The 57,671-nt window shown below is 47.6% G+C and carries 42 protein-coding genes (2 of these 42 only partly in view); 28 read left to right on the forward strand and 14 right to left on the reverse strand.

The genetic code is table 11. The annotated features are described in order from the left end of the window. The 4 genes in view from IC230_RS01405 to IC230_RS01420 are tightly spaced (at most 59 nt apart) and all read right to left on the reverse strand, a layout consistent with a single transcriptional unit that may run on beyond the window. Positions 1–50, reverse strand: partial view of a class I SAM-dependent DNA methyltransferase gene (locus tag IC230_RS01405; protein WP_191037174.1) — the 5' end (the start) only. 748 nt of this gene lie to the left of the window's left edge; 50 of the gene's 798 nt are visible here — the first part of the coding sequence; the start codon lies at positions 48–50; its stop codon lies beyond the left edge, outside the window. Continuing rightward, a complete protein-coding gene (locus IC230_RS01410; RefSeq protein ID WP_191037175.1) occupies positions 47–1,045 on the reverse strand; it encodes a glycosyltransferase family 2 protein in 999 nt (332 codons plus the stop codon). Before IC230_RS01410 ends, IC230_RS01405 begins: the two co-directional genes overlap by 4 nt. Before the next feature lie 59 nt (positions 1,046–1,104). Further along, positions 1,105–2,208, reverse strand: coding sequence for a DegT/DnrJ/EryC1/StrS family aminotransferase (locus IC230_RS01415; protein WP_191037176.1), 1,104 nt, complete (start codon positions 2,206–2,208; stop codon positions 1,105–1,107). After that, positions 2,205–2,612: a sugar 3,4-ketoisomerase gene (locus IC230_RS01420; protein WP_191037177.1), complete on the reverse strand. Its 408-nt coding sequence runs from the start codon at positions 2,610–2,612 to the stop codon at positions 2,205–2,207. Before IC230_RS01420 ends, IC230_RS01415 begins: the two co-directional genes overlap by 4 nt. Before the next feature lie 264 nt (positions 2,613–2,876). Here IC230_RS01420 and IC230_RS01425 point away from each other — a divergent pair, with 264 nt between their 5' ends. The 9 genes from IC230_RS01425 (at position 2,877) to IC230_RS01465 (ending at position 13,462) form a co-directional block, all read left to right on the forward strand. Next, complete coding sequence (locus IC230_RS01425; protein ID WP_191037178.1) at positions 2,877–3,521, forward strand: DUF1684 domain-containing protein; 645 nt, start codon at positions 2,877–2,879, stop codon at positions 3,519–3,521. Positions 3,522–3,617: 96 nt separating this feature from the next. Next, a complete protein-coding gene (gene pheT / locus IC230_RS01430) occupies positions 3,618–6,062 on the forward strand; it encodes a phenylalanine--tRNA ligase subunit beta (RefSeq protein ID WP_191037179.1) in 2,445 nt (814 codons plus the stop codon). A gap of 64 nt (positions 6,063–6,126) precedes the next feature. After that, positions 6,127–6,465, forward strand: a complete 339-nt coding sequence (locus tag IC230_RS01435) for a hypothetical protein (protein WP_191037180.1) — start codon at positions 6,127–6,129, stop codon at positions 6,463–6,465. 47 nt (positions 6,466–6,512) lie between these two features. Beyond that, the gene (locus tag IC230_RS01440) at positions 6,513–6,800 is read left to right on the forward strand and encodes a cell division protein ZapA (protein WP_191037181.1); all 288 of its coding nucleotides are present in this window, start codon (positions 6,513–6,515) and stop codon (positions 6,798–6,800) included. Between the two features lie 199 nt (positions 6,801–6,999). After that, positions 7,000–8,610, forward strand: coding sequence for a ribonuclease Y (rny, locus tag IC230_RS01445; protein WP_191037182.1), 1,611 nt, complete (start codon positions 7,000–7,002; stop codon positions 8,608–8,610). A 146-nt stretch (positions 8,611–8,756) separates the two neighbouring features. Then, the gene (locus IC230_RS01450) at positions 8,757–10,214 is read left to right on the forward strand and encodes a sulfatase family protein (RefSeq protein WP_191037183.1); all 1,458 of its coding nucleotides are present in this window, start codon (positions 8,757–8,759) and stop codon (positions 10,212–10,214) included. An 84-nt stretch (positions 10,215–10,298) separates the two neighbouring features. Beyond that, positions 10,299–10,952: a DUF4230 domain-containing protein gene (locus IC230_RS01455; RefSeq protein ID WP_191037184.1), complete on the forward strand. Its 654-nt coding sequence runs from the start codon at positions 10,299–10,301 to the stop codon at positions 10,950–10,952. 68 nt (positions 10,953–11,020) lie between these two features. Continuing rightward, on the forward strand, positions 11,021–13,003 hold the full coding sequence (locus IC230_RS01460; protein WP_191037185.1) for a M1 family aminopeptidase: 1,983 nt from the start codon (positions 11,021–11,023) through the stop codon (positions 13,001–13,003). A gap of 15 nt (positions 13,004–13,018) precedes the next feature. Continuing rightward, positions 13,019–13,462, forward strand: a complete 444-nt coding sequence (locus tag IC230_RS01465; protein WP_191037186.1) for a VOC family protein — start codon at positions 13,019–13,021, stop codon at positions 13,460–13,462. On the opposite strand, the gene IC230_RS01470 is transcribed toward IC230_RS01465, so the two are convergent. Continuing rightward, the gene (locus IC230_RS01470) at positions 13,463–15,109 is read right to left on the reverse strand and encodes an NFACT RNA binding domain-containing protein (RefSeq protein WP_191037187.1); all 1,647 of its coding nucleotides are present in this window, start codon (positions 15,107–15,109) and stop codon (positions 13,463–13,465) included. 289 nt (positions 15,110–15,398) lie between these two features. On the opposite strand from IC230_RS01470, the gene IC230_RS01475 reads away from it, so the two are divergent. The 9 genes from IC230_RS01475 to IC230_RS01515 all read left to right on the forward strand — a co-directional run bounded on the left by IC230_RS01475 (position 15,399) and on the right by IC230_RS01515 (position 27,247). Next, on the forward strand, positions 15,399–18,707 hold the full coding sequence (locus IC230_RS01475) for a SusC/RagA family TonB-linked outer membrane protein (protein ID WP_191037188.1): 3,309 nt from the start codon (positions 15,399–15,401) through the stop codon (positions 18,705–18,707). 73 nt (positions 18,708–18,780) lie between these two features. Continuing rightward, the gene (locus IC230_RS01480) at positions 18,781–20,541 is read left to right on the forward strand and encodes a RagB/SusD family nutrient uptake outer membrane protein (RefSeq protein WP_191037189.1); all 1,761 of its coding nucleotides are present in this window, start codon (positions 18,781–18,783) and stop codon (positions 20,539–20,541) included. A gap of 118 nt (positions 20,542–20,659) precedes the next feature. After that, complete coding sequence (locus IC230_RS01485; RefSeq protein WP_191037190.1) at positions 20,660–20,920, forward strand: hypothetical protein; 261 nt, start codon at positions 20,660–20,662, stop codon at positions 20,918–20,920. A 32-nt stretch (positions 20,921–20,952) separates the two neighbouring features. After that, positions 20,953–21,204: a hypothetical protein gene (locus tag IC230_RS01490; RefSeq protein WP_223860167.1), complete on the forward strand. Its 252-nt coding sequence runs from the start codon at positions 20,953–20,955 to the stop codon at positions 21,202–21,204. A 78-nt stretch (positions 21,205–21,282) separates the two neighbouring features. Next, positions 21,283–22,509, forward strand: a complete 1,227-nt coding sequence (locus IC230_RS01495) for an AGE family epimerase/isomerase (protein ID WP_191037191.1) — start codon at positions 21,283–21,285, stop codon at positions 22,507–22,509. A 20-nt stretch (positions 22,510–22,529) separates the two neighbouring features. After that, the gene (locus IC230_RS01500; protein ID WP_191037192.1) at positions 22,530–23,060 is read left to right on the forward strand and encodes a hypothetical protein; all 531 of its coding nucleotides are present in this window, start codon (positions 22,530–22,532) and stop codon (positions 23,058–23,060) included. Between the two features lie 187 nt (positions 23,061–23,247). Then, positions 23,248–25,677 (forward strand): endonuclease MutS2, encoded by a 2,430-nt coding sequence (locus IC230_RS01505; protein WP_191037193.1) that lies wholly within the window; start codon positions 23,248–23,250, stop codon positions 25,675–25,677. A 53-nt stretch (positions 25,678–25,730) separates the two neighbouring features. Continuing rightward, positions 25,731–26,393, forward strand: coding sequence for an HAD family hydrolase (locus IC230_RS01510; protein ID WP_191037194.1), 663 nt, complete (start codon positions 25,731–25,733; stop codon positions 26,391–26,393). A gap of 71 nt (positions 26,394–26,464) precedes the next feature. Then, positions 26,465–27,247, forward strand: a complete 783-nt coding sequence (locus tag IC230_RS01515) for a hypothetical protein (RefSeq protein ID WP_191037195.1) — start codon at positions 26,465–26,467, stop codon at positions 27,245–27,247. A gap of 110 nt (positions 27,248–27,357) precedes the next feature. Here the strand turns inward: IC230_RS01515 and IC230_RS01520 are convergent, their stop codons facing one another. The 4 genes from IC230_RS01520 to IC230_RS01535 form a co-directional block, all read right to left on the reverse strand. Next, positions 27,358–28,098 carry a response regulator gene (locus IC230_RS01520; RefSeq protein ID WP_191037196.1) on the reverse strand — a complete coding sequence of 247 codons (741 nt, stop codon included), beginning with the start codon at positions 28,096–28,098 and terminating at the stop codon, positions 27,358–27,360. Positions 28,099–28,107: 9 nt separating this feature from the next. Beyond that, the gene (locus IC230_RS01525; protein WP_191037197.1) at positions 28,108–29,823 is read right to left on the reverse strand and encodes a histidine kinase dimerization/phosphoacceptor domain -containing protein; all 1,716 of its coding nucleotides are present in this window, start codon (positions 29,821–29,823) and stop codon (positions 28,108–28,110) included. Positions 29,824–30,279: 456 nt separating this feature from the next. Then, positions 30,280–30,759, reverse strand: a complete 480-nt coding sequence (locus IC230_RS01530) for an MOSC domain-containing protein (RefSeq protein WP_191037836.1) — start codon at positions 30,757–30,759, stop codon at positions 30,280–30,282. A 76-nt stretch (positions 30,760–30,835) separates the two neighbouring features. Next, on the reverse strand, positions 30,836–33,550 hold the full coding sequence (locus IC230_RS01535; RefSeq protein WP_191037198.1) for a DUF5686 and carboxypeptidase regulatory-like domain-containing protein: 2,715 nt from the start codon (positions 33,548–33,550) through the stop codon (positions 30,836–30,838). A gap of 255 nt (positions 33,551–33,805) precedes the next feature. On the opposite strand from IC230_RS01535, the gene IC230_RS01540 reads away from it, so the two are divergent. Beyond that, entirely contained in the window at positions 33,806–35,131 is a 1,326-nt protein-coding gene (locus IC230_RS01540) for a M24 family metallopeptidase (protein ID WP_223860169.1), read from the forward strand. 27 nt (positions 35,132–35,158) lie between these two features. On the opposite strand, the gene IC230_RS01545 is transcribed toward IC230_RS01540, so the two are convergent. The 3 genes from IC230_RS01545 to fbaA form a co-directional block, all read right to left on the reverse strand. Beyond that, positions 35,159–36,280, reverse strand: coding sequence for an efflux RND transporter periplasmic adaptor subunit (locus tag IC230_RS01545; protein WP_191037200.1), 1,122 nt, complete (start codon positions 36,278–36,280; stop codon positions 35,159–35,161). Next, entirely contained in the window at positions 36,261–39,587 is a 3,327-nt protein-coding gene (locus tag IC230_RS01550; RefSeq protein WP_191037201.1) for an efflux RND transporter permease subunit, read from the reverse strand. The genes IC230_RS01545 and IC230_RS01550 overlap by 20 nt, the downstream gene beginning before the upstream one ends. 496 nt (positions 39,588–40,083) lie before the next feature. Beyond that, a complete protein-coding gene (gene fbaA, locus IC230_RS01555; RefSeq protein ID WP_191037202.1) occupies positions 40,084–41,163 on the reverse strand; it encodes a class II fructose-bisphosphate aldolase in 1,080 nt (359 codons plus the stop codon). 294 nt (positions 41,164–41,457) lie between these two features. Here fbaA and IC230_RS01560 point away from each other — a divergent pair, with 294 nt between their 5' ends. Next, on the forward strand, positions 41,458–42,264 hold the full coding sequence (locus tag IC230_RS01560) for a sugar phosphate isomerase/epimerase family protein (RefSeq protein ID WP_223860171.1): 807 nt from the start codon (positions 41,458–41,460) through the stop codon (positions 42,262–42,264). Between the two features lie 79 nt (positions 42,265–42,343). Next, a complete protein-coding gene (locus IC230_RS01565; protein WP_191037203.1) occupies positions 42,344–43,909 on the forward strand; it encodes a hypothetical protein in 1,566 nt (521 codons plus the stop codon). Here IC230_RS01565 and IC230_RS01570 read toward each other — a convergent pair. Then, positions 43,875–44,108, reverse strand: coding sequence for a DUF2905 domain-containing protein (locus tag IC230_RS01570; RefSeq protein ID WP_191037204.1), 234 nt, complete (start codon positions 44,106–44,108; stop codon positions 43,875–43,877). The genes IC230_RS01565 and IC230_RS01570 overlap by 35 nt on opposite strands. A gap of 466 nt (positions 44,109–44,574) precedes the next feature. Here IC230_RS01570 and IC230_RS01575 point away from each other — a divergent pair, with 466 nt between their 5' ends. The 5 genes from IC230_RS01575 (at position 44,575) to IC230_RS01595 (ending at position 54,500) form a co-directional block, all read left to right on the forward strand. Next, the gene (locus IC230_RS01575) at positions 44,575–46,773 is read left to right on the forward strand and encodes a DEAD/DEAH box helicase (protein ID WP_191037205.1); all 2,199 of its coding nucleotides are present in this window, start codon (positions 44,575–44,577) and stop codon (positions 46,771–46,773) included. A 372-nt stretch (positions 46,774–47,145) separates the two neighbouring features. After that, positions 47,146–48,036: a GDSL-type esterase/lipase family protein gene (locus IC230_RS01580; protein WP_317171742.1), complete on the forward strand. Its 891-nt coding sequence runs from the start codon at positions 47,146–47,148 to the stop codon at positions 48,034–48,036. A gap of 232 nt (positions 48,037–48,268) precedes the next feature. Continuing rightward, the gene (locus IC230_RS01585; protein ID WP_191037207.1) at positions 48,269–50,638 is read left to right on the forward strand and encodes an ABC transporter permease; all 2,370 of its coding nucleotides are present in this window, start codon (positions 48,269–48,271) and stop codon (positions 50,636–50,638) included. A 120-nt stretch (positions 50,639–50,758) separates the two neighbouring features. Then, complete coding sequence (locus tag IC230_RS01590; protein WP_191037208.1) at positions 50,759–51,886, forward strand: acyltransferase; 1,128 nt, start codon at positions 50,759–50,761, stop codon at positions 51,884–51,886. 181 nt (positions 51,887–52,067) lie between these two features. Continuing rightward, entirely contained in the window at positions 52,068–54,500 is a 2,433-nt protein-coding gene (locus IC230_RS01595; RefSeq protein ID WP_191037209.1) for an ABC transporter permease, read from the forward strand. A gap of 19 nt (positions 54,501–54,519) precedes the next feature. On the opposite strand, the gene IC230_RS01600 is transcribed toward IC230_RS01595, so the two are convergent. Then, positions 54,520–54,999 carry a Uma2 family endonuclease gene (locus IC230_RS01600; RefSeq protein WP_191037210.1) on the reverse strand — a complete coding sequence of 160 codons (480 nt, stop codon included), beginning with the start codon at positions 54,997–54,999 and terminating at the stop codon, positions 54,520–54,522. 53 nt (positions 55,000–55,052) lie between these two features. Here IC230_RS01600 and IC230_RS01605 point away from each other — a divergent pair, with 53 nt between their 5' ends. Together IC230_RS01605 and IC230_RS01610 are read left to right on the forward strand one after the other, a co-directional pair. Next, entirely contained in the window at positions 55,053–57,449 is a 2,397-nt protein-coding gene (locus IC230_RS01605) for an ABC transporter permease (RefSeq protein WP_191037211.1), read from the forward strand. A 191-nt stretch (positions 57,450–57,640) separates the two neighbouring features. Further along, on the forward strand, positions 57,641–57,671 hold the 5' portion of the coding sequence (locus IC230_RS01610; protein WP_191037212.1) for an ABC transporter permease. It continues 2,375 nt past the right edge of the window; only the first 31 of its 2,406 coding nucleotides appear in the window; the start codon lies at positions 57,641–57,643; its stop codon lies beyond the right edge, outside the window.

The following is a 57,671-nucleotide window of genomic DNA, read 5'->3' on the forward strand; positions in this document are numbered from 1 at the left end:
TGTCCCTCCAGCCGGAACATCTTTTCGTATTCCTCTAAACGGCTGATCATAAAAAAGACAGGAAGGAAAACAGAAGAGGGAGAATGGGATACAAAATGGAATAAGCCGTATCTCTTCCTTGCTTCTCTCCCACTTGTTTCTTCTTTTTTTCTACATACGGGGGCAAACCACTGTAGGCCATGAATAACTTACCAAGGTATTCGCCCAGAACACCTAAAAAGAGTAATTGCACACCTAAGCCTATGGTAATCGCCCAAAGTATGATTAGCCAGTTGGTAATCGATAAGGCACCAACTAACCAACTTAGTAACAGCAAGAACCCACCTATTAGACCCAATCCAAGTAAAGCGATGCCCGCTATGGTAAATATACGTATTGGCCAGAGTGAATAACCAATAAACACGTTTAGAAAGAGAGCGATGAGCTTGCGGACAGTATAATTTGATCGTCCTTCGGCTCGCGCACTGTGAGGCACCGTGACGCTACCAACATTACGCGTTACCCGAAAAATCAGACCGTCGATATACGGATATGGACCTTTGTAGCGAATAATTTCCTCGACAACCTCACGGCCAATCAGCTTAAAACTTGACAGGTATAAATTACGAGGCTTGCCAATTGAATAAGTCGTTAACGTATTGACCAGCCAGCTCCCCATGTTCCGAAACCAGTGATGCTGCTTTTGGTCGTACCGGCTATATACAACGTCATACTGTTTTGTTTCAGCGGTCTCAACGAGCGTTAAAATAGATTCGGGAGGGTTCTGAAAATCGTCGTCAATAATCACTACGTATTCACCAACGGTATGATTGAGGCCACATAAAACAGCATTGAATTCGCCGAAATTCCGACGTAGTGAAATGAAGCGAACGCTGTTGTATTTCGCTTCCAGCTGTTGGCACACTTCTTCCGAACGATCCGGGCTCCCGTCGTTCACCAACACAATCTCAAAGGCCCGACCAGCCAGACATACCTGCAAACGATCGACCAACGGACCGATTGTTCGCTCGCTGTTATAGACTGGAATAACGACAGACAGATTCATGGCCTAAAAGAAAGAACGATAGAGTAAAAGGATAAAAACCTACCGGAGGCATCACTCTTTCACGCTATCGCTCTTTCACTCATTAAATTAATCGTATCAATTACATAAGCTATCTCTCCGTCTGTCAGCGTCGGATTAAGGGGGAGACTAACGACTTCTTTATGAAGCTGTTCCGCAATCGGAAACGACAAATGAGCAAAGGTTTCATAAGCTTGCTGACGATGCGGTGGAATTGGATAGTGAACATCTGTGCCAATCCCTCGTTCGCGAAGGAAAGTCCGTAAAGCGTCACGCCGGGGGTGTCGAATCACAAACAAATGCCAGGCATCCTGGTCAAGCTGGTCTGACGGTGGCAACATGACGTCCGGGTTGCAGATGCGACTCAGATACTGCTGAGCCAGCGCACGTCGCCGTTTATTTTCATCATCCAGCCAAGGAAGTTTGACGGAAAGTATAGCAGCCTGTATTTCGTCCAAACGGCTGTTATGGCCCAGATAGTCATTAACGTATTTCTGCTTCGAGCCATAATTTCGTAATGCTCGCAGCTTATCGGCTAACGTATCATCATTGGTAGTAATTGCTCCGGCATCGCCTAACGCACCCAGGTTTTTGCTCGGGTAAAAACTCCAAGCAGCGGCATCGCCAAGACTACCTGCCTGTTTTTTTTGGTAAAGCGCACCATGAGCCTGGGCAGCATCTTCAAGTACGTTTAAGTTATATTGTTTCGCCAACGTATTGATCGGTTCCATATCGCAACAGCGCCCGTACAGATGAACGGGAAGAATCGCTCTGGTACACGAAGTAATAGCCACTTCCAGCTTAGCGGGATCGAGCAAATAGGTTTGTGGATCAGGTTCGACGAATACGGGAGTCAGGCCAGCCAGCGTGATACTTTGTACAGATGCGATATAGGCATTCGCGGCTACAATAACCTCACTTCCTGCCGGGAAGTCCCATGCTTTCAGCACCAATGTCAGCGCATCCAGCCCGTTGGCGACCCCAATACAATGGCGTGTTTGGCAATAGGCCGCAAATTGCTGCTCAAATGCTTCGACTTCCTGACCTAGAATGTACCATCCTGATTGAAGAACACGCTTTATAGCCTCTTCGATCGCTACAGAATGCGGTTCATTTACACGTTTTAGATCCAGAAATGGAATCATTCCGAGTCAACCATTACCGACTCGCCAGACCGCTTCCCTGCGGGATAGGGCTCGTAGATGTAATCGTCTTTGTCGTACAGTTCGTTTGAGACGACCAATAGAATAGCATCCTCCGAGAACTCGTCCATTGTATGCCAGTCTTCAGGCTTTAGGACCAGACACTGACGCGGATTTGATAATTGAAATGTGGTTTCCTCCACACCGTTGTCACTATATACCCGGCAACTACCATGCAGACAGATAAGCGCATTCCACGCTTTATGATGACGATGTCCCGCCCGGGCTGCCTGACCAGCTTCATAAATGTAAAAAACTCGCTGAATCACACCAGGAATGATATGTTCAAATACGGTCAAGTTTCCATTACCTGAAGTGAATGTCTTTAATTCATAAAGTTGGGCCATTCGCAGAAAAACAGTTAACTAATTAGAGGATGTGGCATTTTTTGAGGCTTAAAGTTATTAAAAAACAATTAAACCCGGCCAAACAAAATACGTTGTTTGCATAAACTTAATGACTTACTGATACGTAGTAGATATACTCAGCCGTAAAATACTCTTAGAATCCTCATATTTTCCGATTTTCTCACAAAAACAGGTAAAGTTTTGAGAGTAGCTCATTATTGATTTTAACAAACCATTAATATAGCAATTGTTTACAGATAGACGATGTTAAAGAATAGATTTTTTCTGACCGGCTTATTTCTTCTTGCCCTTATTGTTCTGTATTATACCTTTTTCGATGGAGGTAATATAACATCAAGTGCAGGTTTGGATGAGTCGATCAATCCAGAAACGTATCGTCAGCAAGTCGATGTACAGCGAAAGGAAAAAGATCATTTTCTCCAGACAGATGCGGAATCACCTGTTCCTAACAAGAGTTCGTTCAAAGGACTGGTTTATTTTAAGCCAGATCCGGCTTATCGTGTAGTAGCCCGACTCGAACCCTTTGCCGATAAAACTCAGAAACTCGTTGTTCGGATGAGCGATGGCAGCGAAGAGGTATACGATAAGTTTGCCCACGCGGTTTTCAGCCTGAATGGAGAAGCATGCCGGTTGTTGATTGTAAAACTTCAGAATACATATTCTATTTTGTTTCGTGATGCTACGTCGGGTAAGGAAACGTACGGTGGAGGTCGTTACCTTGAACTCGACCCGGCCAAGCTAACTGATAATCATGTCATATTGGATTTTAACGGAGCCTACAATCCCTATTGTGCGTATAATCCTACCTATGCCTGCCCGATTCCCCCAGCCGAAAATACACTTACCATTCCTGTAAAAGCAGGCGAGAAATACAAAGAGCATCAGTAGCGCACTTTAGCAGGCGTTTCGTTTTTTGATGGGAATAATCAATTAGCCAATCAACCATTTATCTAACTTTGTGGCAATTATTTGTTTTGCCGCTGTATGGAGATTTCCTATAAATGGTTACAAGAGTTTATTGAATTACCCGAATCCCCCGAACAGGTCGGAAAATTACTTACCTCGACTGGTCTGGAAGTAGAAGGAATTGAAAAGATTGAGGCTATACCGGGCGGTCTGGAAGGTGTCGTAATTGGCGAAGTACTGACCTGCACGAAACATCCAGACGCCGATAAGTTGAGTCTGACTACGGTAGACGTAGGTACTGATCAGCCACTACCCATCGTGTGTGGTGCACCTAACGTAGCAGCCGGTCAGAAAGTGGTTGTAGCGCTGGTAGGCGCAACGTTACACCCCCGTTCGGGCGATCAGGATGCCGCCCAGCCGTTCCAGATCAAAAAAGCCAAGATACGGGGAGCAGCGTCAGAAGGGATGATTTGCGCCGAAGATGAAATCGGACTCGGAACCTCTCATGCTGGTATCATGGTTTTGGACACTACGTTACCAAACGGAACACCAGCTGCCCGTTATTTCAATCTCGAAGCTGACTATCAGATTGCCATTGGTCTGACGCCGAATCGAATTGATGCCGCATCGCATTTCGGTACCGCCCGTGATTTAAAAGCTGTGCTAAACCGGTCTCTGCAACTGCCATCGGTTGATGCGTTTGTTGTTGACAACACCGACCTTACGCTTGATGTAGCCGTAGAAGACAAAGCCGACTGCCCACGGTACACAGGCTTAACGATCAGTGGTCTTACTGTTGGCGAATCGCCGGACTGGCTGAAACAGCGGTTACTGAGCATTGGTTTAAAACCGATTAACAACATTGTCGACGTAACGAATTTCGTTTGTTATGACCTGGGGCAGCCGCTTCATGCATTCGATGCGGATAAGATTGCTGGCGGCAAGGTGCTGGTAAAAACTTTACCCGAAGAAACACCTTTTGTTACCCTCGATGGCGTAGAGCGAAAACTCACGGCTACAGACCTGATGATTTGCGACGCGGAAAAGCCCATGTGCATTGCAGGTGTATTTGGCGGTCAGTATTCAGGTGTTTCAGCACAAACAACCCGGATTTTTCTGGAATCAGCTTATTTCTCGGCTACCTCTGTCCGTAAAACTGCTCAGCATCATGGCCTGAAAACCGATGCTTCGTTCCGATTCGAGCGAGGTACCGATCCGAACATCCCCGTGTTCGCGCTGAAGCGGGCGGCTTTGCTGATTCAACAAGTCGCAGGAGGAGTTATCAGTTCTGACATTACCGATCTATATCCTGATCCCATCGAGCCGTTCCGTGTGCCGGTACGCTATCGAAATATTGATCGCCTGATTGGTATTCAAATCGACCGGACGGAAATTCTTCGAATTCTGAATGCGTTAGATATTCAGGCCGAGGAATTAACACCAGACGGATTTCTGGCCATCGTTCCACCATATCGTGTAGACGTAACACGCGAGGCTGATGTGATTGAAGAAATCCTGCGGATTTACGGACTTGACAACGTACCACTATCGGTTACGCTGGCAGCTGATTCGCTATCAGAATTTCCGAAGACGGACCCTGACCAATGGCAAAGTCGCGTAGGGCAACTGCTGGCCGCAAATGGTTTTTATGAGATTTTGACCCTGTCACTTACACGTCCAGGTTATCACGATGCCATTCGACCGTCTCTAACGGGTGATGACGTAACGTTGCTAAATCCGTTAAGTGAAGAACTGTCCGTTATGCGTCAGTCGTTGTTGTTTTCGTCGCTTGAAACCCTGATTTATAACGCAAACCGTCGTCAGAAAGACTTGAAATTCTTCGAGTTTGGCAAAGTTTATCATAAAGTAAAACTTGAAGATGGCGCGACGAAGTACGTTGAGAAAATGCGCTTAAGTATAGCTATGCTCGGCAATCAGGAAGCAGAAAGCTGGCTTCAAAAAGGTCAGCCGGTTGCTTATCATGATCTGGCTACGGCTGTGCAGCGAATTCTGAATCTGTTTCGCATTAAATCGTTTGACACCCAGCCTGCCGACTCAACACTGTTTCAGTACGGCATAACCTACGTTGTTAACAAGAAACCACTGGTTAGTTTAGGATTGGTTCAACCTAAACTAACCAAACTAGTCGATCTCAAGCAGCCGGTTTTTTACGCTGACTTTGACTGGCAGGCGCTGTTAAAGCTGGCGACGAACAAAGCTCGTTATGAAGAAGTATCGCGGTTCCCGGAAGTTCGTCGCGATTTATCGCTGGTGCTCGATAAGGGCGTCACCTTCGAACAAATCAGTCGACTGGCCCGTCAGACCGAACGAAAATTGTTACGTACGATCAATGTCTTCGACGTATATGAAGGCGAAAATTTAGGCAAGGAGAAAAAAGCGTATTCGGTTAGCTTTATGCTACAGGATTCGGCTCAAACCCTTACCGATGTAACTATTGATAAAACGATGAAACGGCTCATGACAGCTTTCGAACAGGAATTGGGAGCTGTTATCCGAAAATAAGTAAAAAATGAGTGATTAGTTTTTATACTGAATCATTCGTTTACCCATTCAGTTATTCAGTATTGTGGCAAGCCAGGATCAAATTTTCGCGCTTATTGAGCAGCTCAAACGCAAAATTGAGTTACTCACTAACGTATACATCAGCGCACAGAATCGCATACAGGAGCTGGAAACGAAAAATTCGATCCTGCGCAAACGGCTGAGCGAAAAGCAAACCCAGTTTAGTGAGTTTAGGAAAAAACATGTTTTTTCAGAAAAAAACACACCAAAGTCAAAAGATGATAGTATAATTGTAAAAGACAATCTGTCTCAGACAGATACGAATGCCGAATTAAAACAACAACTCGACGAGTATATCCGGGAACTGGAACGCTGTATTGCTCACTTGAGTAGTTTGTCATAAACCTAAATTGGCTCCGATAGATAGACTGATCTGAGCCGACTGCAGCAATGGAAGAATTGCCAATCCGCATAAAGATAGCTGACCGAACCTACCGCTTGCGCGTAGAGCCGGAATCAGAAGCTATTGTGCGCGAAGCCGCCAAGCTGATTCAGGAACAGATAAAGCAATATCGGGACGAGGGCATCAGCGATACGCAGGAAGCTCTGGCTATGGTAGCCTTCAACTGCTTAATGGAAAAGCTTAGAGGAGAACATAAAACGCAGCGCTTACAACAAATGGTGTTTGACAAAATCACTCAGTTAGACCAGGTCGTTTCGCCGGTCATTACGACATAAATAACCGGTAGGTAGTTACCCCGTATTGTACTGTTTATGATTGATGATATCTGATTTTTACCCAATTGATACCCAGCTAATGGAGATCATACATACGAAATCATACATCTAAAATAGGTATACTTCCGAGTTGGCGTTCAGCGCACTCGTATCGCGGCAGGTTGATGGTATATTTTTTCAACCTTAACGATATAGTCCAATGGACATTCCAGTTTGGTTAACGATTCTCACCACCCTCGTAGGGGGTGGTATTGGCATACTAATCGGCCGTCAGATGATGGCTGGCGTTCGCGCGAAGCATGAGAAAGAAGCAGAGGAAAAAGCAGCATCAATTTTAAAGAACGCTGAATTGCAGGCCGAAACCATCAAGAAAGACAGGATGCTGGAGGCTAAAGAGAAATACCTGAAGCTAAAAACTGAATTTGAAGAGACAACGAATCAGAAGCGAAATCTACTGCTCCAGAACGAAGGGAAACTCAAACAACGCGAACAACAATTAACGCAACAGGCCGACCAGCAGCGCAACCGCGAAAACGAATTAAATCAGCAACGTAACGAAATAGGGCAGCAGAAAAATAGCCTCACTCAGCAAATTGATGCGCTTAACAAACGCCGTGAAGACGTTGATCGTCGGCAACAGGAAGCGGATCGGATGCTGGCCGATCAGGTGGCCCAACTTGAAAAAATTGCCGGTCTCTCCGCCGATCAGGCTCGTGAACAGCTTATTGAAACGCTGAAAGCCGAAGCCGAGACGCGGGCATCGTCTTACATCAAAAATATTGTTGAGGAAGCGAAACTGACGGCTACCAAGGAAGCCAAAAAAGTAGTTATCGAGACGATTCAACGCACGGCTACGGAACACGCCATCGAAAACTGCGTGTCGGTGTTTAACATTGAATCCGACGACGTAAAGGGAAAAGTCATTGGTCGCGAAGGACGTAACATCCGGGCGCTGGAAGCCGCTACAGGCGTCGAGATCATTGTGGATGACACCCCTGAAGCCATCATTATTTCGGGCTTCGATCCCGTTCGTCGCGAAATTGCTCGTCTGTCTCTGCACCGTCTGGTTCAGGATGGTCGTATTCACCCCGCCCGGATCGAGGAAATTGTTGCGAAAACACGTAAGAATATAGAGGACGAAATTGTCGAGATTGGCGAACGTACCGTTATCGATTTAGGTATTCATGGCCTGCATCCCGAACTGATCAAGATGGTTGGTCGGATGCGTTTCCGGTCAAGTTACGGTCAGAATCTGCTCCAACACTCACGCGAGGTCGCTAAGCTTTGTGCGACCATGGCGGCCGAACTGGGCTTGAATGCCAAACTGGCTAAACGGGCCGGTTTGCTCCACGACATTGGCAAAGTATGGCCCGAAGAAGCTGAACTTCCTCACGCCATTCTGGGCATGGAGTTGGCTAAGAAATACAAAGAGAACCCTGAAGTTATCAATGCGATTGGTGCTCACCACGATGAAATCGAGATGACGAGCATGATTTCGCCTATCGTTCAGGTTTGCGATGCCGTCTCTGGTTCACGACCTGGTGCCCGTCGCGAGATGATGGAGTCGTATATCAAGCGCCTGAAAGAGCTGGAAGAACTGGCCGGGAATTTCCCTGGCGTAACCAAATGTTACGCCATTCAGGCTGGTCGCGAGTTACGGATTATGGTCGATGCAGATCATGTTTCCGACGAACGGGCTGGTGTCCTATCATACGAGATTTCACAGAAAATTGAGAAAGAGATGCAGTATCCTGGCCAGATCAAAGTAACGGTTATTCGGGAGATGCGGGCTGTAGCATACGCAAAGTAGACGGCTACGTAGGTTAGCACGGTAACAAAAAGGGACTCATCGGTCCCTTTTTTTGTAGCTTTCTACTCAGTAATTTGCCCGCTACGGAAGCTTACTTCCAGAGCAGCCATTGTTTTCTCAATCAAATCGGTCTGAATTCAACCACTATGTTTCACAATCAGTACGTGCGGTTTGCCGGTATACTCACTCTTTTACCAATTCTCTACTTCTCGATTAGTGGCTGGACCGTCACGTCTGCTCCTAAACCGCCGAACGTAGTGCTGTTTTTTATCGATGACCTCGGCTACGGCGATCTCTCCTGCACGGGTGCTATGGGTTACACAACGCCTAATCTTGACCGTATGGCGGCAGAGGGAAGCCGATTCACGAACTTTCTGGCGACCCAGGCCGTATGCAGTGCTTCCCGAGCGTCGTTACTAACGGGCTGCTATCCAAATCGGTTAGGCATCTCGGGCGCTTTAAGCCCCTTTTCACCTGTTGGGTTAAACCCAAATGAGGAAACAATAGCCGAATTGCTAAAAGAAAAAGGATACGCTACCGGCATATTTGGTAAGTGGCACCTGGGCGATCAGCAGCCGTTTTTACCCTTACAGCAAGGGTTCGATGAGTATTATGGCGTTCCTTACTCGCATGATATGTGGCCCTTGCATCCGAATCAGGCCAACGCCCATTACCCACCCCTCCACTGGATCGAAGGAAATCAGTCGTTAAACGAAATCAAAACGCTGGACGACGTTAGCGGGATTACACCAACCGTTACCAAACGGGCCGTTTCATTTATCCGAAAACACAGAAAAGATCCATTTTTTCTGTATGTTCCTCATCCGCTACCGCACGTTCCGCTGGCGGCTTCTCCGGCATTTCGGGGTAAGAGCAAACGGGGCGTTTTCGGTGACGTACTAATGGAACTGGATTGGTCGATCGGGCAAATTTTAGGTGAACTCAAGCAACAGGGTCTGGATAAAAACACACTAGTTATTTTTATTAGTGACAACGGCCCCTGGCTCAACTACGGCGATCATGCCGGGTCGGCAGGGGGTTTTCGGGAAGGAAAAGGTACGTCGTTTGAAGGCGGGCATCGCGTGCCCTGTTTAGTACGCTGGCCAGACGTAGTGCCTGCTGGCCGAGTCAGTAACAAGTTGCTGACAGCAATGGATATTTTGCCGACGATTGTGAACGTCTGTGGAGCCCGTATGCCCAAACAGTCTATCGATGGGGTTGATTGGTTAGCCTTGCTTAAGGGCGATGAGAGCGTAACGCCCCGCGATCATTTTTTCTACTATTACCGAAAAAATAGTCTTGAAGCCGTGCGTAAGGGTGACTGGAAATTGGTCTTATCACATCCAGGCCGCACCTATGAGGGGCTACTGCCGGGCCAGGGTGGCAAACCAGGGCCTACCACTGAAAACCACCCCTTTGCCAGGGCCTTATACGATCTGCAACGTGACCCCGGCGAACGGTACGACGTCCAACAGCAGCACCCTGAGCTGATAGCTGAATTGGAAAAACTAGCTGAAGAAGCCCGTAGTGACTTAGGCGATGATCTGCAAAATCGGGCAGGTCGCCATGTTCGGGCAGCGGGTATGATCAACGCAAAACCCTGAATGCAACTAGCAAACTGAGCCAAGAAACATTTTCCTACTATTTGTCCTTATTTACCCAGGCCCTATAGCCAACTAACTTTATCTATGGATTTCTTAACCACCGTTCTATTGTTGCTCGTCGGTGCAGGTGGGGGCGTTGCGCTAGCCAATACACTTCGTAAACGTACTGGTATCACCGACGTTCGGCGCGACTCAGTATTGCTACTCGAACGTATCGAGAAAGTATTTAAGGTCGTGATGGCGGAGGGTTATTTTTCGGAGATTTATAATTACCAGGATCAGAAGAAGATTTTATACGTACTGAATGATCCCAAGAAAGCCATGGTCATTGCCAAATCGAAAGTGCTGGTTGGGTTCGACTTTGCCAAGGTCCGGTTCCATGCGCCCGACAATGGCGAAAAGAAATTGGTTATTGAGTTTTTCCCCCAACCCGAAGTTCTTTCCATCGATACGGATTATAAATTCTATGATATTCAGGCCGGCATCCTGAATCATTTTAGTGGCGCCGATTACACGCAAATCCTGGACGAAGCAAAAAAAGCGATGAACGAACGGGCGATGCAAAGTGATCTGCCCAAAATTGCTAACAATCAGATTCAGTATATGATGTATCAGTTGGCTAGTTCAATGGGTTGGCAACTGCAACTTCCCGAAGCCGAACAACGCAAGCTGGATGCACTAAAAGCCCAGGCTGAAGAAGCAACCAAAAATCAGTCACAGCTATTGACAGGACAATAAGTTTTCAGACAGTTGGGCGTTTGTTTTTTCCACATGTAGTGAACGTAACGTTTTCAATGCTTACTCCCATGCGTTTTCTATACGTCTTACTTTTGCTTCCGTTGTTGTCTAACGCTCAGCTTGACGATGGCGGGCAATTTTGCCAGACAGGCAAGATACGCTATTTTGGTCGCCTGTCAGCTAATCCGAAAGCCAGGATGGCCTATCCCGGCGACGCGTCCATCGACGTTACGTATTATGGACTTGATTTACGCCTGACACATACACCTAACAGCCTGCGTGGGGCTGCAACCGTTACCCTAAAAAGTACAACCGCGAATCTCAATAGTTTCTTCCTGGATTTGAACTCGACGACGGCTACTTCGGGTATGGGATTGCGCGTTGATTCGGTGAAAACCGGCACACAAAAACTTGCTTTCCAACACGCCCAAAACCGGTTAACGATTACGCCATCTCAACCTTTGAGCAAGGATCAGGCCCTGACATTGACGGTATTTTATCAGGGCATACCCCTTGGCAGTCAGAACAGTTTCGTATTTGGTAAACACGAAAACACGACGGACCCGGCCATCTGGTCGCTAAGCGAACCCTATGGTGCATCCGACTGGTTTCCGTGCCGAGATACCCCCGCCGACAAAGCGGATTCATCGTCCGTACGGATTACGGCCCCAGCGCAGTTTGTATCGGTTTCCAACGGGACGCTCATCAGCACAACGACCAATACGGATGGGACTCGAACGTATCACTGGAAAAACAGTTACCCCATTGCTCAGTATCTGATCTCGATAGCGCTCTCGAATTACGAACGATACGATACGCCCTTTACGTCGGGAAGTCAGACGATGCCTGTTACGCATTACATCTATCCGGAAATCTTACCCCAGGTAAAGGCAAATCTTGATCTGACACCCGGTATGATTCAGTTATTTACGGATCGTTTTGGCCCCTATCCATTTTTGCGCGAAAAATACGGCCATGCCCAATATGGACTGGGTTATGGTGGTATGGAGCATCAAACCATTTCGTCCATGGAAGTGCGAGCGCTAACGCCAAACGTCATTGCTCATGAGTTGGCTCATCAATGGTTTGGCGACAAAATCACCTGCCGTGATTGGCAGAACATTTGGCTCAACGAAGGTTTTGCTTCCTACGGCGAGGCTGTTTATGCTGAGTCAACCGGCGGAACAACTGGCTATCAAACATACATGAACAACTTCATGAGTAATGCCCGTAATGCCCGCGGGTCTATATACGTCCAGGATATCAGTACTGTCGGCAATATTTTTAGTGGAAGTCGTACCTATTCCAAGGGGGCTACTGTGCTCCATATGCTTCGGGGAGTTGTGGGCGACAACTTGTTTTTCCGCACGCTACGTACCTACGCGGCCTCACCAACGCTTGCTTATCAAACGGCCGTGACGGAAGATTTTCAGGCTATAGCCCAACAGGTTTCCGGCCAAAATCTGGATTATTTCTTCAAACAGTGGATTTACGGAGAGGGCTATCCAACGTATCATGCTACCATAACGGGTGGTAGTTCTGAATCAACCGTAACCGTTCGTCTGGAGCAACGGAATACGATTGCTACCAATCCTTCTTCCTTTACCATGCCCGTGCAGCTTCGTGTCCAGTCGGCTGCAGGCGATACAACCATAACGGTATTCAACGACCGTGCTGATCAGACCTTTACGTTACCGACCCGAGGCCCGGTAACGGGCGTGGTTGTTGATCCAAACAACTGGATTTTGAAAACGGTAGAATCTCCAACTGTTATAACGGCTTCTCTTGATCCTGCTCTGAACGGATTACACGTTTATCCCAATCCAACTACTGAAACCCTAACTGTTGATTTTAGCGTACCTACCGCTGGTTCTGTTACGTTATCGTTAACGAATCAACTAGGTCAGTGCCTCCGAAAAATGGGGGAAACAAATCTAGCAGTAGGTGATTATACCCGCTCTTTCAGTTTGCGCGGCTTGCCGGTTGGGCACTACACCGTTACGATAGAAACGCAGGGTGGTTTGCAAAGTCGGGTAGTTTTGGTTCGCTAAGCTCTTTGCTCTTCTATGAAAAATAGTATAACGCTTCTGTTATTTACCATTGGTGCAGGAATAGTCGGGCAAGTTTTTGGGCAGGATAAACTTGGTATCACCCGACACAATCACACTTCTATTCATGTCAAAGACGTACCGACGAGTGCCGCTTTTTATCGTGACATGATGGGGCTTAAACCCCTTCCAGTGCCTGATAATCTGAAAGCTACCCGCGCCTGGTTCGACTTAGGGAATGGCCAGCAAATCCACTTGCTAAACGGTCGTACTATAGACGTTGCTCACGACCGTAATGGAGGTCATTTTGCTTTGTTTGTAGAGGACATCAATAAATCTGAGCAGTACTTGAAAGCGAAAAACATAGCCTATCACCGCCAGGTACGCTTTGATGGCATTGTACAGCTTTATTTTTCCGATCCAGATGGCTACCTGTTTGAATTAAATGAAGAGAAAAAGTAATCAATCTCCTCTCGGAACAACCAGCACTACGTCTTCTTTGTCGACCAGGACCTGCCCTTCGGCAAGACCCTTTGGTTTACGAACAAATTTTTTGGGGGTTACCGTAACTGGGCACAGACTATCTGTTCGACGTTTTGAATACCAGGCGGCTAATTCCGCAGCTCGCTCAACAACGTTCTTCGGAAACGCTTTACCCGCCTGGTATTTTATAACCACGTGTGAACCAGACACATCCCGGGCATGGAGCCATAGGTCATCTTTGTACGTGTATTTCTGCGTGAGCAAGTCGTTATTTTTTGCATTTCGCCCGATCAGAATTCGAAACGTATCAACAACCACTTCTTTAAAGAGCTGGCCAGATTCAGTTGTACCAACCGACGTATCGGCATCAAGTAAGTTCTGCTGCTTAACGTAACGCCGTAATTCTTTTAAGGACTGTGTAGTCTCTATAGTCGCTTTCTGCCCATCAATACGGATCAGTGCTGCTTCCCGACTGGCAATCTGATCCGTTAAATGCTGTTCTTCAATTTGCTCATTCTTCGCTTTACGATAGAAGTTTTCAGCATTTTTTTGTGGACTAAGATCGGGTTTAAGCTTCAGTGTAACGGGCTGATCCCGATAGAAATCGTATAAGGTTATCCGTTCAGGTGATTTTGCCCCTGGTGCCGCTGAAACTTCCTGCAGATTTGCCATCAGAATATGGCCCATTTCTTCGTGGCTAACCCCCTCCTCGCGCGAGATGAGCCGTTGCATAGAGGCTTCTATCAACGCTTCAGCCCGCTTTCGGCGCTTATCAAGTAACCGCAATAGGTCTGCTTTCTCATGTTCGAACGTACTAAGTCCATTAAAAGCTATGAAAAAGCGGTTTGTGGCTTCAATAGGATCATCGAACGTTCGCTGAATCTCGCCCACAGGCAACAAACTAAATGTTAGTTTATGATTCAGACGCGTCAGGTAGTAGCGGGGATGTTCCAGTTGATGCACTCCATCCTGAATCACAGCCCATTGCTCCTTTCGGTTTAGCTGTTGTTTATCGTTTAGTTGCTCGTCAATCCACTCATTGACTACTTTTCCAAACGTTGGGAATAGTTTTCGGTAATTAAAATCGGCACGTTCGAAAGCTTCGTAGGACTGATCAAGGGGACGAACAAATGAACTGAAAAGTAGTTGACGATCCGTGACTAATTGCTGATTAAACAGATCAATGACCTGATCATTATGAAAGGCCAATAGGTTTGGTCGGTTGCCAAAGAATTTGAACAATAACGAGAAATTGCCTTCCAATAAAATAGCCAGACAGCGTTCATTCAAAAACGATTGAACGCCTACAACCGCTCGCTCTTCTCCTGCTATACCAATGACCGAGGCAAACAGGTCGACACTATTACTTCGGGCACGTTGCACACTCTCAGGAAATAGCAACCCAGAGAAATCAGGACGGAGAGTAGCCTTGATGTAAAATGGCTTATAATAGTTCATTTTCCCCCTTGCCTGCGCAAAAACCAGCACTACTTCATCTCGATCCTGGCTAAAACATTCCATAAATAGAAGGCCAGAAACAGGTCGATCTGGTTGACTCCCAGAAGGCATTAAATGCGATTCAAGAGCAGGTGCGAGCTGTCGAAGGAAGTAGTAATTTGTATGCATAACTGCTCAAAAATATGCCTTAAATCGCTTATAACTAAATTTTAATAATTATAAGTTTAACTAAAAATTATCAACAAAAAATATAATTAATATTTGTTAAAAACTACTAAACACATATTAACGTAGTGATAATCAGTCATAAACCAGAAATAGATATATAAATTTTCAAATAATAACTAATCCTTTTAGCGGTTTACAAGCATTTTATTGGTAAAATTTCTCTTTGAAATATAATTTAACTAATCTAATATTGATCCGTTTTACCAATTTAATAACCAACCTAATATTCATGAAAGCATCGTTTTACAGGTACCTGCAGACCGCTTTGCTAGGCACAGTACTCCTACTGTGGAGCCTCAGCGTTTCTGCTCAGGACCGTCGTGTGACGGGTAAAATTACGGGTGTTGATGGCCCAGTTCCAGGGGCCAACATCGTACTGAAGGGTACACAAACAGGTACATCTTCAGATGCGAATGGCAATTACTCACTCAGCGTTCGCGGTACAGATCCAGTCCTCGTAATTTCATCGATTGGCGCTAAGACGCAGGAAGTGGCTATCGGAAATCGCTCGGTAGTCGACGTAACGCTGGCAGACGACGCCACTGCCTTAAGCGAAGTCGTTGTAACGGGATACTCTACTGAGAATCGCCGGGACGTAACAGGAGCCGTATCAACAGTAAAACCGGCTCAGTTGAAAGTTGTTCCTTCTACTAACGTTGAGCAGCAGTTGCAGGGCCGTGTCGCGGGCGTAACGGTTATTACAAATGGCCAGCCTGGCACAACCAGTCAGATTCGGGTACGTGGTTTCGGATCCTTTGGTGGCAACCAACCCTTATACGTAGTAGATGGTGTACCAATTCAAAGCACTCAATTTATAGCACCGGATGATATTGAAACAACAACCGTACTGAAAGATGCTGCTTCAGCATCCATCTATGGAGCACGGGCTGCGGCTGGGGTTGTTGTTCTAACGACCAAAAAAGGCCAACGTCGGGCTCAGAAACTAAGTATTAGCTATGATGGCCTATATGGCGTTACAGATCCTGGAAAAGGACAGCCTATTTTGAACCCACAGGAACAAGCCGACTGGACATGGCAGGCGCGCCGGAATGATATTTTTCAGCAAGGCGGCACCGTTGGTCCCGACAGTTTTACAGGTTTGGCTGGCGGTCAGTACGGTACTGGGCAAACGCCTGTTTTACCGGATTATTTGTTAGTGGGCGATAAAACGGGCGTAGCTGCTTCAGCCGTCGATTTAGCTGCCGAACGCTTAAAGTATAATACGAATGCGGCTAACGGCGCTGTTTATCTGGTTATTCCTGCCAACAAACAAGGCACAGACTGGTACAAAGAAATTACGCGTGTAGCCCCGCTTATGCGTCACACGCTAGGCTTCTCAGGCGGTACAGAATCCAGCCGTTACTACCTAAGCCTGGGTATGCAACAGCAGGCAGGTATCATTCGCAATAACAACTTTTCCCGCTATACCCTCCGGGCTAATACGGAGTTTGATATCACTAAAAAAATACGGTTTGGCGAGAATATCCAATTTGCTTACATTTCGGCAACTGGTCTTCAGGGGAGTACTGGAAGTTCGCTTGGCAATAATACCAACAACAATTCCAGCGTAGCGTCAGATGAGAATGATGTCCTGCTGGCATTCCGTATGCCACCTATTATTCCAGTATATAATTCGTTTGGTGGTTACGCAGGTACGGCTGCATCTGGTTTTAACAACCCACGTAATCCAGTAGCAAACCGCACGGGAGCAGCCGACAACCAGAACTATACAATCTTTGCGTTTGGCAACGGTTACCTTGAATACGACGTTATTCCGGACTTAACGCTTCGGAGTAGCCTTGGTGGTGGTTATTTCTTCAACTACAACAATTCGTATAACCGGGCTCAATACGAAAACTCGGAGAACAATACGAACTACGTCTTCAATGAGGGCGCCAACACGGGCTTAACCTGGACGTTCACCAATACGGCGCAGTATAAGCATAAGTTTGACATCCACGACGTCAGTGCTCTGGTGGGTATCGAAGCGTTGAATACAGGTAGTGGTCGTGGCCTTAATGGGTCTGGCTTGAATCCGGCCGTTACTGATCCAAACTACGTATCACTTAGCACGACAACGCCAGGCTCTACTCGCCAGGTGAACGGCTATTATGGTTTAGGAAACAATTTCTACTCGCTATTTGGCCAGGTTCGCTACACTTATAATGACAAATACATTGTAACTGGTGTAGTTCGTCGTGACGGCTCTTCTCAGTTTGGCCCTGATAACCGCTTTGGTGTATTCCCTGCGTTCTCGGTAGCATGGCGGCTTTCGTCAGAAGACTTCATGAAAAACTTGCCCTGGATTTCGGATATAAAAATTCGGGGTGGTTACGGACTCATGGGTAACTCCAACTTCCTGAGTTCTACCAACCAGTATAATCTGTTCACCTCCAATCCTGGTAATGGCTATGACATATCAGGTACGAACAGTTCTATCGCTTCTGGCTTCTTCCGCAGTCAGCTTGGTAACCCCAACGCTAAATGGGAAACCAGCATCACGTCTAACATTGGTATTGACGGATCATTCTTCAACAACAAATTGGAAGTTGTTCTCGATATCTGGCGGAAAGACACCAAAGATTTGCTGTATCAACTGCCTCTTCCCGGCGTGGTTGGTTCACGAGCATCGGCACCCTTCCTTAACCTCGCTGGTATGCGAAACCAGGGTATCGATCTCTTGATCACGAACCGTGGCAATATTTCCAGCGATTGGAGTTATGAAGTTACGGGTATTGGTAGCGTTCTGGGTAATAAGATTACGGCGATTGCTCCGACAGTACCTTACTTCACGGGGGGTGGTACACGCTTACCAGCCGTTGTTCGTAACGAACCGGGGCATCCTCTTTCTTCTTTCTACGGGTATAAAGTGATTGGGCTGTTTAATAGCAAAGAGGACGTTGCAGCAGCTCCCCAGCAGAGTGGCGCAGGACCAGGTCGTTTCCGCTATCAGGACATTGCAGGAGCTACGCCTGGTTCAGGTCCTGATAATAAGATTGATGACAATGATCGCCAATTCCTAGGCAGTCCAATTCCTAAGTTTACGGGTAGTATAACGCTTACCTTGAAATACAAAGGTTTCGACCTGAATACGCAATTGTATGCCTCGTTGGGTAACCAGATCTTTAATAACTCCCGTTGGTTCACTGATTTCTACCCATCGTTTACGGGAGCCGCTTTGAGCAGTCGGGTAAAAGATTCCTGGTTGCCAACTAATATGAATACAACGGTGCCCATTTTTGAAAGTGCCTCTAACTTCAGTACGAATACACAGATTAACTCGTATTATGTTGAGAACGGCTCATACGGACGCCTTCAATACCTTAACCTGGGGTATACCTTCCCAGCTACCATGCTGAATAAGGTTAATCTGAGTCGGCTACGGGTTTCGCTTTCGGCAACAAATCTGTTCACGATCACGAAATACACGGGCTTAGACCCAGCTGTTGGTGGCTCAGCCGATACGAACTTTGGTATCGATGTTGGTAACTATCCAATTACCCGGGGCTATAACGTTGGCTTAAGCTTTGGTTTCTAAACATATCAAAAAACGGTTCGACGAGTGAATACTCATCGAACCAACTAATCAAACTTTTCAGGCAAATCTTACCATGAAAAAGCCTATTATAAAAGGAGCAACGTTAACAGCCGTATTAATGCTGGCTACGTTCGCTTGTAAAGACAAGTTTCTGGACTTATCACCTACCGGTACGTTGCGTGGCGGTGATAGCCAGCTGTCCACTAAATCAGGTATTGAGAGCACGCTGATCTCTACCTACGCTCAACTAAATGGTCGGGGCTTTTCACGTATTGCCAGTTCATATAACTGGGTACGGGGAAGTATTTCAGGAGGTGAGGCCAACAAAGGATCAAACTCCGGGGACGCGGGTGGAAACAGTAATTTCACTACGTTCCAACGGTATGAACTGCTGCCAACGAATGGCGACGTGAATGATAAATGGCGGGCCATGTACGAAGGAATCAGTCGTGCTAATACTGTGCTACGTTTGCTTCCAACGGCTGGCAGCGATGTTACAGCCGACGACAAAAAGCGTATATCCGGAGAAGCACGCTTTCTGAGAGGGCATTATTATTTTGAGTTGAAACGCTCATATAATATGGTGCCATACATCGATGAAACGGTTGACTATGGCACAGGCATCGAACTAATAAAGAACGATAAAGACATCTGGCCTCAGATCGAAGCTGATTTTAAATATGCTCAGGATAATCTGCCCGAAACTTCGGGAGCGGCTGGCCGTGCCAATAAATGGGCTGCTATGGCTTATTTAGCCAAAACGTATCTCTACGAGAAAAAATACAATGACGCGAAGACCCTTTTTGATCAGGTTATCAGCAGTGGGGTAACGGCTAACGGGAAGAAATATGCTTTAGTCGCTAATTATTCTGATGCTTTTAATGCGGCTAAAGATAATAACGAAGAATCTGTGTTTGCGATTCAGGCTGCGGCTAATACAGGTGATGTAGCGAACTCAGCTCAGGAATTAGATTTGAACTTTCCGTACAATACGGGATCAAACGGGCCAGCCGGTTGCTGCGGTTTCTTTGCACCTAGTTTCGAGTTAGCCAACTCGTTCCGTGTCAATACAAATGGATTACCCCTATTGGATGGCTCGTATAACACTGGCACCAATCAACTGAAAAATGATCAGGGTATTGATTCTAAAGCTGATTTCGTGCCAGATGCTGGTCCTGTTGATCCACGACTGGATTGGTCTATCGGCCGTCGGGGAATTCCTTACCTGGATTGGCAGGTGCACCCTGGCCTGACCTGGATTCGTGACCAGGGCTTTGCTGGTCCCTATTCACCCAAGAAGTTTGTCTTTTATAAATCACAGGATAAAACTCTGACGGACGGTAGCTCGTGGACGGATGGTTATTCAGCCATTAACTACAGCATCATTCGCTTTGCCGATGTATTGTTGATGGCCGCTGAAGCGGAAATCGATGCAACTACCGGTAGCTTAGAGAAGGCACGTACTTACGTAAATCAGGTTCGTACACGAGCAGCGAACAAAGACGCCTGGGTCAAAACAGCTGCGGGTGCTAACGCTGCCAATTACGTGATCAGCAACTATACAACTGCTTTCGCCAGTAAAGATGCTGCCCGCACGGCTGTTCAGTTTGAGCGTAAGTTAGAACTATCAGGCGAGGGCCACCGATTCTATGATCTGGTTCGTTGGGGAGTAGCCGCTGACGTACTGAATAAGTTCTTAGCCTACGAAAGTCCCAAGCTATCGGTGGGGTATAGCGGAGCTAAATTCACGGCAGGCAAAGATGAGTATATGCCGATTCCACAAGCCCAGATGGATCTACAAAGTGGAATCTTTAAGCAGAATCCCAACTATTAATTAGCGCGGGGAATTCTGTAAAAACAAACCGGTACTGCTAAGCAGACCGGTTTGTTTTTTTAATAACAATCCTCATTCCTAAGCTGTTTCATAGTCAGACAACAAACCAATTAACGTCATGGCTAACAACAAAACCATTAACCAGCCGGGCTCAAACGATGCGCAGCCAGGTAGAGAACGAAGCCGCAATCAGAACGCTCAAAATAGCGGTGGCCAACGGCCTAACGGTGAAAAGACGATGACGAATACCAACAAAACCAAACAGGGCGAAGAAGATAATCACAATCTTCAGGATATAAGCAAAAGTGAACTCGCCGATGAACGGGGTGGTCATGGTCATTCCGGTCATAGTGATAGCCGAAATGGTAGCCGGAAGTGACACTAATCGATGTACAAACTAATAACAGCCTTATGAGCAAAGGAACCCCCCAACCAACCGTCCGCGATACGGCTGATGAAACGAAAAAGTACGAGTTGAATACCAACCTGCCCGATGAAGCGCAGGGAAAGACGTCACGTGGTAAGCACAAGAGTAAGCAAAGCACCGAAGACGAACATGATGCTACGGGTTCGGTTGAGAACACGAATGAGGGTGGACATGGTCATTCAGGCCATAGCAGCAATCGAAGTGGCAGCGAATCGAATAGCGAAAAGAACGACTAAGCGATTGTGAATAAAGAGTAAGTTTTTGCGCGTTTGTAGTTTTACCCCAACAGGTATTTATTGCAAACGCGCTTTTGTATGGGTCCCGACCTTAATCAACTCCGTGCCGAGCTTCGGCAGGAACACAAAGACATTCTGGCTTATTGGCAACGCTATGCACCTGATCCTGAACACGGCGGCTTTTACGGTCGAGTCAACTATCAAAATCAGCCCGATCCTAAAGCCGATAAAGGTATCGTTCTGAACGCCCGTATTCTATGGACATTCTCGGCGGCTTTGCGTCATACGCACCATGAGGAATACCAGCCTGTTGCCGACAAAGCTTTTCAATACATCCAGCAACATTTCGTTGACCCACAATATGGTGGCGTGTATTGGTCGGTCGATGCTACCGGGCAACCTAAATACCCACTTAAGCACCTGTATGGTCAAGCCTTTGCGTTGTATGGACTAAGCGAATACGCCAACGCGACGCACTCCGCTCCTGCCCTCGCGTTAGCCAAAGAACAGTTCGGGCACATGGTGAAATACGCCTATGACCGCGACGGCGACCCGGCCAAACAAGGTGGCTTTGTTGAAGCACTCGCACGAGATTGGTCGCCGGCAACCGATTACATTATCAGCAAATACGACAATCAGGAAAGTAAGACGATGAACACACACCTCCACATTCTGGAGGCATTTACCTGTCTGTATCGCGTTTGGCCTGATAAGTCGGTGGCTGATCAGATTCGCGGGATGCTACGTATGTTTCAGGAGCATATCATTGACCCCACAACGTACCGAATGAATCTGTTCATGGATAACGACTGGAATATTCGACGGACAGCCATTTCGTATGGGCATGACATTGAAGCCTCCTGGCTCCTACCCGAAGCTGCCGACGTATTAGCTGCTAAAAATCCAGGCGATAAGGCGTTACAGAAAACCGTGCGTGCGCTTGGCGTAAAAATGGCACGAGCGGCCGTCGATGGCTTTGACCCGACAGACGGAGGCATGAATTACGAACTGGAGCCCAACGGACATCTCAACCGTGAGCGTTCCTGGTGGGTATTGGCCGAAGCCATGGTTGGCTTCATGAACGCCTATCAGCTCACACACGAACAGGCATTTTTAGATAAATCGGTGAGCAGTTGGGAGTTCATCAAAAAATATTTGCTCGATCTTAAGAAGGGCGAATGGTTCAGTGGCGTAACGGCTGATCATAAAGTGTTGGGCAACGAGAAAATCAGCATGTGGAAATGTCCGTACCACAATAGCCGGTCCTGTCTCGAAATGCTCGAACGTCTGGAACATCTGCGGTGATCTCAACGAATTAAACGACTATGCTATACGTATGCTGGGCAGTTATGAACCTCGGGCTATTTCTTTTTTTTATCAGCATCTGTTTCCGGGCAACGAAACTCATTCGGGAACACCTTAGCCTGTTGGCTTCGATTATTTTTGTGTTTGGTCTGTTAGCATTTGCAGGAAATTCAGGTAAACAGAGCGACGTAGTTATCCCGGAAACTAATCAGGCCAGAAAATGGACGTTTGTTTCTAGAGATAGCGTACTGCCCGCTACGTCAAAATTTACGTTAATTGCTATTGATAAAACGTTTTTGTCAACAACTGACTTGCTCGTTTTGTGCGGGCGCGAAAAGACCTCAGGAAAAATGCTGCCCATCGAAGCGACCTCAAGCAAGACAGGCTTTTCAAGTGGACACAGATGGAGACCGCAGACTATTTTTGTTGAAACAACCGCAACACCAGGGAAATTGACGTATCGCGTAGATGGTCTGCTCGAATGGAATCTGTTGGGAGCAACAATGTATACGCAGTTCAAAACGTACTCTGGTTTTATGGAGCTAAACTAAAATTCACTACGTAGTAATTTGTCTTGTAACGCTACACGTTGGCTCCCAATTAACTGAATCATTACGTCAACGAACCCACGCCCCTTCCTGAACGTTATTCCTGTAAAGCCGACCCGCTCGGGTCAGCCATAATCATACTAGTTAGCCAAGTTTTTCATCTGCCGATATTGAGCGTCAGTTTCACCGAATGCTTTACCCAAATACCTTAGAAAATAAATTAGGCTTTGATACTATCCGCGAACGGCTTAAAGATGCCTGTGTCAGTCCGCTGGGACAGGATTACGTCGATAAAATTCGCTTTACGGATAATGCTCAACTAATCGATAAACTTCTTCGTCAGACAACGGAGTTCAAGCAAATTGTTCAGTACGAACCCGACTTTCCGAACAGTAATTACATCGACGTTCGGCCGCACCTAAGCCGTGCCCGCGTAGAAGGTCTCGCGTTAACCGAAGCTGAATTTTTTGATTTAAAGCTTGTGTTACGTACCGTTCAGGAATGCCTGCGGTTTCTGGTCCGAAATAGCGATAAGCGTGACGAAGCCAATACGTTCCCATTTCTGCGTGAATTAGCTGGTCCCGTGGCTGTCGATAAAAAAATAACGGATTCGCTCGAACGTGTCATCGACGATCGGGGAAATGTTCGTGATTCCGCTTCGCCTGAACTGGCCAGTATTCGCCGACGGATCATTAGCGAACAGGCAAACCTTCGCAAACGACTCGACAGCATCCTGCGCCAGGCCAGGCATAACGGCTGGATTCCCGACGATCTGTCGCTGACGGTACGGGGTGGGCGGCTCGTTATTCCCATTGCCGCCGAACACAAACGGAAAATCAAAGGATTCGTTCACGATGAGTCCCAGACGGGTCAGACCGTGTTTCTGGAACCCGCCGAAGTGTTCGACGCCAACAATGAAATCCGGGAGTTAGAGTACGAAGAACGTAGAGAAATTTATCGAATTCTGATTACCCTGACGGACCAGATTCGCCCCCATTTGGAGGAATTAAAAAAGGCGATCAATTTTCTGGCTCAGATTGATTTCATTCGTGCCAAAGCCAAACTGGCAGTACAACTGGATGCGATCATGCCTAAACTGAATGATCGGCCGTTTGTCAATTGGAGGGAAGCTCGTCATCCACTGCTCTATCTGTCGTTTGTAAAACAACAGAAGAGTGTCGTGCCGCTAAGCGTTCGTTTAGATGATAAAGCCAGAATTTTAATTATCTCTGGTCCCAATGCTGGTGGTAAGTCGGTAGCGCTGAAAACAATTGGTCTCATGCAGTATATGCTGCAATGCGGCCTGCTGGTGTCCATGGCCGATTATTCCGAAATGGGCGTTTTTCAGAATCTGTTCATCGACATTGGTGACGAACAATCACTTGAAAATGACCTCAGTACGTATTCATCGCACCTGACGGCCATGAAGCAGTTCTTGATCGGTGCTAACAAGCGAACGCTGTTTCTAATCGACGAATTCGGTACAGGAACTGAACCGGGTTTGGGTGGTGCTATCGCCGAGTCAATTCTGGAAGATCTCAACAAATCGGGCGCCTATGGTGTGGTCAATACGCACTACACGAACCTGAAAGTGATGGCAGATAAAACGTCAGGGTTAATCAACGGGGCTATGCGCTTCGATGGTGAACACCTCGAACCACTTTATCAGTTGGAAATTGGGCGGCCGGGTTCTTCGTTTGCCTTTGAGATTGCTCAGAAAATCGGCTTGCCCAAAGGCGTTATTGAGCGAGCGAAAGAGAAACTGGGGAATCAACAGGTTAATTTCGAGAAGCTGTTGAAAGAGTTAGATATTGAAAAGCGTGTTTTCTCGGAGAAGAACCTCGAAATAAGTATCAACCAGCGCAAAGTAGCCCAACAGCTGGCTGAATATACAGCGCTGAAAAACCGTCTGGATAACGAGCAGAAACAGATTGTTAATGATGCCAAGCAGAAGGCCAAAGCGCTCGTACAGGAAGCCAACCAACGTATTGAGCATACAATTCGGGAGATCAAGGAAAACAAAGCTGAGCGCGATGCCACGAAACAGGTTCGGCAGGAACTGGAGAAGTTCGAGCAAAAAGAACTGAAGCCCGAACCGGTCATTGTTGAAACACCGCAACCAACAGAGGAAGAGTTTGAGAAAGATGGGGGCGCCATTAACGTTGGCAGCTACGTCCGCATCATTGGCCAGAATGCTATTGGCGAGGTTATGTCGCTACGTGGTAAAGATGCCGAAATCCGAATTGGGGATCTGAAATCAACCGTCAAGCTGAACCGACTCGAAAAAGTTAGTAAGAAAACGTTCAAAGCGGCAACCGACGTACGCGACGATCGTCCGCGTAGCCAGGGCGTTGACATGAACGAGAAAATGCAGAACTTCAGCTTCAACCTCGACATTCGGGGCAAGCGGGGCGAAGAAGCCATTGGTGAAGTAGACCGTTTTTTTGATGATGCGCTGATGCTCGGCTATCCTGAATTACGGATTGTTCATGGTAAAGGCGATGGCATTTTGCGGACGCTTGTACGTAATCACCTCCGTGGCTACAAACAGGTTGGGCGGATGGAGGATGAACACGCCGACCGGGGTGGCGCGGGCGTAACGATTGTGAAAATGAAATAATTTATAGATCTAGTGTCGGGCGGTGCGTCCGACACCACAACAACGACTAACGAATGAAAGCAGTTATTTTTGATATGGACGGGGTGATTGTGGACACCAATCCGCACCACCGCACCGCCTGGCGCGAATATTACCAACGTAACGGCAAAGATCTGAGCGATGATGATTTTGTCCAGTACGTTTCGGGTAAACACAATCGCGATATTGTGGCCCATTTGTTTGCGGATCAGACCCTTGCATCGGATGAAGTCGTGCGATTGAGTAACGAGAAAGAAGCGCTGTTTCGCGAATTATATCGTCCGGTTATCACACCCATTGCAGGACTAATCGACTTTTTAGCTGTTTTAAAGAAAGCCGGTATCCAGATGGCCATCGCTACTTCGGCGCCCGTTGAAAACCTTGATTTTGTTGTCGATACGCTCGGTATTCGCTCCTATTTCAATACGTTACTGAACGAAAGCATGGTCAGTCATCCAAAGCCTGATCCTGAAATCTATCAGAAAGCCATGAAAATGCTCGGTGTTGACCCAGCGGACAGCGTTATTTTTGAAGATTCGATGACGGGTATCCAGGCAGCCAAAGCATCTGGATCATACGTAGTGGCCATGGCCACAACCCAGTCGCCAGACGAACTACGGCCTTTTGTCGACGACGTAGCGCACGATTTTACGGAGATGACACTCGATCGCCTACAGCAGTTGATTAAGGTTTTTTAACGGGATTAACCGGAAGCAATCTGTATTTTTGTCTTTTAAGCCAGTTTCACGCGAAGCGTTAGTTGTTTACGATGCTCAACAAGCTCCTCATATCTGTTTTCCTTGTCAGCCTGCTGGGCTGGTCGGGTAGCGCGTGGGCACAAGGCAAATACGTTGTCGGAACCGTTTTGGATCAGGCTACAAAGCAAGGTGTTGATCGGGCAACGGTTATTAACCAGCGAACTCGTCAACGGGCGCGCACGAATACCAGTGGACGTTTTTTTCTAACGGTTCAACCCGGCGACTCGCTGATTCTAACCAGTCAGCTGTATGCCAGAGTCGGCATTCTGTACGAAGGCGCTAATAACCCAACCATTGTTGCCCGTGCGCTTCCACCTATGCCCTACCGCGTTGTCGACCTCGCCGAGGTCACCGTAACGGGAAAACGGTATGAAGAAGTGAAGCGTGAAATTCAGGAAATTCTGGATGAACCAACGGCCTCCAAAAAAGTAACGGGCGAACAGGCTTTCGATCGGTTGGCCGATGGTGCGGGCGTAACGCTGTTGTATGAGATGTTCGGAAAACGGCCCAAATCTGACCGGAAAGCGTACTACATCATGCAACAGGACCGGCGGCACGCGCTGGCTTTAGAACGATTCCGGCTGTTGGTTGAGCAATCAACGAACCTAAAAGCGGATGAAATCGATCGTTTTTTTGATTTCTGTGACTTAGATGATGAGTTTCTTTTAAAATCAGAAGATTACGACCTGATCAACACCATTCAGCAATTACGAAATCGGTATCGGGATGGCTTTAACCGCCCTAGCCGAATTACTCCCGATCCAGAGCAATCAGTTACTAAACCCCGGCAGTAACGCTGTCAGTTGCCTTCTACCTGTATTGAGCGATGAGTTTGTAGCCTGGACGGCCACGTCTGGATGAGATAGATATACTCATACCCGGACGTGGCCGTCCAGGCTACCAGCTACTTCGTCCTGACAATCTTCAGTTTTTTCATCAATTCTTTTCGGCTGGCGACAGGAATCTGCAAAACCGTTTGATTATCGTTCATAAACAGGTAATTGTCTTCTATACGCTTGATATAGTTTAGGTTAACCAGTAACGATCGTGATAGCCGATGAAAGTTAGGCCACGGAAAGTACTGGGCCATATGGCTTAGATTAGCACTGATCTGATACGGCGTTTTCTGCCCAAGCAGAAATACTTTCGTATACGACCCGTCTGCCTCTACGTACAGAACGTCCGTCGAATTTATTTTTTCGTAGCCTTTATCAACTGGCAGAAACACCTGCTCTGATGCCAGCGGATCGGTAAAATCATCCAGAGTAGACTGAAAATAATGATAGGCCAGCTCAACCTGCAGCTTTAGCTCCTCCTGTCGAAACGGTTTAAGCAAATAAGCAATGGGCAACGTTTCTTTAGCCAGTTGAAAAGTTTCCGGTTCCGAGTTCGCCGTCAGATAAATAATGGGCATGGAATGAATAGTCAAAAGCTTCTTTGCCGTGGCGATCCCGTCAGCACTGGAACCTTCCAGATGAATGTCGATCAAAGCCAAATCGGGCGGGTTCATTCTGACCGCTTTCACCGCCTGCTCAATAGTACGAGCGGTAGCCGTTACCTCATGGCCCGCTCCCTCGAGCGTTTCGCAAAGATCCATGGCTGTAATGGTCTCGTCTTCAACAATCAGAATCTTTAGTGATCTCATCCGTCTTTCTTACACGTTGAATTCCAAAGTAAACAGTACACCTGTATTATCGCCCTCAAATCGACACGTACCGTATAATTGTTCTGTCTGGGCTTGAATGAGCTGCATGCCAAACGAGGATTTTTTTACGGCGGTTGCCGATTCTACGGCTTCGTCCATGAGAGTATCTGCCCAAGTCAGCCCATCCATGCCAGGGCCATTATCCGCTACCATAATTTTCAGCCTGTTACTTTGCCGATGACAGCTAATTTTCAATTCGGGATTAGCTCTGTATGGAAAAGCGTATTTGCAGGCATTCGTTGTTAACTCATTGAGGATTAGACCTAGTGGAACAGCTTTATCAGCAGGAAGTGACGTATTTTCAATCGTGAATTCCGTTTCCACCGACGAATATCCGTAGGACCGAAGTACACCCCAGACCAATTCCCGGATGAAATCTTCCAAGTTAACTTCGGCTAATCTATCTCCATCGTATAGACGCTGGTGAATAATGGCCATAGACTGAACCCGTAACCGGCTCTCTTCAATGGCCTTTTTAGCCACTTCATCCGTCAACCGTTTAGATTGCAGGCTGAGCAAGCTTGACACGACCTGAAGGTTATTTTTTACCCGATGATTTTGCTCTTTTACCAGTTGTACATTCCGGAGACTAATACGTTGATTCTTCCGATATAATCGAAAAAAAACAATACTAAGAACTGTAGCAATCAGGAATAGAATCCCGATTACAGCAGTAAGTATTTGCTGCGTATGTAGATTTTCAGCATTCAGGTTTATTACTTTTTTCTGCGCCTTCAGAATTGATTCTTTTTTCCTGGTTTCATATTCTATGTTCAAGCGCGTAACCGTACCGTCGTAGTCTGACAAAAGTTGCGCTTTTTCCAACGCGTTCAATTTGTTCAGCCGTTCGAAAGCCGCTTCCCACTGATCAGTTGCCTCGAAGTAGCGCACAAATTGCCTATCCAACAGAACACGCAAGTCATATTCGTTCAGCTTTTTTTCATCGTATAAGGCTTCCGCTTTACGTAGCACTGACCCCGCTAATTTAAACTGTCCGAATGTACTATACGCTGATGACAAATGAATCATAACATTCAGTCGGCCAATGTCTTTGCCTTTACGCGTAAAGAACGACAGCGCTTTTTGAAGATAGGAGACGGATCGTTTGTCATCATTTTTAGCCAAAAAATTTCCATATCTGGCTAAGGCCTCTGCTACAGCTATCGTATCGTTTGATTTATAACCTAGATACTCAATCTGCCTGTAATAGAGAATAATAGCGCTATAGTATGCTGGCCGTCCTCGCGGTTCCTTATGCCAAATCGCTTCGTAAACTTGCCCTAAAGCACCATATGAACGCATTAAGGCGGGGTCAGACCGGATATGCTCTGAAATACTGAGTGAGCGCTTAGCGTCATGAAGTGCTTTATCAAGATGGCCTTGCTTAACTTCGTTTTCACTCAATCGTACGTACAGTCTACTTACTTCGAAAGAATCCCCTTTAGGTTCAAGTAGCTGTAGTGATTTAAGAAAATAACTTTGTGAAGACTTATAATCGCCCGCAAAAGCGTAAATCTTTCCGTAGAGATACCAGGCTTCCGCCAACTGAGTTGAGTCACGTTTTTTAATCGCTTCCTGCTCTAGTTCTTTAGCATGCTGTAACCGGTCCGTCTTTAGCTTCAGATTCGTAACTCCCTGACTTAATCCCCTGACGGATACAAGCATTGCCACTAACATTAAGCATTTGCAATACAAAGCAAAAGGCGGCATTAGTGAAGAGGTTTGAAAAGAGGTCGGAGGTATATTCTACATCAAATTTAGCGAAATATGTATGGATTACCGACCGGATTGAGCCCACAAGAAAATTCTGATAGTCAGGAAGAAAAAATCGTAGACTCATAAGTTCATAATTGCTTATGGCTATAAAAAAAGGCATGTTTGAGAAAGTATTAAGTCGAAAAACAAGCCACTAACTTTACGCATCAGGCTTTCCGCTAATCCACACCTCTTAAGCTAACCAATTTGTTTATATTTCAGCCGATACTCACTATTCTCTGGCTCTAACCTTCATTATTTCTTATCTAGGCAGAAACCTACTGACGTCCGATCATGGTGCTAAGAAACAGCATTGTGATCGGACCCCAATAGGTTTCTGATAATTAGACGAATGGTAGGTATCTGTTATTGGTTTACCACTACAGCGTCTCCTACCTGCATTTTACCGCCCCGGATAACTTTAGCCGTTAAGCCGCCATGCCCGCGCATCGCGTTATAGCCACCTGGGCCAAGCGCTGTTTCCATCTTTGAGCAGGGATGACATTGACCCGTCACTTTCAGAATAACATCGCCAATTTGAAGTTGATGCTCTTTGAGTGCCAGCAGATTCAGGCCAGATACGACAATATTTCGACGTAACAAGGCTGGGTCGAGCGTATCACGCCCTGTCAGCGCGGCCACAACGGGAAGATGTTCTGCCTGGATAAGCGTTACGTGCCGGTTGCCACTTTGCCCGCTGTAGTGATCTCCCAGAATCCCTTTTTTCTCGGAGACGTCAATTGAATCGACAACCTGAACAGGCTCACGTCGTTCCAGCCGAATCCCAATCCACTCGACCCGACCCGGACGCGGAAATACGTCGAAAAGGTCTTTTATATTTTGCATCATAAACGTATTCTGGACGGCCACGTCCGGGTAAGATAAATGTATTCACACCCGGACGTGGCCGTCCAGGATACGATTACCTGCCAAATTTCAACGTAGTGCCTATTCTGAAGCCTAAGCCCTGGTACTTTGCATCCTGCCATTGCGAGATCACCTCCACCCGAAAAAAGGGCAGTACTTGTGGAATGATCCCATCCAAACCATAGCCTACTTCGGTATAGTGTTTTGAGGAAGGTGTATATAGATAATTCACGAACAGATTTTCTTTCAGACCAATTAACCGGACGATAGTAAGTTGAGTAACCAGAAATTTCCGAAATTCAGCCAATACGTGTCCTTCGGCAAAGCGATTGGCCGTGCTATATTGATAATAGGGTAAGAGTCGGAAGCTGGACACAACATCGCCCTGCTGGAAGAAAAATTCGTTTCCGGCGAAGTGCTTAAAATCGGGGAAGTATACGCTTCGATTAGTCAAAAACGCGCCGGCGCTAAGCTGGTAGTTCAGTCGACTCCGAATGCCGGTTTCGAAGGAGTGGCTGATACTCCCCTGCAGAAAGTCATAATCGACATCCATCATACCTTTTCGGTAGTTCAGCGTCAGCAAGGGCGCATCATTGTCGCGCCGGGCAATACGTCGACCGTTACGAATGGTGTATTGCGTAGCCCCCAACCGGCCTGAAGCTGTTACGTTTAAGACCAAAGCGTTATGTGTTGGAAACGCTGTCGACGTGGATACGGTCGTTGCCACCTCCGCATTATCGGGCCGGTTGGGCGTGAAGGCTCGGTTTTTCCAGTCAAACCATGGTTTCAAATCTTCCCGATAGTTCGCCAGTTCAGTACGTTGCGCGTACTCCAGACTACCCGATAACGTAACGCGACTCTTGAAAGGCAAGGCTCTGACGGTCAGATTCAAAAAATCTTTCTGATAGAGCTTGGCAAAATTTTGCTCAAACAGCAGCGATGTCAATGAATTCAGCAGTGGGCTGATGGGATTGTCTGGGTTAAACTGATACAAATATCGTCCGCCGGATAAACCGACGCGTGTGGTTTTGTATTGGTAACTCGCCTGTCCATAGCCTACAAACCCTTTCCGTCCAAACTGGTATCGACCTGTTCCGCCAATGTTCCATTCGCCGAGCGGAATCTGCACAAATCGATTGACGGAATCTACTTTTCTCCGATAACGCAGGTTAAGAGCCGCTTCCAGTGTATAGCCCTCCACTGTATTATACTCGATTTGCGCCAGTGGGCTTGTGTAATTCAATGAAGTCTGTTTGCTCAACCGCCATGTATAACCGCTAAGCAATTGGCCTGGCGAAAACTTATTCCGCGATTTTTTCTGTCGATCGGTACTGTCACGCCGTGTGGTGTCAGCCGTGCCGGGAACCTTTATTTCACGTACTAGCCCCAAACTGTCCGCTTTGCGGTAGCTTTTCATTTCAGCCGTCGTAAGCGGCACGGAACGTAACGAATCCCAGAATACATTGGAGCGCCGACGAGCCAGCGAATCCACAACCAGAGAGTCATCACGGACAACCGTTACGTCTTCCTTTCGATTTTTCCGGGCTTGTTTTTCCTGCTTTTCGTATTCCTTGACAAGCTGACGCAGATTTTTAGTGGAGAACTCCTTTTGCTTTTTCACCAGATCGTCAAGCGGCTTGCCTTTAATATCACTTTTCGACAAGCTCTGGGCAGGCGGCCCTTTCTTTTCGTCAGCTACTTCGATTTCTTCCACAAAAGCGGGGTTAACCACAAACTCGCTGAAGGTTAGATTGCGTATGTAATAGCCATTCGCCTTTACGCCCAAATACGAACCACTGCCGCTATAGCGTTGGTTTGTCGGCATCCAAACCCCCTGAATCGGACGACATACGTGCCGCACCGTGATCGAAACGCCAATATTGGTAACGGTTTCTAACTGTAAACTATGAATAGCCCAGGTGTTTTCGAGTATGTAAATGGTTCCACGAAAAACGCCCTCCCCATACTGACGCGGAATCACCTGAATTTTACTGACCTCGATCGGCTGACCATCCGGGCCAGGTTCGCGGAACGTACCTTTATATTCAAATTTGTAGTAGGCAAACGCTTTCGGCGACAGGGGCGATACGGTTCCGCCGATGGTCGGGCTATAAAAACTAGCGTTATAGAACTGGTTCGGGCTGAGAAAATCACCCTGTGAATTGCGGTTCGCGAGAATCCGTTGCCGATACGTATTGGGCTGACTGAACGAGACTTCCGCAACGGTTTCGTTCAGAACCGGTACGCCTACTTTAAAATTGAAATCACGCTCGGCCTCTTTTAATTGCTTACGAAAAGCCATTTCGGCCAAGTTGGGCAAATCCACTACGGTGAAGGATGATTTCGTATAAACCCGCGCTTTGAATCGCTGAACCTGTAACTGATGAAACCGGCTCTTGGCAATGGCCCGGCGCATGATCGTATAGGCCGGATCTTCGTTCCCAGCTTTCGCCTGAACCTCTGCCAATCGAAAAGCCTGCTCTTCCATCGTCGCATCCAACGTAGTGAATCCCGTTCCGATTTCCGTGGATTGTTGTATGGTTTGAAAGCCTAGATACTGGAAAACAATCTCGTATTTGCCCGGTGCCAGTGCAATTTCATACCGTCCTTCGGCATTGGTGATGGTACCATTCGAAGTGCCCTTTACGATCACAGCTGCGAAAGGCAATACATCGCCCTGTTTATTTTTGACCGTACCGCGTAATCCCGTCTGGGCTACGGCTAATGATACGCACAAGAAGTTCAATAGAATAAGGAAGGTTACTTTCATACGGGAGTGGCTTATCGTCTGATCCGCCTGTAATAAGCAAACGAACGTATTATCGCATTTTATCCATGATAAACGCTTTTTGCCAGTAATTAACGAAAAAACGTAGTTAATGGCGTAGATGCGACTTAGCCGGAAAACGTTGTCTGCACTGATTGTTAAAAATCTATAAGGTCTTTGTGTATCTTGCTCCAAACTGCTTACAACCTGAATTCTATGCAAAAATCAGTACACTTCCTCCTCAATTTATCGCTTTTCATGATAATTCTATCAACGGCGATTGCCCAGCCACCCTCCCCGACCAGCGTCCTGCCCGAACGCGAGCGCTCCCGCGTGATCGACGAAATTCTGGAAGACCGCTTTACCAATCTCCTTCCCCAACTCATGCGTCGGGAAGGATTGGATATGTGGATTATCATCTCCCGTGAATACAACGAAGACCCTGTTCTCCGGACTATGCTGCCAAGCACCTGGCTCTCCGCCCGCCGACGGACGATTATGGTGTTCTTTGACCAGGGTGGAGATAAAGGGGTTGAAAAGTTAGCTATTGCCCGCTACGACGTAGGAAACTTGCTCAAAGGCGCGTGGGATATCGACGTGCGGCCCAATCAGTGGGAAGCGCTGGCGAAGATTATCGAAGATCGTAAGCCGAAAAAAATCGGACTGAATATGTCAACGAATTATGGTCATGCCGACGGGTTGTCCTTCTCCGAACATGAAGAATTCCTAAAAAAACTGCCTGCTGAGTATCAGAAACGTATCGTTTCGGCCGAGAAAGTAGCCGTTGGCTGGCTTGAAACCCGAACGGAGAAAGAGATGGCGATTTATCCGCTCATCTGTCGGTTATCACATCAGATCATTCAGGAAGGATTCTCGGAGCAAGTCATTCAGCCGGGCGTAACGACGACTGATGACGTCGTGTGGTGGTTTCGTCAGCGTATTACGACACTGGGACTGGATACATGGTTTCATCCGACTGTCGATATTCAGCGTGCCGACAATACAGACTTCAATCACTTACGAACCTTCTCGAAGCGACCCGATAAACAGGTCATTATGCCCGGCGATTTGTTACATGTTGATTTTGGCATTACGTACCTGCGCCTGAACACTGACCAGCAGCAACACGCTTACGTACTACGTCCGGGCGAAACTGACGTACCGGAATCGATCAAAGCCGCTTTTAAACAGGGGAATCGCTTACAGGATATTCTGACCAAACAATTCAACGTCGGGAAAACGGGGAATCAGATGCTGCTGGCGGCCTTGGAACAATCGAAGAAAGAAGGCATTACAGGCACAATTTATACGCATCCGATCGGTGTTCACGGACACGCAGCGGGCCCTACTATTGGTCTGTGGGATCAGCAGAAAGGTGTTCCCGGCGCTGGCGATTACCCGTTGTTGGCGAACACAGCGTATTCCATCGAGCTCAACGCAGCCGTCGAAGTTCCTGAATGGAAAAAAGTGGTCCGTATCATGCTCGAAGAAGATGGCTTTTTCGATGGGAAATCGTTCCGGTATATCGACGGTCGCCAGACCGAAATTTATACGATTCCGAGAAAGTTGGGATACGTTAAATAAGGTAGAGATTGATTCGCCGGTGGATCTCTATTTCACCGGCGATCCGTCCCTGATTTCCTCCGTAGCTGTAGTAATTAGCTGATCGCCTTCGTTCAACTGACCAAATACTTCCATTTTGTTATCAGCTTCAAGGCCTCTTTTTACAGGAACCCATTCCGCTTTGTGATCCCTGACCCGGATAACGAAAACGCCGGTTGTTGAATTAACGATGGCCGACTTTGGAACAATGAACGTACTGTTTTTCGTCGGCAGTGGCAGACTAACTTCGGCGATCATGCCCGGAAGTAGCTTCTTATCATTGTTGACGACATCGACTTCAACCCGTTCCGATCGCAGACGTTTGTCCAGAGCGCCCGATAGTCGTTTAACTTTTCCGGTAAATTTCTTGTCAGGAAACGTTTTGACAGTAAAACTCACTTCGTTGTTCTGGTCCACGTATCCTGTATAAGCTTCGGGCACAGCAATGACTAAACGGAGTCGCTTCTGCTCTGTCAGCACGAACAACGGGAATTCGGAACCTTTACCCGCTGGCCCGATGTAAGCGCCTGTACTGGCGTTACGGGCACTAATGATCCCGTTGAAGGGCGCCCGGATTTCCAGATAGCTCCGTAACGTAGCCACTTCCCGATAGGCGGATTTAGCGGCATCTAACTGAGCCAGATCGGCGTTACGTTTCGCCAGTGCCTGATCGACATCGTTCTTCGAAACAGCCCCTGAGAATTTACTGGCTTCCAGTATGCGCTCGTAGTTCGCTTTGCTGGCAATTGACAGCGCTTCCTGCCCCTTCAGTCTGGATTCAGCCGAAGCGAGTTGCGAACTCAGTTCAGGTGCTTCAGCTAAGGCCAGCAACTGACCCTGCTGCACTTCAGAGCCTACGTCTACCTTTAGCATTTTGATAAACCCACTGACTTTGGCGTAAATATCTACGTCGCGAAACGCTACTAGTTCACCGGGTATTTGCAGGGAGGAAGCTAGTTTTCCCTTTTTTAACGAGAATACCTCCGTAGCGGCTGGTGCTGCGGCAGCTTCGGTTTCGCTAACTTCTGCTTTGCTGTCTGGGGAATGACAATTGGTTAATAAACTGGCCAGCAGCAAACTTCCTGCAAACGCAAGCAGACTACGTACTGGTTTATGAATTCGCCGTTTCATACGAGGAGGGAATGTAATATTTACTGTCTTTATCTTCAGGATCGAGTGATACCGATTCCGTTGTTGTTTTACCCTGAACCCAGGCAAACGCCAGAGGCAGAATGAATAAAGCCGCAAAGGTTGACGCAATCAGCCCACCGATTACAGCCCGACCCAGCGGAGCCGCCTGGGAACCGCCTTCACCCAGACCGGATGCCATTGGAATCATCCCCACGACCATCGCTACACTGGTCATTAAAATAGGTCGCATCCGTAATGAGGCCGCTTCTCTGGCGGACTGAAGTGCGTTACCGTTGCGCATGCGTAGCTCTTCGGCATTTGTCACCATCAGCACCGCATTGGAAATGGACACACCCACCGACATAATCATTCCCATGTACGACTGCAGATTCAGCGTCGAACCGGTAAGCATCAGCAGGACCAGTGACCCTACCAACACGGCTGGTACCGTACATAAAACAACCAGAGATACTTTAAAGGATTGGAAGTTAGCCGCCAGCATCAGAAAGATAACGACAATGGCGGTTAACAGTCCCGTTTGCAGACTATCGAGCGTATCAATCAGTACTTGGGTCAATCCCTGCATTTTCACCGTTAAACCGCGGGGTAATTCACCCAGTGAGTCGATGGCTTTCTGAACATCGTTGGCCGCTGTACCCAAATCCATATCGTTCAAATTGGCCGTTACCGATAATACGGGTATGGCACCAATATTATCATTCTCACCATAGGTCGTTCCAGCTTGCAAGGTTGCTACGTCACTCAGCACCGGGCGGTTTGAATTTGGCGAAACGGGTATCTCGCCCAAGTCATTAACACTCTTCATCTGGTTTTCCGGAACCTGTACCTGTACCGTATACGATTGACTCGATTTCGGATCGATCCACACGCTTTTCTCTGTATACCGTGACGACGACGTAGCAGCAATCAGCGAGCGGGAAATGGCGGAAATATCCGTTCCTAACTGAGCGGCCCGCGTTCGGTCAATCGTTACGTTAATCGCCGGATATTTAGTAGCCTGTCCTATCTGGACATCTCGCAAATACGAAATCTGATTCAGTTTAGCAATTACCTTATTGGCATACTCCTCGTTCTGCTGTTTGTTCTTACCCGACAGTTTTACTTCAATCGGCGTAGGCGACCCCTGACTGAGAATCTTATCCGTTAATTCAATCGGTTCGAACGAAAGCTTGACATCGGGCATGGCCTTTCTCATACTGGCTCTAAATCGATCTTTCAGCTGATCCATGTCGACATCGTAGTTTCCTTTCAGGCTCACCTGCAAAACGCCTTCCTGTGGCCCAGCCATGAACAGGTAAATTGGACTCGTTGAAAACTGAGCACCGTGCATCCCCACCATCGCCGACGTAATCTCTACGTTCTCTTTGCCAACCAGCTTATTCAGCACATTAATGGTTTGCAGCATGGTCGCTTCAGTCTTTTCAAGCCGGGTACCATCGGGTTTCCGCAACCGAACCTGAAACTGATGCCCGGTAACTTTGGGTAGAACATCCCGACCAATAAACGTAATCAGCAAAGCCGCAATGCCTAATGACCCCAGTACATAAATGGCAACAATCGGCTTTCGATAAGGCAACGTCCGGTTAATAAACCGAACAAACCGCATTCGAACCCGTTCAAAAAGGCCGATTTTACCGTCTTTATCAAGGTCGGCTTGATGAGCCAGTTTTTCCTTTTGGTCAAGTATATCCTCGTGCGTGTGGTGGCCATTGGCGCCTGCTTTTCCATTCTGGCCATTGATCCCATTGGCTTTGATGAGGTGTCCGTTTACGACTTCGTGCTTAGTCGCTTTTCCGTTGCTAACCGGATGGTGTTCTTTCATCATCCAGTTGGCCAATACGGGCACCAGCGTCTGCGCCATCAGGTACGAGGTGATCATCGAAAAACCAATGGCCAGCGCAAGGGGTAAAAACAGCGCTCCCGGAATACCCGTCATCGTAAAAGCGGGCGCAAACACGGCCAGGATACAGAACAGAATCAGCAGCTTCGAAAAGGCAATTTCCTTACAGGCATCCCAGATGGCCAGGGCTTTGGGCTTGCCCATATCCATATGCTGGTGAATGTTCTCAATCGTTACGGTACTTTCATCGACCAGAATACCGATAGCCAGCGAAAGACCGCTCAACGTCATGATATTAATGGTCTGACCGAATAACGACAGAAACAAAACCCCCGAAATGATACAGGTTGGAATGGTAATGATCACGATCAGCGCCCCGCGCCAGTCGCCCAGGAAGAGCAAGACCATTAATCCCGTCAGAATAGCGCCAATCGCCCCTTCGGTCATCAGACTTTCTACCGCATTGATTACATACACCGACTGGTCGAAGGTATACGTTAGTTTTACATCTTCCGGTAGTAAAGCCTGAAAACGTGGTAGAGCCGCTTTCAGATTTTGTACAACTTCCCAGGTCGACGCATCCGCTGATTTGGTAATGGGCAGATATACCGAGCGTTTCCCGTTGACCAGTACGTATCCCTGGGTAATATCGGCTCCGTCTTCGATGGTCGCTACGTCTTTCAGATACAGATTTTGAACGGTTCCCGTATAGAGCGGAATATTACCAAAATCCTCAACATTCTTAACGGTGGTATTGGCAGGCGTAAAGTAGTTCAGGTCACCAATCCGCACGTTTCCGGCGGGTGTTGCCTGGTTGTTGATACGTAGCGCGGCCACTAACTGGTCGGGGCTCAGGTTATGCGCACGCAGCAATTCCGGATCAGCTTTTATCACAATGGATCGGGAGTTCCCTCCAAACGGAGCCGGTGATACTAATCCAGGAATTGACGTAAAGCCTGAGCGGATATACACGTTCGCCAAATCCTGCAATTCATTATTGGTCCGTTTCGGACTACTCAATACTAACTGACCAACCGGTAAGGTTGAGGCATCGAAACGAAGAATAAAGGGTGGTTGCGAACCGGGCGGGAAAGTGGCCTGCGCCCGGTTTGAATAAGCCGATACTTCAGCAGCGGCCTGCGCCATGTTGGTGCCTTCGTAAAAGGATAGCTTTAGCAGCGTAATACCCTGAATGTTCTTGGTTTCAATACTTTTCACCCCTGATACGTAGAGCAGCAGATTTACGTATTGCTTCCCAAAAAAAGACTCCATCTGGTTGGGTGTATAGCCCCCAAAGGGTTGAGAGATATAGATAACCGGCAGATTCAGATTCGGAAATATATCAATCTTGATCGAACGAACAGCCCCTATACCGAAGTAAAATAAACTGGCGACAATTACCAGAATTGTGATTGGTTTACGTAACGCGGCTCTGATTAAATTCATCTTAAATTATCTAAAATTCATAACTCTGTTGAGCCAATCGAAGGGTTTAATTCTGCGGCTTTGTGACAACTCAAACGAGAATCAGATAAAACCCAATTTTTTCCACAATACATCACATCTTTTGGATAACTTTCTGAAAGTTAACGAATTTGTCCGTTAATCTCACGTGTTTCCGTGTACTCCTTAACAGAACTTTACCCTTGTCTGTTACCCTGTCACTACGTCTTCAGTAAGTAAAAACACCTATCTAACAACCCCTTATTTAAGCGACAAAACGCGGTATAAATCAGGCAGGCATTTCTGTTTTATGACCACTACGTACTGCCCACTTATCAAGCGCTTTGTGCACGAAAATTACCCAACTTGTTTAGGCAGCTTTTCTACTGATGCGTATAAAATTTTCGTTTGGTAACCCACCGTACTTAACTTTCATACACCATAAAAAAAGTGCCGGGCTATAAACCCGGCACTTCGTGAACAGTATGGCCTGACCCTGTTATGCCAACCGGTTGATGCAGTTTAGATCTTCGAAAGCAATTTTCAGGCGTTGCACCATGCTTTCTTCGCCTTTACGCAACCACACGCGTGGATCGTAGTATTTTTTATTCGGCGAATCAGCACCTTCGGGGTTACCCAGTTGTGATTGCAGATACCCTTCTTTTGCTTTGTAGTATTTCAGAATACCTTCCCACATAGCCCACTGCATATCCGTATCGAGATTCATCTTGACAGCACCGTACCGGATGGCCTCCCGGATTTCTTCGCGACTCGATCCCGAACCACCGTGGAAAACGAAGTTTACAGGTAGCGGACCCGTCGCATATTTCTCCTGAATATACTTCTGTGAGTTGTCCAGAATGATTGGCGACAGCTTTACGTTGCCCGGCTTATATACGCCGTGAACATTTCCAAACGCAGCGGCAATGGTGAAGTTTGGCGAAATCTTGCTCAGTTCTTCGTAGGCATAAGCCACTTCCGAAGGCTGGGTATAAAGCTTGGAATCATCAACGTCGGTGTTGTCGACGCCATCTTCTTCGCCACCCGTTACGCCCAGCTCAATTTCAAGCGTCATGCCGATCTTAGCCATTCGCTCAAAATATTTAGAGCAGATTTCGATATTCTCTTCGATCGGCTCTTCCGATAAATCGAGCATGTGCGACGAATACAGCGGTTTACCGGTTTGGTCAAAATGTTTTTCGCCAGCGTCCAGCAAGCCATCGATCCAGGGCAGGAGTTTCTTGGCGCAGTGGTCCGTATGCAGAATCACCGGAACCCCGTATAATTCAGCTACGTGATGAACATGCAGGGCGCCCGAAATAGAGCCAGCAATGGCGGCCTGCTGTTTGTCGTTCGGCAGACTTTTGCCCGCATAGAAAATACCGCCACCGTTCGAGAACTGGATGATAACCGGCGAGTTAACAGCTTTAGCCGTTTCTAAAACGGCATTAACAGAGTCCGTTCCGACGACGTTGACGGCGGGCAGGGCGTAGTCATTTTCGTTGGCGTGACGGAAAAGTTCGGTAACGCCTTCGCCGGTTACAACGCCGGAGGCAAAACGGGTGGCTATTTCGCTCATGATTAGGGATTATTTTTGGATTCGTTCAATAAATAGTTTACCGAAAATGCGACCGGCTAACCTAGTTGATTTCAAAGCGGTAAAGTTGGGGATATTATGGAAATTTTGCTACTGTTACGTAAAGCTCACCCCTCAGAAAACACATCTTGTTGATCAGCCATTCGTTTTCCCAACTGCTTTTTTTGTGTCAACGTAGCAGAACACGTTCAGCCAACTTATTTATTCTGTACTTTCGGAGGGTTGTAAAACCGTTTTTTTTGACATTTTTGAGAAATAAACCAAACCCTTTACGCCTTGAAAACTATCTTCTTCTGCCCCATGTGGGGTATGGAAACCCTGTCTTATGCCGAGGCAGCCAAACGAGTTAAACAAGCGGATTATGACGGCATGGAAATAGCCGCTGGCGCTGATAAACGCAAGGAAGCCGCTCAGCTTATGCGCGACAACGGCCTCGAACTAATTTTGATGGCCTTTGGCGGTGGGGCCAATTTTGCCGAACATAAGAAAAAATACCACGATGACCTGCTCGATATTGCTTCGTATAAACCGCTGTTTATCAACGCGCACACAGGCCATGATTATTTTACGTTCGAACAAAATGCCGAATTGATTCAGCTCGCGCTTGATGTCCAGAAACAGACGGGCGTACGTATACTGCACGAGACCCATCGGGGCCGTTTTTCTTACAGCGCTCCAGCCATTCAGTATTACTTGCTCAAGATTCCCGAATTACGTCTGACCGCCGATTATTCGCACTGGGTTAACGTAGCAGAATCGTATCTGGCCGATCAAATCGGTAATGTTAACCGGGCTATTGCCGTTAGTGATCACATTCATTGTCGTGTTGGTCACCCGGAAGGTCCGCAGGTAAATGACCCGCGCGCACCCGAATGGAAAGACGCTCTCGAAACCCATGCCAAGTGGTGGGACGCCATCCGTGCCCGATTACAGAAAGCGAATGCCTCCACACTTACCGTCACCTGTGAGTTCGGTCCGGCAGGTTATCTGCCTACACTTCCCTTTACCCAGCAGCCCGTCGCCAGTCAATGGGATGTTAACGTATTTATGAAGGATTATCTAAAAAAACGGTGGCAGGTCTAACCCATCCCGACACATAATTATTCTAGTAGTATTTGTGCTTTTTAACGCATAAATTGGTTCTATATCCAACAGCCCTTTTATGCGTCGTCTCTACTGTTTACTCTGGCTACTGCTTTTATGCGTTACGCTACGTCCGGCCTGGGCGCAGTTAGCGCATTCTATGCGGCTGGAAATTCCATCGAACCCGAATGAGGCTGAGTCATTCGAGGTAACACCGTTAACGGAACGGGGTGTGCTGGTGACCATTCGAACTGGCAGTTCTTATGACAATACGCCTATCCGCTATGATTTTCAGCGATACGATGTAAATCTTAAGCAGATCTGGAAAACCGAGTTTAAGCAGGATATTAAATTCAAATCCGTTCTAACCTACGATACCGATCAATATGCGTATCACCTCTTTCGCGAATACGATACCGGGACATTTCAGTTCCTTCGGGTTCACCTTGACGACGGCACCATCGAGACGTTTGAGGGAAGCTTGGTTGACCAGTTCGATGTTCGTCATTTTAAAGTAATGGGTAGCCAGGCTTACGTTGGTGGATATCGACACACTCGGCCGGTGGTGATGTCGTTTTCCTTTTTCGACCGTTCGGCAAAAGTGCTGCCTGGCTTGTACGTAAACCGGATGGAACTCAATAGTCTGGAGATCGATGAAGCCCGCCATGAAGTAAATGTGCTTATTCACTCGGTAAAGCGTCATTGCAAATTTTCGATACGGACGTACAATTATGAGAATAAGCTGCTCCGTACGCTGGATTTCGACGGCGCCGAAAACAGCCTGATTTCAGGAAAGCTACTGCCCATCAATGAGTCCGAATCACTGCTGGTTGGTAATTATTCAACCGATTGTACACCTTATTCACAGGGTATTTACGTAACGCGCATTCATCACGGGGATTCGAATAACGCTTCCGATACAACGGCTAATTCCATTCAATACATTGAATTTTCGCAGCTTCAGAATTTCTTTAATTACCTAAAACCCAATCGACAGCAGAAGTTGCTGGCTCGGGCCCAGAAGAAGAAAGAAGAAGGCAAGGATTACCGGTTTCACTATCGATTGCTCGTCCACGATCTGCAACCGACGCCCGATGGCCTTACACTCGTAGCGGAAGTGTATTATCCTCAGTATCGGGGCAATACATTAGCTTACGGTGGCAACATGCGTGGGAGTGATCGCTATGAGGGGTACCGCTATACGCACGCGTTTATTTGCGGTTTCAACAAACAGGGGCAGTTACTCTGGGACAATTGTTTCCCGATTAAAGAGCTGTTGAGCAAGGATTTAACCGAGATGGTTCAAGTTTCGCAACAGGGCGACCGCATGGTACTGGCTTATCCAAACGATGGTGAAATAACTACCGAAGTAATTCAGGGTAATAAGATCCTGAAAGAGCGGGAGAAATTTAAGCTCAAAACCAACACCGAAAATGAGAAGGTAACCTTTTCGAATAAGGATAATCTGATGGCCTGGTATGGCCGTCATTTTCTGGCGTTCGGTTTTCAGAAAATTGCGCTTACAAGAAACTATACGAATCAGCGCGAGGTATTTTACCTGAATAAACTCACCTACAGCGACGAGACGCCCGATACTAAATCCACCAGCGCTACGACCCGAAAAAGCGACGGATCAAAACAATAATCAGATTCAGAAGAATACTCACAACAATGCAGGTAACGATCGGAAAATAGAATCCACCACCGTCTTTCCCTTCGATACGTATATCACCCGGTAATCTGCCTAACCAACTTAGCTTATCACTGAAGAAATAGACGATCAGGCCGATCAGCACCAGCGCAGCTCCGATGAGCATAATATATTTACCTGCCGTTGAATTCATAGATCGAGATCGTTGTTATATCAACGTAGCAGCCACTGGCAGTGCTACATATCTAAAATAAATACAATATAGAGAAGTCCATACTTGCTTTTTTAGCAGTTTCTTCTTAATTTTGCACCAGATTTTACAAGCGACATCCGTCGCGTCTCTGTTTCTCTCCTTTTTACACGCTGAGTTAGGTCTGACAGAGCCAGGTACGGATGTACAGGATGGGTTTTCTGTGTGGACGCTCCCGGGTGGAGCACTTGCGCGTGGGCTAATCGTCAATCGGTCGTATTGATCATTCCGCTGAGTCGGTACATCAATCGTTGTCTTTTCCCCCTATTTGATGAGGGCAGGGGGTGTGGGTCCTAGTTGGGTCGTTGGGCAGCTTCGTTCGTTGGGCAATTCTCGCAATATCGCGCCGTTCACCGGCACACACTCGTCTTCGCTTGGATGATTGGTTTATTTAATCATTTCCAAGTTAATGAAAACGAAAACAACTAAAGCCGTTGATCAAAACGATCTTCTGGACATTGAAAAAGTAGCATCAGAAATGGCCGCCAGTGCGGTTGCACCCGCTACGACTGAGGCTAAACCCGCGAAGGTTTCTAAAAAGAAGGCCACTCCTACCGATGAATCGACTATCGATGCGTCCGTTAATGACTCCTCTATTGACACAGTTGTTGAAGGAATTGCCGACAAGGTTATTATCGTAGCCGATGAAACCGTCGCAGCGAATACCGACACTACAACGCCTGTTGCCGACAATACACCCGCAACAGAGACGGAACCAAAGGCTGATCCGAATCAGCTTTTATTCTCTAGCTTAGATATCTCACCGGAACTTCTTCAGGCTGTAACCGACATGGGTTTTATTAGCCCATCGCCCATTCAGGCCGAAGCCATTCCACCAATTCTGGCAGGTCGCGACGTCATCGGTCAGGCACAGACAGGTACGGGTAAAACCGCTGCCTTTGGCATTCCAGCGCTTGAATTGATTGATATTCAGGATCGTTCAGTACAAACGCTGATCCTGTGCCCAACGCGTGAGCTGGCCTTGCAGGTAGCTGAAGAAATCAAGAAACTGGCAAAACATAAGCGAGGGGTTCGGATCGAAGCTATTTACGGTGGTGATTCCATCGAACGGCAGATTCGGTCGCTCAAGAGCGGTGTGCATATCGTCATTGGTACGCCAGGTCGCGTTATGGACCATATGGAACGTAACACGCTCAAGCTCGACAAAATCAAGATGATGATTCTTGACGAAGCCGATGAAATGCTGGATATGGGTTTCCGGGAAGATATTGAAAGTATCCTGGAAGACATGCCCGAAGAGCGGCAAACGATTCTGTTCTCGGCTACGATGTCGAAGCCGATCATGCAGATCACACAGAAATTCTTACAAGATCCAGTGCTGGTGAAAGTTGTCAAGAGAGAATTGACTAACACCAACATCGAGCAGGTCTATTTTGAAGTAAAGCCAAAAGCGAAAGTGGAAGTAATGTGTCGTTTGATCGACATGTACGATCTGAAGTTGCTGCTGGTATTCTGTAATACGAAGCGCAAAGTCGACGAGATCGTTGAAGATCTGCAAATCCGCGGCTATCAGGCCGAAGGCTTGCACGGTGATCTTCGTCAGGCGCAACGGAACAACGTAATGAGCAAGTTCCGCTCGGGAACAACCAGCATTCTGGTGGCTACCGACGTAGCGGCTCGGGGTATTGACGTCGATGACGTCGATGCTGTTATTAACTTCGACATTCCGCTAGACGAAGAATATTACGTACACCGGATCGGCCGAACGGGTCGGGCTGGTAAGTCGGGCCGGGCCTTCTCGATGGTCGGTCGTGACGAGAAATACCGTTTCCGCGAAATCCAGTCGTATACGAAAGTACGGGTTGAGAAAGGAGTTATTCCATCCTTTGAAGACATCGTTGGCGTTCGGAAAGCTCGTTTTATTGAGCAACTGCAACAGACAATTCAGGAAAGCAAAGACCTGAACCTATACGACGATTTACTAACCCAACTGCATCACACAGGCTTTACGACCGAACAGATCGTAGCGGCTCTGGTGAAACGTAGTATGGGCCTTGAGAAGAACGAATTTGCTGACCAAAATCTTGGTCTGGAAGACGACCGTCGTCGTGAGGATCGTGGACGCACTAATGACCGGGGTCGTGGTGAAGGAGCTGGTCGTTTCGAAGATCGTCGGGGTGGAGGTCGCTTCAACGAACGTGACGACCGGGGTTCCCGTTTTGGCCGTAACGACGGACCAGATCGCGATCGGAATGAACGGGGTGGATCACGTTTCGGCAATCGCGAAGACCGTCCTCGCTTCGAACGTAACGACGGTGATGCGGCATTCCGACCGGCCCGGGATGATCGCGGAGCAGAGCGCAAGCCTTACTTCGACCGCGACGATAAACGGGTTCCGCGTGAGCGTGAAGCCAACATGACTCGCCTGATGGTGAGCATTGGCCGCAAGGACTTCGTCCGCCCAGGTGATATCGTAGGCGCCATTGCCGGAGAGGCTAACATTCCGGGTGGCAGCATCGGTAGCATCGACATTTTCGACAAGTTCACGTATGTGGACGTACCGAAAGACGTAGCAAACCGCGTTGTTGACGCTATGGAAGGGAACACCATCAAAGGTCGTCGGGTGAATATTGAAATTGCTCGGTAATACTTGATTTTGCAATACAACAAAAACGCCGGGCGGTTTCGACTTCCCGGCGTTTTTATTTTGGGTCATCAATTATTGCAGCCAGCCTACTCAATCCGTATTTTATCTTCTCATCACTTCCGGCATTTTGTTGATAGAAAATAAACGTTTATTTTTTCAGGTATGCTTAGCCAACGAACGTTTTTTTCATACGTAGTGATAGTCCACTTAGTAGGTGCTATTGTATGTATACTACTGGGACTCAATAGCTGTAGCAGTGATTATCCAGCTTTAGATAACACCCAACCTACTCCTCCCCCGTCATCAACACCGGCAAAGCCCGACACCACAGGAAAAAATTGTCCTTGCCCAACGCCAGGCTCCTCAACAACGGTGACACCTGTTTCGTCTACAACAGCTGCACCCGTACAGCCCAGCCAGTCCGATACATTGACCGTACCACCACCTAATTTTTCACCGAATGGCGGTATCTTTTACATGAGTACCGAGGTAAAGCTTACTGCCGATTCATTACCCCCTCAGGCTGTTATCGAATACTCTACGAATGACGGAGAAACATGGCAAACAGGCACTCAGATGGTCTTATCAACCGGCGGAACAATTCTTAGCCGTATTCGCGCTGGAACGAAGCTATCGCACACTCGATCGGCCTCATTCGCCCTGTATTTCAAGCGTATGCTTATTATCGGGAACAGTATTATGTACCATCCTCCTTCTGAACAGCTCGGCTGGTTCAACTCCAATGGAATGGCCGCATCAGCCCCAGAAAGAGATTTTGTTCACTTATTGACAGCGCGTCTGAAAACGCTTTATCCGGCTCTGGAAACCAGCTTGCAATTATATCCAGGGCTAAACTTCGAAGGAAAGTTCGGAACACCAGGTTATACTTTGGATGAATTCAATCAGCCTCTTACTGATTTCAAACCCGATTTGATCATCGTTCGGATTGGTGAAAATATTGACGACACGCAGGCAGCAAGCCGGAACTTAGAGAGTAATTTCCGTCAGTTACTGGATCGATTAGCCAGCTACAATCAGCCCGTTCGAATTGTCTGTACAACCAGCGTATGGTACAAACCCAACTTCGACGCGATTGTCCGAAAAGTAACAGCCGAAAAAGGTCATACTCTTGTTGATTTAAGCAGTATCCTTGGGCAGGCTCAGTGTTTCGCCAGTCAATACCAAAATCCTGGTGTAGCAGCCCATCCAAATGATCTGGGCATGTTTTACATTGCTGACAAGATCTGGCAAAAAATCCAGTAACGCTCGACAGTACGTATTGACTCAGCGAGTTTGCCCAAAAGCCGGTAGGTTTCGACTTACCGGCTTTTGGTTTATGCGGTTTTAGCTAGAAATTTTTGCCGATGCAACATCTTGCTTGAGTGCGCGTCTTTGCGGAGCGAATAGCAGAGAACATGGGGTTCGAGGCCTAGAGTAAATCGTTGCTTTCACCCTATGCCCCGAACCCCATGCCCTTTACCCAAACCCTTCCCCCATGCTACGTAATTACATCAAAATCGCTTGGAGAAACCTCTGGAAAAACAAGACATTTTCCTTCATTAACATTCTGGGGCTAGCGCTTGGCATGGCCTGCAGCTTACTTATTATGATCTGGGTTCAGGACGAACTCCACATGGATCGTTATCATAAAAACGACAGTCGGCTCTACCGGGTTATGGAAAATCAACACTACGTTGGTGTGATCAATACGTATGCGTCGACACCTGGCATCCTCGCCGAGAATATCGTTAAAGACATTCCCGAAATTCAGATGGCCAGCCAGGCGCTCTGGGAGGAGTCCATCTTGTTTACGGTAGGTAATATCTTCGAAAAGGAGAAAGGTCGCTCCGCGCAGGGGGATTTCCTGACAATGTTCTCCTTCCCACTTAAGGAAGGCAATCCGAAAACGGCACTCAAGCGTCCGGATGGGTTAGTTATTTCCCAAAAGCTGGCCGACAAGTATTTTAAAGGGCAGAACCCAATGGGAAAAACCGTTCGGATTGACAACAAGGACGACGTCATGGTAACGGGTATTTTAGCGGATATTCCGGAAACTTCGTCACTGAAATTTGATTTCCTGCTGAGTTACGAACGGTGGCAGAAAACAAATACGTGGTCTAAAGACTGGGAAAATAATGGCCCACGATGCTACGTATTATTAGCGCCTAACACGTCGGTCGATAAGGTAAATGCCAAAATCAAAAATTACATCAAAACGAAAAACAAGGACAGCAACGTCGAGCTGTTTTTGCAGAACTACGGCGAGTCGTATCTCTATTCAAAATGGGAGGGAGGAAAGCAGACCGGGGGACGTATCGAGTATGTAAAAATCTTTTCCATTGTTGCCATTTTCATTCTGGCCATTGCCTGTATCAATTTTATGAATCTGGCTACGGCCCGTTCCGTCAAGCGGGCAAAAGAAGTGGGCGTTCGGAAAGTAGTCGGCGCTTTCAGGTATAGTCTGGTGAGCCAGTTCCTGGGTGAATCGATCCTGATTACGCTGTTATCGCTGGTGTTTTCGATTCTGATTGTGCTGTTGATCTTACCGGTATTCAACGGACTTACGGAAAAACAGCTGACGCTCAATTTTGCAAATCCTGCGTTTCTTTTATTGATGATCGGCTTAGCGATGCTGACAGGCCTTATTTCGGGGAGCTACCCAGCGCTGTTTATGTCGTCACTGAATCCGGTTGTCATTCTGAAAGGTGGGTTGAAGTTTAAGTCGAGTGCTACGTATTTTCGTAAGGGTTTGGTCATACTTCAATTTGGCCTGTCGATTATGCTGATTCTGGGTACTATCGTTGTGTACCGCCAGATTCAATTCATACAGAACAAAAACCTTGGCTATAACCGTGAAGACCTGCTTTATATGCCGCTGGAAGGCGATTTACAGAAGAATTTCCAGACCTTCCGGCAGGAGTTGGAGAAACAGCCGGGCATCAAAGCCGTAACCTGTTCGCAGTCGGACCCGCTGGCGGTAGGTAGTTCAACGCAGGGGGTTCGATGGCCTGGTAAAGACACTACGCAGCTGATACTCTTCAGCCAGAATGCGGTCTCATTTGATTACGTCAGGACAATGGGCATCAAACTCCTTGACGGACGCGATTTTTCGACGGATTACAGCACCGACACGAGTAATTACCTGATCAACGAAGCGTCGGCCCGGAAAATAGGCTATAAAAATCCGGTAGGTAAAGAACTGACGATGTGGGGTAAGAAGGGAAAAATCATCGGCCTGATGAAAGACTTTCACTTTAATTCGCTCCACACCGCCATTGAACCACTCATTCTGCGCCTGGAACGGGGTGCTAACGACACGACGAATTATTGGGGAAACGTTTTAGTACGTACACAGGCCGGTCAGACCAAACAAGCGCTGGCAAGTATGGAAGCAAGCTTTAAGAAGTTCAATCCGCGTTTTCCGTTCAACTATTTCTTCACGGATCAGGAGTTTGCGAATCTGTATAAGGCTGAGAATACGGTCAGTAAGCTGTCGAGCTATTTTGCCTTTCTGGCTATTTTCATATCCTGCCTGGGTCTGTTCGGTTTAGCAGCTTTCACCGCCGAGCAACGGACGAAAGAGATCGGCGTACGGAAAGTACTGGGAGCCAGCGTGGCGAATCTGGTGGGCATGTTGTCGAAAGAATTTATTCAGCTGGTTTTGTTTGCGGCCCTTCTTGCGTTCCCGCTGGGCTGGTATTTCCTGAGCGGCTGGCTCGAGAAATACGCCTATCGAATCAATCTTGAGTGGTGGTACTTCGCTGCGACCATTGTTCTGGCCGTATTGATTGCGGTTCTCACCGTCAGCTTCCAGAGCATCAAAACGGCCTTGGTGAATCCGGTCAAATCACTACGTTCGGAATAGATCGCACCGGGCATGGGGGTAAGGGCAAAGGGTAAAGCGATCCATTGCCCTTACCCCCATGCCCGGCGCTATTTTATTTCTTTATTTTTGTGCAGCCTCTAGAGAACAATTCCTCAACTAATGCACAGAGAACACATCGCGTGGGTCGACTTATTGCGTATAATCGCTTGCTTCCTGGTTATCGTATCCCACTCCTGCGATCCGTTTGTTGGTCAGTTTGATAATAACCGGCATGAATTTCTGACCGGAGCCTTTACTGGCAGTTTTGTACGTCCCTGTGTGCCTCTGTTCGTGATGATCTCGGGCGTATTGCTGTTGCCGGTTCAGATGGACATGGCCACATTTTATACCCGACGAGCCAAGAGACTGATCATACCCTTTATCTTCTGGTCGATGGTGCTACCGATCCTCTACTTTCTCTACGTTAATTCCGGGGTAAAGATTATCAGCCCCAATATCATTGCCGCAGACCATACGCTAGAGAAGACGCTCCAAAAACTGTACACGTTCCTTTTCAATTTCAACTACGACACCACTGCCTTATGGTATGTGTATATGCTGATTGGCCTCTACCTGTTTATGCCGATTATCAGTGCCTGGCTTAAACAGGCTTCGAGACGTGATATTCAATGGTTTCTGGGTATTTGGATCGTTAGCATGTGCCTCCCTTATCTGAGAATGCTGGCTCCGCTTCTAGGGTATACAGGTAACTACGGCAATACGGGTCTACTAGGTGTGTGCGACTGGAATCCGTACGGTACGTTCTATTATTTTTCCGGCTTTCTGGGCTACCTGGTTTTAGCTTATTATCTGGTTCACTATCCGCTTAACTGGAGTTGGAGCCGCACGTTGTCGGTGACTATACTCCTGTTTACAATCGGCTACGCCGTTACGTCGGGCGGCTTTATCCTAACTCAGAACTATTTTCCTGGCAGTTACGCCAATCTTGAAATAATCTGGTATTTCTCGGGTATCAACGTCTTCCTGATGACTTTTTCGGTCTTCGTGATTGTACAGAAAATTAGAATTAACCCGTCCCCTTTATTGGCAAAAGTTGCCGCGCTTACGTTCGGTGTGTTTCTCTCTCACTTTTTCTTCGTGCAGGTAGGTTACGACCTGATTTATCCGATTAGTGTATTGCCTGCCTTGGCCGAAATTCTGTTGATTGCCGTATTTTCTTTCAGTATACCCCTGTTCATTATCTGGCTCATGAGCTTAACTAAACTAACCAGAAAAGTGGTCATGTGATCCGTTCAGATGAGGTCATAGTTACCTTTGTTTCCAGAACGATTCCACGTAGTGTCTTCGCGTAGCGTATAACTGGGCAAATGCTGGCTTAACATTTTTTAACAGGCTAGTAATCAACAAAAAGCGTGAACCATTTCCGATTGTCGATACCTTCGCATCTACATCGTAAATCGGTTGTCCCATGCTTCAGAATTACCTCAAAATCGCGATTCGTAACCTGCTTCGGCGACGTTTTTATGCGCTTGTTACGTTACTTGGCCTGACGGTTGGCATGACGTTTTTGCTGCTCATCAGCAACTACATTCAGGGCGAACTCGCTGTTAATAAAACCATCCGAAATGCAGATCAACAGTATCTGGTACATAGCCACTGGAAAGAAGCCACCATGGGCATGGACATCACGACACTGGCTCCTCTTGGCCCGACACTTAAGCAGTTATACCCCAACCTGGTCGCCAATTATTACCGGTTCTACGGCGTAACGGCGATTATCTCGAAAGATCAGAAGCACTTCCGGCAAAGTATTGAAGTAGGTGACTCGACCTTGTTGCCTATGTTTGGTTTCGCTATGGCCTACGGCGACCCCAAAACGGCCCTCCGCGAACCCAATTCCATTGTCATCACTGAAGGCGTTGCTCAGAAGTTTTTCGGCAAAACCGATGTACTTCGGCAACAACTAGCCGTACAAACACCCGCGGGCGGCAAACAGCTATTCACCGTAACGGGTGTGCTGCAGGATCTGGCAAAGAATAGCGTTACGGATCTGGTAGGTGTAAAAGACGAGGTTTTTATTCCGATGCGTAACGTCAGTTACTTCGCGCCGGAAGCCGGGATAAACTCCTGGCAGAATCAGTACATTCCGAACTTCCTGGAACTGCAACCGGGCGTAACGGCCGATCAACTAACCCAACCTATAGCCAAGGTTCTGGCGACGTATGCACCGCCGGGTTTCAAGGAAAATCTCGACGTATCGCTTAGTCCGTTGAAGACGCAGTACCTAAAAGGCAACAATGGTCTGGTTGAAAAGATGGTCCTCACGCTGACCATTATTGCGGTTTTTATTCTGCTAATGGCGGTAGTCAATTTCGTCAACATCACCATCGGCATATCAGCGACGCGCCTGCGGGAAATCGGTGTTCGGAAGGCCTTGGGTGGGTTGAAACGGCAACTTATTGGTCAGTTTCTGGCCGAAGCCCTTCTGCTAACGATCGGTGCTACGTTGCTGGCGCTGGGTTTTCACGAAATCTTCCGGTCGATGTTCGCGGATTTGCTGGAGCGGCCAATCCCGTCATTGATTACGTGGTCGCCGGTTGCTTTTGCAGGCTTGGTTGGTGGGGTATTGCTGGTTGCCCTATTGGCGGGTGGTTATCCAGCTTTTGTGCTGTCCAGTATGCCCTCTATTGAATCACTCAAAGGGCGATTTGGAGCCTCGGTGCAGAAAGGGATCGGCCTACGCCGGGCTCTTATCGTATTCCAGTTTACGGTCGCCATTTTGGTGTTTGTGGGGGCAATGGTGATCAGTCGGCAGGTGGCTTATTTTTTCAGTAAAGACTTAGGGTATCAGAAAGACCAGATCATGACGGTAGCCTCTGTCCCGCGCGATTGGTCGAAGGATGGGGTGCAACGGATGGAAGGCATTCGGAACCAGCTTGCGCGCATTCCTGGTGTGAGCGATGTGAGTTTGTCGTTTGTCGTTCCGGACGGACGAAGCAGCGGCAGCAGCAGGTTGTTCCGACAGGGACGCGACAGTACGGCGGCCACTACTGTTGATGTGCTGATCACCGACGAACACTTTGCGCAAACCTATGGGCTTCACCTACAGGAAGGGCAGTTTTTTCACGCCAACGGTGGCGGTTATGACTCTACAAGAGTTGTGCTAAACGAGTCAGCGGCAAAGGCGCTGGGTTGGCGTGATCCGGCCAAAGCTATGGGCCAGCTTGTGCGGTTGCAGGGCGGTAGCGTCACCTATCGGGTAGATGGCATCGTAAACGATTTTCATTTTGGCCCGCTGCATCAACCTATCAATCCGCTCATCTTCTTCCATGTCCGGGCAAATCCCATTTACCGCTATTTTACGCTCAAACTAGCACCAGGTTCATCCAGCGCTGGTCATCTTCCTGAAACCGTAGAGGCTATTCGCAGAGAATGGGCAAGATTGTTTCCGGATGCACCCTTCGAATATTCATTCATAAACGATACGCTCCAGAAGCTTTACAAAACCGAAAAACAACTGCAAAAGGCATCCCGGCTGGCCACTACACTGGCACTGATCATTGTGTTGTTGGGGGTGTTAGGGCTGGTGTCATTAAACGTAACGCGACGTACCAAAGAAATCGGCATCCGCAAAGTGCTGGGGTCCTCCACAATCAGCATTGTCAATTTATTCATGAAAGAGTTCGTGCTGATCCTACTGATTGCCAATGCGATTGCCTGGCCATTAGCCTATTATTTGTTAAGCGACTGGCTAACGCATTTCGCCTACCGGACCGATTTGTCGTGGTCCCCCTTTGTGCTGGTAGCGTTTATTCTGGCCCTGTTAACGGGATTGGTCGTCAGTACGCAGGCTATTCGAGCGGCTTTAGTGAATCCGGTGAAGAGTTTACGGAGTGAGTAGACGTATTGGCAGGAAACGTTCAGGCAAAAATTTCGCTCAATACCAATTCGATGTTTGTAGCCGAATCAGTGAGTGTCGTTGTATCCGTAAAAAACTGGTATTTACCAATGGCTGAGTATACGGCGATGGCCTGAAGACTAGGCATTACTAACCAGCATGACTGAATACCCGCGTTGAAATATCGCTCGAACTTGGTCAGGATTTCGGCATCGGATTGGGAAGGAGACACAATTTCGATTACAGTCAGCGGCATATCAGTCATAGACGTTACGTCATGCAGGAAGTCAATTTGCAGTTTAGGGTAGATGGCAATATCCGGAACCGTATCCGGCCGTTCGGGCATTGTGATATTGAGTTCAGACAGGATAGTGTGGGTTTTCCGATAGCGATAGTCTAAACTAACAAGCAAATTTTTTTGTATGTAAGCGTGATTTAAGGTGGGCATAGGCTTTCCACGTTCGCGCTCGTAATCAGATACTTTCTCAATGACTGCTTCCATGCGTAACGAGATTTTCTCAGAATGATAATCAAAGATAACAAACTAGAACCAACATGCTTCGTTCATACCTCAAAATTGCCCTCCGAAACCTGCGCTCGCAACGTGGATATTCGCTCCTGAACGTAGTGGGTCTGACCGTAGGCATAGCGGGTGGACTACTCATTTTTCTGTTCATTCGCTATCATTATAGCACCGACCGGCACCATGCCAACTACAACCGGATTTTTCGGGTCGACACCGATTTGTACCTTGACGATGGCTCGATTGAACTTAACCCCGAAGCACCTCTGCCGATGGCGCAGGTCATGCGAACGGAATATCCGCAGGTAGACCAAGCGGCATTCCTGAGGATGATTCGGGAAATGACCCTTAGTGTAAAACGAGCGGGTAGAGCCGAACCCCTTCGGTTTCGGGAGCATAACCATATGGGATTTGTTGAGCCGGACTGGTTCGATATACTGAGTTATACGTGGTTGCAGGGCGATCCCAAAACGGCACTTCAACAACCGAATCGGGTTGTTCTGACCCAGGCGTACGCGCAAAAATACTTTGGCGAAACGAACCCGCTGGAACAGACCATAACGCTCGACAATCGAACCAATGTAACGGTTGCGGGTGTACTCGCCGATCCGCCAACGACGGCCGATACGGATCTGGGAATCTTTATCTCGCTGGCAACCCTGAAGCAACACGACCCGACGTATGACCAAACGGACTGGGGACTCCTGAACAGTACGAACCGGATTTACCTTACGCTACGTGATCCGGATACCGCTACCAGCCTCGACCGAGCATTTCCGGCTTTGGCGAAACGTCAGTACGGACCAGATGCTAAATTTTTCCGGTTTCACCTGCAACCCATGCGCGAGTTCCACTTCGATGTAGCACGAGGTGGCGGTTCCATTCGTGCCTCATTGTTGTGGTCGCTGGGTGTTATTGGCTCGTTGCTGATTCTGGCAGCCTGTATCAATTTCATCAACCTGGCCACAGCGCAGGCACTTCGGCGTGGGAAAGAAGTAGGGGTTCGCAAAACGCTGGGGAGTTCGCGGGGGCAGTTGGTGATCCAGTTTCTTCTCGAAACGAGCCTTATCGTATTGACGGCAACCGGCCTGGCTTTGCTGCTGGTTGCCGCTACGTTGCCGTTGGTCAATCAGTGGTTGTCAGTGAATTTGTCGTTGCCGATAAACGGGCAGACGTTCGGGTTTGTGGTATTGCTGATCAGCGTTGTGATTGGCCTGGCGGGCGGCTATCCGGCTGCGGTTTTGTCGGGATTTAATCCGTGGGCGGCTCTGAAAGGTACACTAACGTTACGTTCTGCTGGGAATTTTCCGATCCGTCAAACCCTGATTGTCGTGCAGTTTATGGTTTGTCAGGTGCTGATTATTGGGGCGCTGGTCGTTGCGAATCAAATCCGTTACATGCAGCAGGCGGACCTGGGTTTTCGGAAAGACAACGTAGTGATGGTGACTATACCCGATAAGAAGCCCGCCACGCAGGAAGCTTTTCGACAGCAGTTATCCGCGTATCCGGCTATTCAATCGGTTAGTTTCGAACATCGTCCCCCGGCGAGCGAATTGAATTACGGCGGCTCCTTCAAATTTAACGGCAAACCCGATTGGGAGCGATTTCCGATTCGGGAGCGACTGGCCGACGCAAATTACCTGAAAACGTACGGTCTACAGCTCATTGCCGGACGTAACATCGTACCCAGCGACACCATTCGGGAGTATCTGATCAACGAAACCACGCTGCGTCAGCTCGGTTTCCGCGATCCGCAGCAAGTGCTGGGTAAAACAATGCAGTACTATCTCTCGCCGGTTCCGCTCCCCATTGTTGGCGTGATCAGCGATTTTCATCAGAAATCATTCCGCGACCCTATCGGCCCCTGTTTTATCGCCAGCTACGCGCCTATGTATGCACAGGCAGGCATTCGCATCACGAGCCAAAATCAGGAGCAGACGGTACAGCGCATTCGGGAAACATGGCAGGGGTTATATCCTAATGAGGTTTTTGAATACGAGTTTCAGAATGATCAGATCGCCAGACAGTATGAGACCGAAGCGCTCACAGCCCGGCTGATCAACGTATTCACCGGAATCGCCGTGCTTATTTGCGGTCTGGGGCTGTACGGCCTAGTTTCGTTTGTGGTCGTGCAACGCACCAAAGAGATTGGTATTCGAAAAGTGCTGGGTGCGTCGGTCGCCAGCATCGTTACGTTGCTTTCAAAAGATTTCGTGAAACTGGTGCTACTGGCTATCCTGATCGCTAGTCCGGTGGCGTGGTATGCCATGAATCAGTGGCTCAATGACTTTGCGTATAAGATCACGATAGCCTGGTGGGTGTTCGCCCTGGCCGGTTTGCTGGCCGTCGGTATCGCCTTGCTGACTGTAAGTTTCCAGAGTGTGAAAGCAGCTTTGGTCAATCCGATCAAATCACTACGTTCAGAATAATAGAGAATCGCAGGATATTAGGTCACGTCGGCGAACCAGCTTCTACAGACTCCTGTCCGCAACTGTACGTCCGGCGTCCGTTTGCGGACATTCACCTTCTAAAAACTAAATTTTATTATTGATAATCAGACAGTTAATTTTCTGGTATAGCATTTGGGCAGATTTGTATGGCGCCAAACTCTGTACATGTTATGCTACGTAACTATTTGCTTATCGCGTTTC

This window comes from Spirosoma validum (assembly GCF_014699035.1).
GTDB classification, from domain to species: Bacteria; Bacteroidota; Bacteroidia; order Cytophagales; family Spirosomataceae; genus Spirosoma; species Spirosoma validum.

Bases quoted from the DNA above. Each gene is read 5' to 3' on its own strand.
- rny (WP_191037182.1), top strand. From the start codon at position 7,000: ATGGACATTCCAGTTTGGTTAACGATTCTCACCACCCTCGTAGGGGGT.
- IC230_RS01440 (WP_191037181.1), top strand. From the start codon at position 6,513: ATGGAAGAATTGCCAATCCGCATAAAGATAGCTGACCGAACCTACCGC.
- IC230_RS01510 (WP_191037194.1), top strand. From the start codon at position 25,731: ATGAAAGCAGTTATTTTTGATATGGACGGGGTGATTGTGGACACCAAT.
- IC230_RS01475 (WP_191037188.1), top strand. From the start codon at position 15,399: ATGAAAGCATCGTTTTACAGGTACCTGCAGACCGCTTTGCTAGGCACA.
- pheT (WP_191037179.1), top strand. From the start codon at position 3,618: ATGGAGATTTCCTATAAATGGTTACAAGAGTTTATTGAATTACCCGAA.
- IC230_RS01465 (WP_191037186.1), top strand. From the start codon at position 13,019: ATGAAAAATAGTATAACGCTTCTGTTATTTACCATTGGTGCAGGAATA.
- IC230_RS01420 (WP_191037177.1), bottom strand. From the start codon at position 2,612: ATGGCCCAACTTTATGAATTAAAGACATTCACTTCAGGTAATGGAAAC.
- IC230_RS01590 (WP_191037208.1), top strand. From the start codon at position 50,759: ATGCACAGAGAACACATCGCGTGGGTCGACTTATTGCGTATAATCGCT.
- IC230_RS01530 (WP_191037836.1), bottom strand. From the start codon at position 30,759: ATGCAAAATATAAAAGACCTTTTCGACGTATTTCCGCGTCCGGGTCGG.
- IC230_RS01605 (WP_191037211.1), top strand. From the start codon at position 55,053: ATGCTTCGTTCATACCTCAAAATTGCCCTCCGAAACCTGCGCTCGCAA.
- IC230_RS01535 (WP_191037198.1), bottom strand. From the start codon at position 33,550: ATGAAAGTAACCTTCCTTATTCTATTGAACTTCTTGTGCGTATCATTA.
- IC230_RS01455 (WP_191037184.1), top strand. From the start codon at position 10,299: ATGGATTTCTTAACCACCGTTCTATTGTTGCTCGTCGGTGCAGGTGGG.
- IC230_RS01525 (WP_191037197.1), bottom strand. From the start codon at position 29,823: ATGCTTGTATCCGTCAGGGGATTAAGTCAGGGAGTTACGAATCTGAAG.
- IC230_RS01460 (WP_191037185.1), top strand. From the start codon at position 11,021: ATGCGTTTTCTATACGTCTTACTTTTGCTTCCGTTGTTGTCTAACGCT.
- IC230_RS01515 (WP_191037195.1), top strand. From the start codon at position 26,465: ATGCTCAACAAGCTCCTCATATCTGTTTTCCTTGTCAGCCTGCTGGGC.
- IC230_RS01500 (WP_191037192.1), top strand. From the start codon at position 22,530: ATGCTATACGTATGCTGGGCAGTTATGAACCTCGGGCTATTTCTTTTT.
- IC230_RS01485 (WP_191037190.1), top strand. From the start codon at position 20,660: ATGGCTAACAACAAAACCATTAACCAGCCGGGCTCAAACGATGCGCAG.
- IC230_RS01585 (WP_191037207.1), top strand. From the start codon at position 48,269: ATGCTACGTAATTACATCAAAATCGCTTGGAGAAACCTCTGGAAAAAC.
- IC230_RS01565 (WP_191037203.1), top strand. From the start codon at position 42,344: ATGCGTCGTCTCTACTGTTTACTCTGGCTACTGCTTTTATGCGTTACG.
- IC230_RS01450 (WP_191037183.1), top strand. From the start codon at position 8,757: ATGTTTCACAATCAGTACGTGCGGTTTGCCGGTATACTCACTCTTTTA.
- IC230_RS01550 (WP_191037201.1), bottom strand. From the start codon at position 39,587: ATGAATTTAATCAGAGCCGCGTTACGTAAACCAATCACAATTCTGGTA.
- IC230_RS01600 (WP_191037210.1), bottom strand. From the start codon at position 54,999: ATGGAAGCAGTCATTGAGAAAGTATCTGATTACGAGCGCGAACGTGGA.
- IC230_RS01470 (WP_191037187.1), bottom strand. From the start codon at position 15,109: ATGCATACAAATTACTACTTCCTTCGACAGCTCGCACCTGCTCTTGAA.
- IC230_RS01575 (WP_191037205.1), top strand. From the start codon at position 44,575: ATGAAAACGAAAACAACTAAAGCCGTTGATCAAAACGATCTTCTGGAC.
- IC230_RS01410 (WP_191037175.1), bottom strand. From the start codon at position 1,045: ATGAATCTGTCTGTCGTTATTCCAGTCTATAACAGCGAGCGAACAATC.
- fbaA (WP_191037202.1), bottom strand. From the start codon at position 41,163: ATGAGCGAAATAGCCACCCGTTTTGCCTCCGGCGTTGTAACCGGCGAA.
- IC230_RS01415 (WP_191037176.1), bottom strand. From the start codon at position 2,208: ATGATTCCATTTCTGGATCTAAAACGTGTAAATGAACCGCATTCTGTA.
- IC230_RS01490 (WP_223860167.1), top strand. From the start codon at position 20,953: ATGAGCAAAGGAACCCCCCAACCAACCGTCCGCGATACGGCTGATGAA.
- IC230_RS01570 (WP_191037204.1), bottom strand. From the start codon at position 44,108: ATGAATTCAACGGCAGGTAAATATATTATGCTCATCGGAGCTGCGCTG.
- IC230_RS01495 (WP_191037191.1), top strand. From the start codon at position 21,283: ATGGGTCCCGACCTTAATCAACTCCGTGCCGAGCTTCGGCAGGAACAC.
- IC230_RS01480 (WP_191037189.1), top strand. From the start codon at position 18,781: ATGAAAAAGCCTATTATAAAAGGAGCAACGTTAACAGCCGTATTAATG.
- IC230_RS01425 (WP_191037178.1), top strand. From the start codon at position 2,877: ATGTTAAAGAATAGATTTTTTCTGACCGGCTTATTTCTTCTTGCCCTT.
- IC230_RS01540 (WP_223860169.1), top strand. From the start codon at position 33,806: ATGATAATTCTATCAACGGCGATTGCCCAGCCACCCTCCCCGACCAGC.
- IC230_RS01505 (WP_191037193.1), top strand. From the start codon at position 23,248: ATGCTTTACCCAAATACCTTAGAAAATAAATTAGGCTTTGATACTATC.
- IC230_RS01545 (WP_191037200.1), bottom strand. From the start codon at position 36,280: ATGAAACGGCGAATTCATAAACCAGTACGTAGTCTGCTTGCGTTTGCA.
- IC230_RS01520 (WP_191037196.1), bottom strand. From the start codon at position 28,098: ATGAGATCACTAAAGATTCTGATTGTTGAAGACGAGACCATTACAGCC.
- IC230_RS01595 (WP_191037209.1), top strand. From the start codon at position 52,068: ATGCTTCAGAATTACCTCAAAATCGCGATTCGTAACCTGCTTCGGCGA.